At 41.8% G+C, this 49506-nt stretch carries 41 protein-coding genes, 1 tRNA gene and 1 pseudogene; 11 read left to right on the forward strand and 32 right to left on the reverse strand.

Features of this window, described 5'->3' with window-relative positions; genetic code table 11:
• Window positions 1-123: 123 nt before the first annotated feature.
• Window positions 124-450, reverse strand: coding sequence for a pyrimidine/purine nucleoside phosphorylase (locus EC846_RS15395; RefSeq protein WP_004774082.1), 327 nt, complete (start codon window positions 448-450; stop codon window positions 124-126).
• A gap of 580 nt (window positions 451-1030) precedes the next feature.
• Here EC846_RS15395 and recN point away from each other — a divergent pair.
• The 3 genes from recN to ruvX all read left to right on the forward strand — a co-directional run bounded on the left by recN (window position 1031) and on the right by ruvX (window position 3797).
• Window positions 1031-2692, forward strand: coding sequence for a DNA repair protein RecN (gene recN, locus EC846_RS15400; protein WP_123775686.1), 1662 nt, complete (start codon window positions 1031-1033; stop codon window positions 2690-2692).
• Between the two features lie 114 nt (window positions 2693-2806).
• Entirely contained in the window at window positions 2807-3361 is a 555-nt protein-coding gene (locus tag EC846_RS15405; protein WP_004774079.1) for a YqgE/AlgH family protein, read from the forward strand.
• On the forward strand, window positions 3354-3797 hold the full coding sequence (gene ruvX, locus EC846_RS15410) for a Holliday junction resolvase RuvX (RefSeq protein WP_123775687.1): 444 nt from the start codon (window positions 3354-3356) through the stop codon (window positions 3795-3797). The genes EC846_RS15405 and ruvX overlap by 8 nt, the downstream gene beginning before the upstream one ends.
• Before the next feature lie 94 nt (window positions 3798-3891).
• On the opposite strand, the gene EC846_RS15415 is transcribed toward ruvX, so the two are convergent.
• The 3 genes from EC846_RS15415 to EC846_RS15425 form a co-directional block, all read right to left on the reverse strand.
• Complete coding sequence (locus EC846_RS15415; RefSeq protein WP_123775688.1) at window positions 3892-4893, reverse strand: HlyD family secretion protein; 1002 nt, start codon at window positions 4891-4893, stop codon at window positions 3892-3894.
• Between the two features lie 63 nt (window positions 4894-4956).
• Window positions 4957-5163, reverse strand: a complete 207-nt coding sequence (locus EC846_RS15420) for a DUF1656 domain-containing protein (protein ID WP_004774072.1) — start codon at window positions 5161-5163, stop codon at window positions 4957-4959.
• Window positions 5156-7249, reverse strand: coding sequence for an FUSC family protein (locus tag EC846_RS15425; protein ID WP_123775689.1), 2094 nt, complete (start codon window positions 7247-7249; stop codon window positions 5156-5158). The genes EC846_RS15420 and EC846_RS15425 overlap by 8 nt, the downstream gene beginning before the upstream one ends.
• 434 nt (window positions 7250-7683) lie before the next feature.
• Between EC846_RS15425 and EC846_RS15430 the strand changes: the two genes are divergently transcribed.
• Window positions 7684-8463: an IclR family transcriptional regulator gene (locus EC846_RS15430; protein ID WP_005255489.1), complete on the forward strand. Its 780-nt coding sequence runs from the start codon at window positions 7684-7686 to the stop codon at window positions 8461-8463.
• Between the two features lie 210 nt (window positions 8464-8673).
• Here EC846_RS15430 and pgsA read toward each other — a convergent pair whose 3' ends face one another.
• The 6 genes from pgsA to EC846_RS15460 form a co-directional block, all read right to left on the reverse strand.
• A complete protein-coding gene (gene pgsA / locus EC846_RS15435; RefSeq protein WP_005255491.1) occupies window positions 8674-9261 on the reverse strand; it encodes a CDP-diacylglycerol--glycerol-3-phosphate 3-phosphatidyltransferase in 588 nt (195 codons plus the stop codon).
• A 103-nt stretch (window positions 9262-9364) separates the two neighbouring features.
• Window positions 9365-10162, reverse strand: coding sequence for a thioesterase family protein (locus EC846_RS15440; protein WP_123775707.1), 798 nt, complete (start codon window positions 10160-10162; stop codon window positions 9365-9367).
• A gap of 104 nt (window positions 10163-10266) precedes the next feature.
• Complete coding sequence (gene uvrC / locus EC846_RS15445) at window positions 10267-12066, reverse strand: excinuclease ABC subunit UvrC (protein ID WP_005255496.1); 1800 nt, start codon at window positions 12064-12066, stop codon at window positions 10267-10269.
• Window positions 12067-12158: 92 nt separating this feature from the next.
• Window positions 12159-12581, reverse strand: a complete 423-nt coding sequence (locus EC846_RS15450; protein WP_123775690.1) for a PH domain-containing protein — start codon at window positions 12579-12581, stop codon at window positions 12159-12161.
• A 90-nt stretch (window positions 12582-12671) separates the two neighbouring features.
• Complete coding sequence (lpxO, locus tag EC846_RS15455; RefSeq protein ID WP_004774061.1) at window positions 12672-13586, reverse strand: lipid A hydroxylase LpxO; 915 nt, start codon at window positions 13584-13586, stop codon at window positions 12672-12674.
• A gap of 171 nt (window positions 13587-13757) precedes the next feature.
• On the reverse strand, window positions 13758-14771 hold the full coding sequence (locus EC846_RS15460) for a hypothetical protein (RefSeq protein WP_123775691.1): 1014 nt from the start codon (window positions 14769-14771) through the stop codon (window positions 13758-13760).
• A gap of 483 nt (window positions 14772-15254) precedes the next feature.
• Here EC846_RS15460 and fadB point away from each other — a divergent pair, with 483 nt between their 5' ends.
• Together fadB and fadA are read left to right on the forward strand one after the other, a co-directional pair.
• Window positions 15255-17408 (forward strand): fatty acid oxidation complex subunit alpha FadB, encoded by a 2154-nt coding sequence (gene fadB, locus EC846_RS15465; protein WP_047431485.1) that lies wholly within the window; start codon window positions 15255-15257, stop codon window positions 17406-17408.
• A 12-nt stretch (window positions 17409-17420) separates the two neighbouring features.
• Window positions 17421-18593 carry an acetyl-CoA C-acyltransferase FadA gene (gene fadA, locus EC846_RS15470; protein WP_004802276.1) on the forward strand — a complete coding sequence of 391 codons (1173 nt, stop codon included), beginning with the start codon at window positions 17421-17423 and terminating at the stop codon, window positions 18591-18593.
• 66 nt (window positions 18594-18659) lie between these two features.
• Here the strand turns inward: fadA and EC846_RS15475 are convergent, their stop codons facing one another.
• The 5 genes from EC846_RS15475 to EC846_RS15495 form a co-directional block, all read right to left on the reverse strand.
• Entirely contained in the window at window positions 18660-19178 is a 519-nt protein-coding gene (locus EC846_RS15475; RefSeq protein ID WP_123775692.1) for a hypothetical protein, read from the reverse strand.
• Window positions 19179-19376: 198 nt separating this feature from the next.
• Window positions 19377-20414, reverse strand: a complete 1038-nt coding sequence (locus tag EC846_RS15480; protein ID WP_123775693.1) for a hypothetical protein — start codon at window positions 20412-20414, stop codon at window positions 19377-19379.
• A gap of 7 nt (window positions 20415-20421) precedes the next feature.
• A complete protein-coding gene (locus tag EC846_RS15485) occupies window positions 20422-20937 on the reverse strand; it encodes a Panacea domain-containing protein (protein ID WP_123775694.1) in 516 nt (171 codons plus the stop codon).
• Window positions 20938-21247: 310 nt separating this feature from the next.
• Complete coding sequence (locus tag EC846_RS15490; protein ID WP_123775695.1) at window positions 21248-23053, reverse strand: ABC transporter ATP-binding protein; 1806 nt, start codon at window positions 23051-23053, stop codon at window positions 21248-21250.
• 54 nt (window positions 23054-23107) lie between these two features.
• Window positions 23108-23857, reverse strand: a complete 750-nt coding sequence (locus tag EC846_RS15495) for a hypothetical protein (RefSeq protein ID WP_123775696.1) — start codon at window positions 23855-23857, stop codon at window positions 23108-23110.
• Window positions 23858-24033: 176 nt separating this feature from the next.
• Here EC846_RS15495 and EC846_RS15500 point away from each other — a divergent pair, with 176 nt between their 5' ends.
• The 4 genes from EC846_RS15500 to EC846_RS15515 all read left to right on the forward strand — a co-directional run bounded on the left by EC846_RS15500 (window position 24034) and on the right by EC846_RS15515 (window position 29096).
• A complete protein-coding gene (locus EC846_RS15500) occupies window positions 24034-24729 on the forward strand; it encodes a DsbA family oxidoreductase (protein WP_005255509.1) in 696 nt (231 codons plus the stop codon).
• A gap of 584 nt (window positions 24730-25313) precedes the next feature.
• Window positions 25314-26747, forward strand: coding sequence for a hypothetical protein (locus EC846_RS15505; RefSeq protein WP_123775697.1), 1434 nt, complete (start codon window positions 25314-25316; stop codon window positions 26745-26747).
• Window positions 26748-26956: 209 nt separating this feature from the next.
• Window positions 26957-28084, forward strand: a complete 1128-nt coding sequence (locus EC846_RS15510) for a hypothetical protein (protein ID WP_004774043.1) — start codon at window positions 26957-26959, stop codon at window positions 28082-28084.
• Between the two features lie 133 nt (window positions 28085-28217).
• Entirely contained in the window at window positions 28218-29096 is an 879-nt protein-coding gene (locus tag EC846_RS15515) for a selenocysteine synthase (protein WP_123775698.1), read from the forward strand.
• Between the two features lie 91 nt (window positions 29097-29187).
• Here EC846_RS15515 and htpG read toward each other — a convergent pair whose 3' ends face one another.
• From htpG to EC846_RS15540, 5 genes are all read right to left on the reverse strand, one after another.
• Window positions 29188-31116, reverse strand: coding sequence for a molecular chaperone HtpG (gene htpG, locus EC846_RS15520; RefSeq protein ID WP_123775699.1), 1929 nt, complete (start codon window positions 31114-31116; stop codon window positions 29188-29190).
• 116 nt (window positions 31117-31232) lie between these two features.
• Window positions 31233-31583 (reverse strand): lysozyme inhibitor LprI family protein, encoded by a 351-nt coding sequence (locus EC846_RS15525; RefSeq protein ID WP_123775700.1) that lies wholly within the window; start codon window positions 31581-31583, stop codon window positions 31233-31235.
• A gap of 136 nt (window positions 31584-31719) precedes the next feature.
• Entirely contained in the window at window positions 31720-32322 is a 603-nt protein-coding gene (locus EC846_RS15530) for an OmpW/AlkL family protein (protein WP_004774031.1), read from the reverse strand.
• 405 nt (window positions 32323-32727) lie between these two features.
• Window positions 32728-34149 carry a Na+/H+ antiporter family protein gene (locus EC846_RS15535; RefSeq protein WP_004774030.1) on the reverse strand — a complete coding sequence of 474 codons (1422 nt, stop codon included), beginning with the start codon at window positions 34147-34149 and terminating at the stop codon, window positions 32728-32730.
• Between the two features lie 121 nt (window positions 34150-34270).
• Window positions 34271-35146, reverse strand: a complete 876-nt coding sequence (locus EC846_RS15540; RefSeq protein WP_123775701.1) for an alpha/beta fold hydrolase — start codon at window positions 35144-35146, stop codon at window positions 34271-34273.
• Between the two features lie 114 nt (window positions 35147-35260).
• Here EC846_RS15540 and EC846_RS15545 point away from each other — a divergent pair, with 114 nt between their 5' ends.
• Complete coding sequence (locus EC846_RS15545; RefSeq protein WP_069577569.1) at window positions 35261-35746, forward strand: DUF4442 domain-containing protein; 486 nt, start codon at window positions 35261-35263, stop codon at window positions 35744-35746.
• A gap of 61 nt (window positions 35747-35807) precedes the next feature.
• Here the strand turns inward: EC846_RS15545 and EC846_RS15550 are convergent, their stop codons facing one another.
• The 12 genes and pseudogenes from EC846_RS15550 to EC846_RS15605 all read right to left on the reverse strand — a co-directional run.
• On the reverse strand, window positions 35808-36167 hold the full coding sequence (locus EC846_RS15550) for a YMGG-like glycine zipper-containing protein (RefSeq protein ID WP_004774022.1): 360 nt from the start codon (window positions 36165-36167) through the stop codon (window positions 35808-35810).
• 384 nt (window positions 36168-36551) lie between these two features.
• Entirely contained in the window at window positions 36552-36917 is a 366-nt protein-coding gene (locus EC846_RS15555; protein ID WP_004774021.1) for a hypothetical protein, read from the reverse strand.
• A gap of 163 nt (window positions 36918-37080) precedes the next feature.
• Window positions 37081-41274, reverse strand: a complete 4194-nt coding sequence (rpoC, locus tag EC846_RS15560; RefSeq protein WP_004774020.1) for a DNA-directed RNA polymerase subunit beta' — start codon at window positions 41272-41274, stop codon at window positions 37081-37083.
• A 140-nt stretch (window positions 41275-41414) separates the two neighbouring features.
• Window positions 41415-45503 (reverse strand): DNA-directed RNA polymerase subunit beta, encoded by a 4089-nt coding sequence (gene rpoB / locus EC846_RS15565; protein ID WP_004774019.1) that lies wholly within the window; start codon window positions 45501-45503, stop codon window positions 41415-41417.
• A gap of 309 nt (window positions 45504-45812) precedes the next feature.
• Entirely contained in the window at window positions 45813-46184 is a 372-nt protein-coding gene (rplL, locus tag EC846_RS15570) for a 50S ribosomal protein L7/L12 (RefSeq protein ID WP_004774018.1), read from the reverse strand.
• A gap of 42 nt (window positions 46185-46226) precedes the next feature.
• Window positions 46227-46733: a 50S ribosomal protein L10 gene (gene rplJ / locus EC846_RS15575; protein ID WP_004774017.1), complete on the reverse strand. Its 507-nt coding sequence runs from the start codon at window positions 46731-46733 to the stop codon at window positions 46227-46229.
• A gap of 250 nt (window positions 46734-46983) precedes the next feature.
• Window positions 46984-47679 carry a 50S ribosomal protein L1 gene (rplA, locus tag EC846_RS15580; RefSeq protein ID WP_004656290.1) on the reverse strand — a complete coding sequence of 232 codons (696 nt, stop codon included), beginning with the start codon at window positions 47677-47679 and terminating at the stop codon, window positions 46984-46986.
• 3 nt (window positions 47680-47682) lie between these two features.
• The gene (rplK, locus tag EC846_RS15585; RefSeq protein WP_004637639.1) at window positions 47683-48111 is read right to left on the reverse strand and encodes a 50S ribosomal protein L11; all 429 of its coding nucleotides are present in this window, start codon (window positions 48109-48111) and stop codon (window positions 47683-47685) included.
• Window positions 48112-48223: 112 nt separating this feature from the next.
• Entirely contained in the window at window positions 48224-48757 is a 534-nt protein-coding gene (nusG, locus tag EC846_RS15590; RefSeq protein ID WP_004774016.1) for a transcription termination/antitermination protein NusG, read from the reverse strand.
• 7 nt (window positions 48758-48764) lie between these two features.
• Window positions 48765-49205, reverse strand: a complete 441-nt coding sequence (gene secE / locus EC846_RS15595; protein WP_004774015.1) for a preprotein translocase subunit SecE — start codon at window positions 49203-49205, stop codon at window positions 48765-48767.
• Between the two features lie 76 nt (window positions 49206-49281).
• A tRNA-Trp gene (locus tag EC846_RS15600) sits at window positions 49282-49357 on the reverse strand.
• Between the two features lie 54 nt (window positions 49358-49411).
• Window positions 49412-49506: pseudogene (locus tag EC846_RS15605) on the reverse strand (elongation factor Tu); the annotation flags it as partial.

The following is a 49506-nucleotide window of genomic DNA, read 5'->3' on the forward strand; positions in this document are numbered from 1 at the left end:
CAAAGTGACTTTACAGGTGAGGAGCGATTATAGCTCCGCAAGAGTACTTAATAAAAAAATCCTGCAAAATGTCTTTACAGGATTTTTATTGACTCTAGTGTACTCGATTTAGAAAGGAATAGGTTAGCCTTCTAAATGACAGACATAATCAAGTACATCGTCTGCTTCAATCAGAAAGGTACTATTGCCAGGGACATAGAATGACTGACCTGCACGGAATAATTCACTTTCTGTACTATCTGCGATTTTTACACGACATTCACCAGAAATAATTTCCATACGCTCTGGTACATGTGTTTCAAAAGTTAAAGGCTGTTCAGTGGGTAAAATTACACCTAAAGTCTTTTTTGTACCATCTTCAAATTGTACTGTATGGCTGATACATGCCCCACCAAAATACACATTCGATTTCTTGATGACCGTTACATGATCAAACTGCACTGAACTCATGCGTACTCTCCAAATAATGCCGCATTTATATTAGGTTATGCTGGACGTAGTTTAATTGTGCCGTGACAACTAATCAATCCATTTTCTGGGCTAAACATAGCAATTTTCATACCTGAGCCCAGATTAACAAAGCAAAGCTTTGTCTGGGCGCAAGACGAACAGCTATGCTGTTAGTAAAGAGGAAGCACAAAGTGAAACTTTGCCCGAGCGCAAGACGAACAGCTTTGCTGTGAGTAAAGAGGAAAAGCAAAGTGAAACTTTGCCTGAGCGCAAGACCTTGCGCCATATATGGCTCATATGCTGCGAGTGGCGAGGAAAAATAAAGCATGAGAAGCATAGCTTCGCAAGGTTCGGGTGCAAGACGATGAGTGGCAAGGGACAGCCTGCATTAAGAAAGTTTACCCAAACGCAAAACCTTAACTCCCCATATAAATGTTGAAGAAAAAGCCAAGAGGTCAAACACATAACAAAATAATCTTCTATCCATACAGTAAATAAGGAAAATCCTACATTCAACTCTTGTAGCAACTTTAAAACTTCTCTATCTTTAAGCAAAAGATTCTGTGCATTGGATGCGTTTATGCTCACCCATTTAACTTTAATTAATTTTGCACTCGCTGACCATTTGGCTTTAGATATTGAACAAGGCTTCAATGTGCTGACTGGTGAAACTGGCGCGGGCAAATCATTATTGTTAGATGCGCTCTCTGCATGTCTGGGTGAACGCACTGATACCAATTATGTCCGCTATGGCGCTGACAAAGCCGATGTCACAGCCGTATTTAGCTATCAAGCTGACAGTGCCGAAGCGCAATGGCTCGCCGAGCATGAACTAGATGATGATTCTGGTGAGATCCATTTAAGACGTGTGATTTTTGCCACAGGCCGTAGCAAGGCCTGGATCAATGGCCGTCCGAGTAGTTTAGCCGAACTCAAGGAAATCGGTCGTTTACTGGTACAACTCTATAGCCAGCACAGTCAACAACAGTTATTAGAGCCGCCTTATCCAAAACGCTGGCTAGACCGTTATCACAATTTTGCAGAGCCCTCGAATGCCGTTCGTGAAGCATATAGCACATGGCAAAAGAATATTCGTCAGCATCAAGCCGCTTTGGATGCGCAAGCAACACGCATTCAAAAAATACAAAACCTAGAATCTCAAATCGAAGAACTCGAAGACGTGGTTCAAACCGATTATCGGGAAATTGAGCAAGAATTTGATCGTCTTAGCCATCATGAACATATCATGCAGGATTGTAGCTATAGCCTGAATGTCTTAGATGAAGCTGAGCAGAATATTACGCAGGAAGTCGCATCGATCATTCGTCGTTTAGAATCTCATGCAGGTCGTAGTGAACAGCTTGCTAGTATCTACAATGCGTTGTTAAATGCGCAAAGCGAAATCGATGATGCTACGGCGAGCTTACGTCAATTTATTGACCGTCAGAGCTTTGATCCAGAGCGTATGGAACAACTGAATGCGACGTTGGAAGTATTCCATCGCTTGGCCCGCAAGCATCGCACTCAACCCGAATTACTCAAACAAGAATATGAAAGCTGGCAGCAAGAATTAGAACAGTTGCATCAACTGGAAGATCCAGAAACTTTGGCAGAGCAAGTCGAAGTTTCGTATCAGGCGTTTATGCAAAAAGCACAGCATCTAGATGAAATTCGTCGTGCAGCAGCGATTCCTCTAGCGAAGCAACTCACAGAACAGGTCAAACCATTAGCATTACCTGAAGCGCATTTTGAATTTAAGTTTGAACCCTTAGAACCTGCCAACGCAGAAGGCTTAAGCTTCATTCAGTTGCTATTTACCGCCAATAAAGGAATTCCTCCTCAACCGCTGGCACGTGTTGCATCAGGGGGTGAACTTTCACGTATTGCCCTCGTCATGCAAGTCATGAATGCGGAAAAGACAGATGCTGAAGTACTGGTATTTGATGAGATCGATGTGGGGATTAGTGGTGGTACTGCCGAAGTTGTTGGTCGCTTACTGGCTGATCTTGCACAACATGTTCAATTGTTATGTATCACCCATCAGGCACAGGTTGCTGCACAGTCTGACCAGCATCTGCTGGTGAAGAAACAACAAACAGATCCAGCAAGCAGTACCATTATCGAACTGAGTGAAGAGCAACGTATTTTAGAACTGGCACGTATGTCGGGCGGAGTCGAAATTAGCGAGACCACTTTGCAGCATGCAAGACAGTTACGTCAGCTTAAATTTCAGTCTGCCTAAGTAACGGCACAAAATATTAGAAAATAATTGGCGAAATCCGATCAACTCTTGTATGTTGATAAAAAGAACCTATATAGATAGATCAGCACAATACATTGAGGGAGAACCGCCTAGGTGACGAAACAATATCTAACTCACCGTTGTCTAATCGCCCCACCAGACATGGCCGATGACTTCTTTGCCAATACAGTCATTTATGTCGCTCGCCATGATGAAGACGGCGCTCAGGGCATTATCATCAATCGTCCTTCTGAATTACAGATCAAAGAATTACTCAATGATTTAGAAATTGATGCCGATAATGTGCATCCGCATGCGGTATTGCAAGGCGGGCCATTACGCCCAGAAGCAGGATTTGTGTTACATACAGGTCAACCAACATGGCATTCATCTATTGCTGTGGGCGAAAATGTCTGTATCACCACCAGTAAAGATATTCTGGATGCAATTGCGCATAACGAAGGTGTGGGTCGCTATCAAATCGCCTTGGGCTATGCCAGCTGGAGCAAAAACCAGCTTGAAGAGGAAATTACCCGCGGCGACTGGCTGATCTGTGAGTCGGATATGGATTTGATTTTCAATCTGCCTTATGGCGATCGTTGGGACGCAGCCTATAAGAAAATTGGTGTAGATCGCACCTGGTTTGCTTCCGAGATTGGTCATGCCTGATATGCAAACAGCTCAATCCATTATGGCTTTTGATTTTGGTACACAGAAAATGGGGATGGCAATCGGTCAATCCAGTATTGAAAGTAGCAATCCCCTGCCATTATTTGCCATGAAAGACGGTATTCCAGACTGGGATAAATTATTAAAGATCGTCAAAGAATGGCAACCGACCTTATTTTTAGTGGGTTTACCGCTGAATATGGATGATAGTGAATCTGAATTGTCAGCTCGTGCACGGAAATTTGCCCGTCGTTTACGCCATCAAACCAATATTGAAACGTGGATGGTGGATGAGCGTCTGACCACACGCGAAGCAAGAGAAGAACTTGAATCCTATCAGAGCAAAGGTCAGGCCAAGCGTTTATCGGCTGATAGTTTTGCTGCTGCATTATTAATTCAAAGTTGGTATCGCGATCCTGTCGGGATTACACCTTAAAGAAATCTATAACTTTTTATCATTTAGCGGCGTTCCATGCCGCTTTTTGTTGTCTCATTCTTGAATGAATTAGACCACTTGGAAACCGCATTGATTATTTTTCAATAATTCTGACTGTCGCAGTACGTCCAGAAACAAAGGCTAATGGATTATGCGGTTGCTCATCCAATACAATTTTTACTGGTACACGTTGTGCCAAACGCACCCAGCTAAAGGTTGGGTTCACATTCGCCAATAAGTTTGAACTGCCAGAGCGCTCACGGTCTTCAATCCCTGATGCAATCCCCTGCACATGACCACGAATCTGTTGACGATCCCCCATCAACTGTACGGTTGCAGCATCACCTACATGAATACGATTGAGTTTAGTTTCTTCAAAATAACCCACCACATAAAGCTGTTGACGGTCTAAAAGTGCAGCCACGGCTTGCCCGACTTTAACGTAGTTACCCACACGCAAATCAAAGTTCGATAATGTTCCATCCGCAGGTGCAACCACTTCTGAACGATGCAGATTTAATTGCGCCAAATGCAACGCGCTGTTTGCAACCTCAATCAAAGCCTGTTGTTGCAGAATAGCAGCATTGGCTTGTTCAATATTGGCAGTCAATTGCTCTTTCTCTGCGACAGCTTGATCACGCACAGCAAAGACCTGATCCTGCTCCTGTTTCGAAATCGCACCATCCATTAAGCTGGCATAGCGAGCCGCATTTTTATCAGCTAATTTTTTGTTTGCTTCAGTTTTTACCAAACTGGCTTTAGCACCTGCCAGCGTGGCATGCGCTTGTGCCAGACCTGCTTTGGCTTTGGCTAAATCTGATTTGGCCTGTTCCACATCCAACGCCTGACGTGCGACATCGATTTTAAACAGCACCTGCCCTTTTTTCACGGTCTGGTTGTCTTGCACCAGCACTTCAGTGACCAAGCCATTCACATCTGAAGCGACCTGAATCACATCACCACGAATACGGCCATCACGCGTCCACGGTGCAGCATTGTAGTAATTCCATAAATGCACAATCGTATACACTGCAACCAGCACAGCCAGTAGCAATACAATTGGACGTATGACTTTTCTCACATCAAATGCATTCATGTTCATTACCTTTACCATTTATCTTTAAATCATTAAATTTCATAGACACTTTATTCAAAACACTTAAGCCCATAACCACACGAACAACCAGTGCACCAGTAGCATGAGCCCCAAGTAAAAGCACAAATTAAAAATACTCGGGAGTGCAATCCAGCCTTTGCTGATCAGGCGATCCAGCAATGGGCCAGCCAGCTTAAACAAGACATAGGCAATAATGGCCTGTACCAAAAGAATGGGAATATAAATGCCATAAAGATTAAGTTCACCCATGAGATACACCTAAGCCATACATGTCTGAATAGCGCTGTTCTGTGGAAATATGACCAATGCTTTCACAAATATTATTGAGCGAAATCAAGAGTCGTTGACGTAATTGAGCATCTTCAATCTGCGGTGCAATACGCTGCAAACGCGCTATTTGCTCCACGATTCCTGCTGGGAAATGATGAATCGAGAGCTGTTTCTCTTGTGCCTGAAAATACGTTGTAAGCTGCTGTTGCAATGCATTCACTTCTTGTTGTAGCTCTACCAATTGCGGCAATTTTTGGCTAATTTCTTGCAAACGCACCAGATCAACAATCGAGCTACTTTCAACCAGCGCATTTTGAATTGCGGTTTTAATTTCTGGATTTTGTACCATCTTAGTATTCAATACGCCGACACGATCTAACATACTGCGTAAATGAATTTTGAAGTCACTGCCATAAGACAGATGTAATGCCTGTCGCATCGCTTGATAATGCAAAGCTAAAATCCGTGTCGCACTGGTATCTGGAGAAACGGCACGTACCAGATCAATCACAATCAGGGAGACCATTACACCCAACACCATTGCAAATGAACTGTCCAGATAAGACACTGCATCCATGGTGTATTGGTTATGCAGATTCAAGCCCATCATGGTGTTAATGCCCAATACCATACCAATTGGCATCAACATCTGATTCGCCATCATGGTCACTGCCACCAGAAATACAGGGAACAATACCAATGCCAATTGCCAGAAGTGTGTGACATGCGGGAAGATACCAAAGGCGTATAAAAATACCAATCCTGCCGAAACAATACTGCCCCAGATGAAAATGCGTAGCACAGGCACAGGATTATCCAGCGCTGTCAAAATACAAGCGGTGATTGCGCCCATTTGTGCCATCATGAAGCCCGCTTTCCAGCCCGACAAAATCCATGCACCTGTAACAATAAAAGTGATCAGCACAGCACTAATTCCGCCACGAATCGCAATACCATGATCTCGGTGCAAACTCGGATATTTCGTAGTAATCGACGTAATTTCAGCAGGAATGTCTTTTTTACCTTGCTGAATCTGTTGCCAGATCAGTTTTACCGCCAGAATATTGGCAATAAAATGACGAACATCCATTTTCAATGCAGCCAGCACAATTTGCTGTTCAGGAGTTGCAATCGAAATCAGCTCAGCAAAATCTTCTTCGAAACGGGCAGGCAAAGCTTGTAAATCTGCTGGACTTAAAACCCGTTCCTGTTTTAGAAAGGTCAGGGTGTCCTGACGAATCCGATCTAAATGTGGGGTCAGATTGGTCACTTGCATTTGCCCGAGCTGTTTCACCCGTTGAGACAAAGCCACCAGATTCGCCACCACCAATGAAACCTGATGCAGCATTTCCTGCAACGGTTTGGTCATGCCATTTAACTCACCTTTTTCATAAGCCAAATGCACAGCCAGCGCATGAATATCTGAAGCATCGCGGGTAATTACCGAAAGCACCTGCGTGTAATTTTCTGGCTCTTTCTGAACAGTAATCAAACGCTCAAAGGTATTTTCCAGATCATTCAGAGTCTTATTGACACGCTGCTTGATCATGGCCCCGACATGGACAGGGAAAAATGTTGCAGAAACAACTGCGGTCGCCACCACCCCAATCGAAATTTCCAGCACCCGCGCCAAAGCGATATCAAACATATTGTAAGTATCGATATAGGTAATTGCGTTATACACGATCATTGCGGTGGAATAACCCGCCAGCATGAACACATAACTACGTGGCGTACGGTCAAGTAGCGACACATACAAGGCAAAACCCACCCATAAAGACAGGATAATGGTAAAAAGCCACGGCGTATTAATAAAATGCGGTGTGAGCAGTAACGCAATAATTGCACCCGCAACAGTTCCCACTAAACGATACACACATTTGGAAGACACCATACCTGAATAAGGATTGGCAATGATCAGGACCGTACCGATTGACCACATCGGGTTAATCAGGTCCAGTTCAAACGAGATAAACAATGCCAGCATACCTGCTACAAATGTTTTGCACGCAAAGATGATGTCGAGTCGACTTGGTCTAAAAGCCAACAACTGTTTAAATAGCATGAACATGTCTCAATTTAGGGTCAGCTTGATCCTCATCACATCCATAAAAATGTGACGACTCGTCCAGACTGATCTGAAGAATTCAAATCAGGGCAATCGATAGGAATAAAACTGGATATTGGGAGTGATATACAATGCTTGTGCTTGGTATTTTTAGAGAGATTTCCCTAAAAATAATTATCCAAATAAGACATTGTGGTGTTAATTTTTTCAAAACAAAGCGAATTAGTCAACATAAATTATCGCTATTTGATAATTTTTAATTTTAATCTAAAATAATGACCTTAATATTTCATCATTTTCTCAGCATCAGACTCTATTTCCTCACAGAAGAAGAGCAAATTTAAAATCCCATACACCACTTAAGCCTTTTCTGTTATAAAGCAATAAAAGTTCGGTTTTCACGTTATTTTGTAAGGAGTAGACAACGCATCATGGCAATTTCGAGTTTTGGTAAAATTCTCACCGTGCTGGATTTATTTTCAGTTTCACGTCCGATTATCAATGTCGATAATATTTGTGATGAGCTTGGTCTCTCCAAACCAACTGCCTATCGTTATTTAAAAGAACTGGTTTCTGCCGATATCCTTAAGCGGATTAGTGGCACATCGGGTGACTACACGCTTGGTTCTAAAATTGCGGTTCTTGACTATATTTCACATAGTACTGATCCACTGATTCAGATCAGTATTCCGTTTATGCGCGATATCGTAGAACGTACCGAGTTGTGCTGTTTACTCACCTATTTAAATCATGATTACTGTATCGATCTGCATCATGAAACCTTCAAGGAAGCTGAACTGATTTCCTATGGTCGAGGCTGCCCACGCCCTGTTTATGTCGGTGCGTCCCCGAAGATTGTGATTGCGCATTTAACCAAACAACGGATTCAGGCTTACTATCAACAGTTCACGCAGGAACTGGCACAGGTGGGTTTTGCCAATAATGCAGATGAATTTATGCAGCAGATGCGGAAAATCAAGAAACAGGGCTTCTATTTATCACAAGGTGAGATTGATCCAATGGTATGCGGTCTTTCAGTGCCGATTCGCTTCTCAAACAAAGAAGCCCCTATCGCCTTGACATTGGTTGCCTCAAAGAACCGCTTTGATTTCCTGAATATTCAAAAGCTCATCGAAATTCTACAAACCAATGCATCTCAAATCGAACATAAGTTCGTTACGCTTTCTGAAAACCAGAATAGTCAAATTTGAGAATATTAAAAAACATTTACATTTTTCACTGTTGTAAATGCCAACAAATTCTCATATTATGATTATGTTCTTCAGCATACTCTCCCAAAGAGCATGACTTTCCTCAGAGAACTAAGCTCATCGTTGTTATGGGCTTTTTTCTTGCCTTAAATTTTTCATCCCATAAAAAAAAGCCCTCTCAATAGAAGGCTTTTCGTATGCAAATCATGCTTAGGGCTGTTTTAAATATGGCCAAGCTGCTTTCATATAAATAAACATGGACCATAAAGTTAAAATGACCGCAGCATAAAGTAAGGCATAGGCCCAGATTTCTAAAGGTTTCCAGTTCAGCAGGAAGACACTGATCGCGATCATTTGAAAGGCTGTTTTGTATTTTCCGACTGTTGAAACCGCAACACTGGTACGCGCACCGAGTTCCGCCATCCATTCACGCAAGGCAGAAACGGTAATCTCACGGGAAATAATCACAATCGCAGCAAACGCCATAGAAATGGTCGGTTGCCATTGCACCAGAACGATCAAAGCCGCTGCAACCATTAACTTATCTGCCACTGGATCAAGAAAGCGCCCAAAAGCAGAAGTCTGATTCAGGGTTCGTGCTAAATAACCATCAAACCAGTCGGTCACCGCTGCCAAAACAAAAATCGCAGTCAGTACCATATGGCGCATCATTCCCCCATGATGCTCAGCAATTCCAATTGCTGGTGGCCAATAGGCAATCACCAAAAACACGGGAATCAGGGCAATACGTGCCAAGGTTAAGATATTAGGAATGTTCAGGATTTGCCCTGTGCTCATAAACACCGCCATGTTGTTCGCATCAAATGCAGTTTGCACAAAGGATGTGCTGAGATTGTATTCATGTGTAGGCAACTTTATACGAAATGCATCGCAGTGTCGACTAGGCAAAAACCGCAACTGTTTGTCTAAGCACCGCAATTAAACGGTTTTCACGATTCCAAAGATATGCATATTCGGTGGAATAACCATGTTCTGCGTACTCCGTCACAACTTTATATTTAAACCAGTCTTGCATCTGCTCCGCCACAGGATGCAAATAAGTAATCTGCCAGGTCAATGAACTTGCGGGTGCAGGTGTCTTGAACATCGGTAATACACCGGGTGGCCATACATCCATTAATGCAAACAGATCAGGGAGTTGCATCGCACGGTTCTGATGCAAATCTGGTGAGAAACGACTCCATCCACCAAAATCAGGCACTTTGCTGCCTGCCATTGGATAACTGCCTTCTGCCCAGCACAATTCGAAATGCTGTAAACATTCAGGCATGAGTCCTTCAATATAAAAGGTTTTATCGAGTTGCTCAGGCGTAGGATAATCAGGTACGTGTGGCAGATTTTCGACATGAATTCGGGACTCACGTGACGAACCAAAGCTGGCAACCAAGATACTTTGCACCGCTTCGTCTTGCCACAATCTTACTTCAAGCGTAGTCACGGACTTACCTTCACGTAAGACTTCCGCGGTAATTTTTGCTTGTCCTTGCTGTACAGGCCCTACAAAAGTGATATTACAGCTGAGCAGTTGCTTTGCCGCATCTTGTACGACCGATAAAGCTTTCTGGATCAGAATGCCTGCGACCAGACCGCCAAACACCGTGCGACCTTGCAGCCAGCCTGACGGGATATCAATCCATTCTTGTTGTTCAACCTGCTGATAGAGCGGAAGCAATGACATCATTTTTCCTTCATGATCCAAACATCCTATCTTTGAATGTTTTTAGCGATTTGTGAATGATCATTGATACAACCTCATCAGGACGATTGAGTCAATTGAACCTTTTATTCATGCAGAATTTTATAAATTGTTCGCGCCATCACTTCGCCTAAACCCGGAACCAGCATTAACTCTTTTTCAGAGGCTTTTAATACCCCTTGAATACCACCAAAATGGGTGAGCAAATCACGTCTACGTTTTGGTCCTAAACCGGGAATAGCTTCCAATACTGAACTACTACGACGTTTATCTCGCTTAGCCCGATGTTTGGTGATCGCAAAACGGTGGGCTTCATCGCGAACCTGTTGAATCAGATGCAATGCTTTATGATCTTCTGGCAATTGAATTTTAGTGCCATCAGTAAAATGTAGCGTTTCCAACCCCGGCTTACGTCCTTCACCTTTAGACACACCAATCATAAAGGCGTCGAGTTGCAGTTCCTGCATCACCTCCATCGCCATATGCAACTGCCCTTTACCACCATCAATCAACAGCAGGTCTGGCAGCATATTCTTTTTATAACGACGGGTCAGAGCTTGGCGCATTGCAGCATAATCGTCCCCACCAGTAATATCCTGAATGGCAAACTGACGGTAATCGCGTTTTCTGGCGCCGCCCTGATCGAATACTACACAAGAAGCAATCGGTGCTTCACCCATGGTATGACTAATATCAAAACACTCAATACGATCGATTGGGCGTCCGACCACCTGCTCCAACTGATGAAAACGCTCATTCAGTTCCAGATGATTACTCAACTTGCCTTTAATCGCATGTTGCACATTCATTTGCGCCAGCTCAAGCCATTCCGCCCGAGTTTCACGCACTTTATGCTTGATCTGGACCTTTTTATTAAATGTTTGCTGCAAGGCCTCTTCCAGTTGTGCCTTGTCAGGAATGTCGATATTCACAATCAATTCAGACGGCACTTCATCTGCCACCTGAAAATAAAAGTTCGCCATAAAATCACTGAGCATCTGCCCCAAATCATCGCCCAGCATATCTGGAAAATAACTTTTTCCGCCCAGCATACGCCCATTACGCACATGCATGATCTGCACACAGGTCACACCAGCCTGATAAGCAATCGCCAGAATATCGGCCTCACCCTTAATTTTAAACACCGCTTGCTGAGCTTGGACTTCACGCAATAAGCCTAGACGATCACGATAGAATACGGCTTTCTCAAATTCCAGTGCCTCTGCGGCCTGCTCCATTTTTCCGATCAGCTCCTGATTCAGCTCTTTGGTATCGCCTTGCAGAAAACGAATCGAGTTATCGACATCTTCTTTATAATCTTCAGGACTAATCAAGCCCACACACGGCGCAGTACAGCGCTTAATCTGATATTGCAGACATGGGCGTTTGCGCTGTGAAAAATAGCTGTTTTCACACTGACGTACATTAAACAGTTTTTGTAAAACCAATAAGGTATCTCTGGCACTATAGGCACTGGGATAAGGCCCAAAGAACTTACCAATCTGATGCTTGCCTTTCCCCCGCCCACTGGCAATCCGTGGATAAGGTTTATCCGCAGAAACAAAGATATAGACGTAAGACTTATCATCCCGCAACATAATATTGTAGGGCGGGCGATGCAGTTTAATCAGGTTTTGTTCGAGTAATAATGCTTCCGTTTCAGAGCGAACCACCAGCGATTCAATATCATAAATACGGGCCACCAAGGCCTGCGTTTTAGGATGATCAATGGTTTTTACAAAATAGCTCGAGACACGATTTTTCAGGTTTTTGGCTTTGCCCACATACAGTAGTTCACCATCCTTACCTAGCATTTTATAAACGCCAGGTAACTGGGTCATATGCGCCAATATTTTTTCAATATGTTCTCGAGCGTTTGGGTTCACGGCATGCCTATTCTCTCTATTTACACCACATGATGTGATGCTTAGGAAGATTTTTTCAAGTTTTAAATGTGAATATCCTGTAAGCACAACGCTTATCTAGAAGTTGAACATGTTTTATTAAGTGCCTTGCAGAAAACATCTTTATCTTTAGGTGAAATCAAAATATGACTTGCCACACCATTTTTATGATAATCAATGCGCAAACGGTCTAAAGATAAAGCAGGAGATGAAATGAGGTTATGACTTTCCGAGATTTTGATAATGTCTGACTGATTGATTTGCCACTTAAATAACATTGAATGAATCATTAAGTGCTGTTCTGTCACGATATAGCGTGTATTTAGAATTGGCCACCATAACAATGCAATGGTTAAAAAATAAAGTAGCGCATGTTCAGGATATTGCTGCATCGTTCCCTTGATATACATGGTCCACAAAAATTGGAGCAATAAACCTGTGGTTGCGATGACCACACCCCAGAACCACCAGTCGATTTTGGAACGGAATACTTGCATATGGGCTTCCAAATAATGTTGATGAATTCAAATATTTTATCGCAATCCCCCATAAAAAAACGCCCTTACGGGCGTTGATTTAATTCGAACTTAAAATACATAAGGACGAATAAAAATAAGGAAGAACAAACCAAGCATAATGAACCACTTCAAGAAGTAGTACAGTGAACGATTCGACTTCTTCAAGGCTTTGGCTTTAATACGGATCTGGTAAATATAACCAAATGCCTTATTTAAACCACCTGTCTGGTCACCCGCTTCATTTGGTGAACTCGCCGCCGTCATCACTTTTTTACCAAACCAGTGATTAAACTTTTCCATAAAACGTGTTTTTAATGGACGTTCAACATCTGCAAAGAAAATGATACGGTTTTGATCCGTAGTGTTTTCAGCATAGTGAATATAAGTTTCATCGAAGACAACACTTTCACCATCACGCCAAGAATAACGCTCACCATCCACATCAATAAAGCAGCGGTCATCATTCGGTGTGATTAAGCCCAAATGGTAACGCAATGAACCTGCATAAGGGTCACGATGGCGAACCAAACGGCTGTCCGGCGCAAGTTCAGTAAACATTGCAGCTTTAATGGTTGGTAATGTTTTTAATAAGGCTGTGGTTTTTGGACAAAGCTCAGCTGCTGATGGATGTGCAGAGTCATACCATTTCAAGTAGAAACGTTTCCAGCCTGTTTTAAAGAATGAGTTAAACCCCAAGTCATCATAAGTACTTGATGCTTTAATCCCACCTTTGTCATACAAGGCTCTTGCTTCATCACGAATCATTTCCCAGTTTTCATCAAGGATTTTTAAGTCCTTAAAATGCTGTGTGTCGATATACGGCTGATTCGGCACTTTGGAAAACATGTACATTAAAAAGTTAATCGGCGCGAGAATCGTCGAATGGTCAAAAAATTGACGATAAAACGAATGCTTCACTTTCCCACGACGCTGAATATACAATGCAGAAATGATAAAAATCGCTAATATGATCCACTTAATCATATAGTTACTCACTCTTGAGTATCATCTAGGATACTTCGACGGAATTTGAAATGGAGAAATAATAACAAACTCGCGAAGAAAATTCAGACCTAGATCAATAAGTATCATTTTTTAGTAAATAAAAATCTCAGAAATATTCATTTCTGAGATTTAGTCAAGATGAGTCTGATATTAGTCTTGATATGGTTTCCAGTTTAATGAAGTCAAAGAAACAAGTGCATCTGCAGCAGTTTCATTAAAGACATAACAACCTGATTTCAACTGTGCCATTCTTAATTTGGCAACACGAATCGCTTCCGGGTCAGTCTGTTTTTTGAGGAAAGTATTCCAGTGCAGGCTTTCTTGATCAGCAGTCCAAGCGATATTGCTGGTATATTCTGCCGCATAGGTCTTGCCGCCATATTGTACTGCAACAGCATTACCTACCTGTAAACCTAGAGTGGTATCGTAAATTGTTGTCCAAGGAACATTAAGCCATGATCCTTTAACAGCTCTATAGCTTAAGCCAAATTGATTGGTTTGATTCAAATACTCGAGATATGGACCATTTTCAGCGTCAAACTCTTCAAAGCTTTGATTAATTTCATAGTCCTGATCTGTATTAAATGCAAAGGTCGGCTGATTGGATTTTTTTGAGATTAAACGATAACAACTACTTCCTTGAGGAAATTTATTTTGACCATAAGTATTAAGAAAGATGCGTCCATTTGCAGTACTATTGTCCGTCACAGTAAAGCCGATTTCACGGTAACCTGGTAAAACTGTATCAAACATATTTTTCCCAGATAGATCAACTTTTTGTAATTTCCAGTCTTCTTTAACATCTCCAATGATATCGAGTCGCCAATCAGTCATGGCATTAATATTCATCGTATTCACCGCTTTATCTGTTGGGAAATAAAGCTTTTTCTCTGTTAGTAAATATTCATCTAAAGTCTGATTTGAAGAAGCAATGGTAGACTTTTTATTAAAGATTTGAAAATAAGCAGTATTCAGCTCATCTTCGGCATCTACGTTATAATCCATAAAATAATAACGAGTACCGTCTGCAGTAGAGTCTTTAGTTTCAGTACTTTCATTGGTATTTGTGGATTTATCATCATTAGATCCACCACTGCCACCACCTCCACATGCGCTCAACATCAATGGAAGCATGGCCAAAACAACAAATTTATTTTTTAACATAATATTACTTTCTTAAACATTTTTATAACATAAAGTTTATCTAAAGATAAAAAAATAGACAAGTCTTTCTGTCCAGTGTTTATAAATTGACCTAATTTATTTAATAAAGAACTTTTCTTTGTTATTTCCTACTCATAAATAAGTCGAAATTTATATAAATAACGCTCGATTTAGTGCGCTTATCTACATCGTTAAAAACGACATATTATCAAAATATCGCAGCGGTTTTTTAAGAGATAAATAAAGCTTCATAGAAGCCTAAAAAATGAATAAAAAAAGATAAACTCAATAATTTTCAAAAACATAAAACCAAAAACTGAATAACAAAAACAAATGATGACCCTAGCGTCACGGCTTGATACAACTTGTTATGTCCTTTTTGGATATAGTTATCGTAAGATTAGCGAAGCTTTTTTGTGTGCCGAACTGCACATACGCTTTATGACATCCACTTAGAATCCTCCACAACAAGGGAGATCAGGCATGATCCACGCTGGCAATGCCATTACCGTCCAAATGCTTGCGGACGGAATTGCAGAATTCCGCTTTGACTTACAAGGTGAGTCGGTTAATAAATTTAACCGTGCAACCATCGAAGACTTCCAAGCAGCAATTGCTGCAGTGAAAGCCAATAACGATATTAAAGGCTTAGTCGTAACTTCTGGCAAATCAACATTCATCGTTGGTGCTGATATCACTGAATTTGGCGACAACTTCGCTGCTGGTGAGCAAGCGATCGTTGATTGGCTTATGCCTGTACATGAAATCTTCAATAGCTTTGAAGATTTAGATCTACCTAAAGTTGCTGCAATCAATGGTACAGCGCTAGGTGGCGGTTTTGAAATGTGCTTGGTGTGTGACTATCGTGTGATGTCAGAACAAGCGCAAGTTGGTTTACCAGAAATCAAACTCGGTATCTATCCTGGTTTTGGTGGTAGCGTACGTTTAAGCCGTTTAATCGGTATCGACAATGCCGTTGAATGGATGGCAATGGCGAATCCGAAAAAACCAGCTGCAGCATTGAAAGACGGTGCTGTAGATGCGGTTGTTGCTGCTGACAAATTACAAGAAGCTGCGGTTGATTTAGTTAAACAAGCTATTGCTGGCCGTTTAAACTGGAAAGCAAAGCGTCAAGAAAAATTAGATGCAATCAAATTGAACCCACTTGAACAAATGATGGCGTTCAATACGGCGAAAGGTGCGGTCCTTGCGAAAGCAAACCCTGCTCAATACCCTGCTCCAAAATTATTGCTTGATTCTTTACAAGCAGGTGCAAGCTCAACCCGTGATGACGCGTTAAAAGCAGAAGCACAAGGTTTTGCAAAAGCTGCGATTACTCCACAAGCAGGTGCATTGATTGGTTTATTCATCAATGACCAAGTGGTGAAGAAAACTGCGAAAAAATATGAGAAAGGTGCTCATCCAGTCAACCAAGCTGCTGTTCTAGGCGCTGGTATCATGGGTGGTGGTATTGCTTACCAAGCGGCAAGCAAAGGCACACCAATCATCATGAAAGACATTGGTAACCCACAGCTTGCATTGGGTATGAAAGAAGCGAATGGCTTGCTCACCAAGCAAGTTGAACGCAAGAAAATGAAACCTGCGCAAATGGGTGAAACACTTGCTCGCATCCGTCCAACTTTAAGCTATGACGAGTTTAAAGAAGTGGATATCGTGATCGAAGCGGTGACTGAAAATCCAAAAGTAAAAGAAATCGTACTTGCTGATACTGAAAAGCATGTTCGTGAAAACACGATTATTGCGTCTAACACCTCTACGATTTCAATCACTCGTTTGGCGAAAGCATTACAACGTCCTGAAAACTTTGTAGGTATGCACTTCTTCAACCCAGTACACATGATGCCATTGGTAGAAGTGATTCGTGGTGAAAAGACTTCTGAAGAAGCAATCGCAACAACTGTGGTACTTGCTCAAAAAATGGGTAAAACACCAATCGTTGTTAACGACTGCCCAGGTTTCTTGGTTAACCGTGTATTGTTCCCTTACTTCGGTGCATTCGACCTTCTTGTAAAAGACGGTGCGGATTTCCAGCAAGTGGATAATGTAATGGCGAAATTCGGCTGGCCAATGGGCCCTGCATACTTGATCGACGTTGTTGGTATCGATACAGGTGTTCACGGCGCAGAAGTGATGGCAGAAGGTTTCCCTGACCGTATGAAGCCAGACTACAAAGGTTCAATCGAAGCAATGTACGAAGCAAAACGTCTTGGTCAAAAGAACGACGTTGGTTTCTACAAATACGTGTTAGATAAGAAAGGCAAGAAAGCGAAAACTGTTGACCCAACAGCATACGAAATCATTGCACCATTCGTGACTGGTGAAAAACGCGAGTTTGATAATCAGGAAATCATTGACCGTATGATGCTTGCTTTCTGTAACGAAACTGTTCGTTGCCTAGAAGACAAGATCGTTGCAACTGCTTCTGAAGCAGACATGGCAATGATTATGGGTGTTGGTTTCCCTCCATTCCGCGGTGGTCCATGCCGTTACATCGACCAAACAGGTGTTGCTGAATACGTTGCGCTTTGCGACAAATATGCACACTTAGGTAAGGCTTATGAAGCGCCACAAATGTTGCGTGACATGGCTGCTAACAACACAAAATTCTACGGTTAAGGAGCGACGTGAATGGCTACTTTAAATCCACGTGACGTTGTGATTGTTGATGGCGTTCGTTCTGCCATGGGCAAATCACGTAACGGTATGTTCCGCAATGTACGTGCCGACAGTTTATCTGCTGAATTAGTACGTGCACTTGTTGCTCGTAACCAGTTTGATACTAATGAAGTTGAAGATGTAATCTGGGGCTGTGTAAACCAAACTTTAGAGCAAGGTATGAATATTGCTCGTAACATTGGTTTATTGGCTGATATTCCAAAAACTGCTGGCGGTCAAACAGTAAACCGTCTTTGTGGTTCTTCTATGCAAGCAATCCACACTGCGGCAGCTCAGATTGCAACCAACCAAGGTGATGTGTTCATCATCGGTGGTGTAGAGCACATGGGCCACGTCGGTATGATGCACGGCATTGACCTCAACCCAGAAGCGTCTAAACACTATGCAAAAGCATCTAACATGATGGGCTTAACAGCTGAAATGTTAGGTCGTATGAATGGTATCTCTCGTGAAGAGCAGGATGCATTCGGTGTTGAATCTCACCGTCGTGCGTGGGCTGCAACTCAAGAAGGTCGCTTCAAAAACGAAATCGTTGGTGTTGAAGGTCATGATGCAAACGGCTTCAAAATCCTTTGCGACATCGACGAAGTAATTCGTGCTGATGCCAACCTTGAAGCATTCAAAGCATTGAAACCAGTTTTCGATCCTAAAGGTGGTTCAGTAACAGCAGCAACTTCATCTGCTCTTTCTGACGGCGCATCTGCAATGTTATTGATGTCTGCTGAACGTGCTCAAGCATTGGGTTTAAAACCACGTGCCGTGATTCGTTCAATGGCCATTGCGGGTTGTGATGCTGCAATCATGGGTTATGGTCCAGTACCAGCAACTCAAAAAGCGCTTAAGCGTGCTGGTTTAACCATGGCGGATATCCAGACTATCGAATTAAACGAAGCATTTGCTGCTCAAGGCTTATCAGTAATGAAAGGCTTAGGCGTTTATGACAAGCAAGACATCATCAACTTGAATGGTGGTGCGATTGCATTGGGTCACCCATTGGGCTGTTCTGGTGCGCGTATCACTACAACCTTGTTGAACGTGATGGAACAACAAGATACACAAATCGGTCTTGCGACCATGTGTATCGGTCTTGGTCAAGGTATCGCGACCATTATTGAACGTGTTTAATCGACACTAAGATAAAAAGAAAATCCCCGCACTTTGCGGGGATTTTTTATTGCTAGGATCAAATTTTTAACGCGGAAACAAAGGATTCTGTGGTGGATTCAATCCATCTCTAATCTGTTGCTGCAATTTCAAAATATCGCCTAAATCGATTTTAATTGTGCCATTGCGAATGCCGTCAATATTACCGCGGTTAATATTCAAAGGCTCCAGCATTTTAAAAAGACCATTGGTTGGGTCTGAGGACTGAAAACCAGAAGCAACAGCCAATATGTATTGTTGCAAAATCGGAGAATATTGAGACAGATCTGGCTGTGCCGCCATAGGCTGATAATTCACGCTGGTCGGACTTTCAGTCACACCTGCATTCTGCATATCATTGTGAATTTTATAGACACGATGTTGCAGCGCTTGACGGGTTTGCTTATCTTCTTGATAAGGCACAAATCCAACTTCTTCCCGCAGCTCAGATTCAGCCATGACCCGAATTGTCGGTAATGACGTGACCTTCCCCTCTTGCGCGTGAACCATGGGTACACCCAAAGGAATCAACAGGGAGAACAAAGCTGCTCGTTTAAAAAAATTCATCGTTCGCTCCAAATATCCCTCATCCATAAGAAAATAATGAGTTAAATAAAAGCATATATAAATAGGCTACAGCAAAGTCAGATTTGATTCAGTAAGGGTCAGATAAACGGTAAAACTAATATCTGATAAATTAGCACCCATTCTATTTAATTAGAGATACCAAACTCATACTCACTAAAATAAAAGTATTAAAATCATTTATTGTATTGTAATCATTAAGGATATAATACTAATCACACTAACTAAACTTACAATCAACCCCACCTTAAACAAATTATAACTTCTGTAATTTTTCGTATTTAAAGCTAATATCCAACTTGTTAAAAGCATTATAAGTAATAGAAAACTCAATAATAAAATAGAAATGACAAATACAAAAAGCGATATGTTTTTCTCATCTGAAAGTAATTCAGTCGCGGCCTTAACAAGGCTTATCCCACCAAACAAGGCAACAATAATTGAAGCAAAAATTCCAAGAATCGTTACAAATTGGGTTTTTGAGTCTTCCGCATCCTTCTGAGCTTTTTGAGCTGCTTCTAATGCCCTACGTGTTTCATCTTGAACATTTACCAATCTCCCCTCTATCTCTTCAACAGTAATTTTTGCAGAGCTTGCTTCTAAATTTGCAGCTTTTGCTTCAGTTACTGAATTAACAATAATATCCCTTGAATCATTAAGCAATTCTTTTGCATGATCCAAATCACTTGTTAACATTCTTATTTGTGTATCTAGTGTAGATATTGTTCTTAATGATTCCGATACTTGTTTAGTAAGCTTCTTATTATCATGTTTTAACTCATTTAACTGCAAAATAACATCAACAGTTTGTTTTGCAATAAAATTTCTTTGACAGACTGCTAATTGGATATGAGATACAAATCTTTTATAAGCATTTAACTGATGTATAGCTTTTTTATTCTCGTCTAATTTTATTTGTTCTAGTGATAATCCATCAATTTTTAAGAGCTTTTTTAAGGGCTCAATTAAGCCTTCTATAACGCTGTTTAATTCATTACTAAATTCAAAATCTAATGCATAAATACATTCTGTAATTTCTTGATAAGGTATAGGATAAAATGTTTCTCCTGCACTATTATCTACTAAATTTTTTTCTTGGCAAATAAGTAAAAATGACTGCAAGATTTGTTGATGTAAATCTGCAGTCATTTTAAGTGGATCTAAGTGCGCTTCAATTAACTCATTGAGATTAAGAAACTTTTCAGGATTACTATTCACAAATAACCTAATTAATTAAATCTTCAATATCAAAGCTTTCATTAGATAACTCATCTACTGAATACTGAATATTTTTTTCACCATTCTTTATAGCTCGTTCTGCTCTAATCCAAGAGCTTTCTTGATGGGTCAGCTCAACTAATTCAAAAGCTTCTTTTTCTACTAAATTAGAAATAATAAAATCTAATCGCTCTCTTTGATCTATTTTCAATTTTAGAGTATTAGGATCGAAAAACTCTCTTTCAAAACGAATACCATCCTCATCATTAATAAAACGTACAGCGGTCTCAGGTGTAGTAATACGACTAAATCCATAAGAACAAAAGTTATTATAGACATTGGGTACTACTGGCCCATATTGCCATTTTTCAATTCTATCATCGAAAAGATTTGTTCCCCGCTTTAAAAAATCACAGTAAACATAGTAAAGAATTTTTTGTAATTTTACATGTGTAAAGCTAGTATCGGGAAAATTTCGATTCACAAACCAAATTATATAGTTAGCAAAATCTAGAGCTTTCATATCACACCTCCATTTTCACAATACCAAATTTAAAAATTAAATTGACCCTTATAAAATAAGTGCCAATATATGTGTATTATCCATAGTTTAATATTTTTATAAAGACTAAATAGCCTAGATTTTAGTATTATTTTTAACATGTACGACATTAGTTGTCACTCTAACTCAGATGAGTACAAATAAAGATTCATTGTCTGATCAAATTTCTTTTACAGTCGCAATTGACGTGGTGGGTCTGCCTTTCCAAGCTGCCGAAAAAATTTTCAATTCATACAAAATCTCAGGGTCTTTTGAATAGGATGAAACTCCACTAACTATGGGTTTCCTCTTCATCATCATCCTCAAAAGTCTTGGAAATCTTTTCGATATTTAGGCTCTTGGCCATCGCATCAAAGATGTTTTTATACACGCCTTGTTGCTGGTAAAGTTGATGGTGTTCACCATGTTCTACAATCATGCCATCCTGCATAACATAGGTATAATCCGCATCAATAATCTGTGACAGACTATGGGAAATAATAATAACCGTCCGCCCCTGCTTAATCTCATCCAGACTGTGTTTGATCTGTTCAGTTGCGATTGCATCCAGACTTGCGGTCGGCTCATCCAGAAAAATAATCGGGGGATTTTTCAGGAACATGCGGGCAATCGCAATCCGTTGTTGTTGCCCACCTGAGAGTAATAAGGCATCCGACTGGTAGGCCTGCGGTAATTTCAAAATCTGCTCATGGATCGAAGCTTTCTTCGCAGCAGCAATAATTTCATCCTGTGTCGCATTCATCTTGCCATAACGAATATTTTCCTCAATCGTCCCCTGAAAAATATGATTTTTTTGCAATACCAGACCAATATGATCTCGCAAATATTGGGTATCGATGTCATTTAACGGAGTGCCATTCAGCAGAATCTCACCCGACTGGGGCACATAAAATTTATCCAGCAGACTGATTAAGGTTGATTTTCCCGCCCCCGATAAGCCAACCAAAGCGGTAATCTTATTGGGCTGGATGGTCAGGTTAATCTCTTTCAAGGCATGAAACCCATTTGGATAGGAAAAATTTACCTGTTTCAGCTCAAATTTTCCTGTTAGTGGGGACGGTTTTAATTGTCCCGATGTCTCCACCTCATTATCCGCTTCCAGTATCTTGAAAAAACTTTCTGCATAGATCATCGCGTCATTCACTTCGTCATAGATCCGATGCAAGGACCGAATCGGTGCTGAGACATTATTGAACAGCAGGATATGAAACATGATCATCCCAATACTCATATCACCGACTAACACAAAATAGGCCGTGAGGATGATAATAAAGACCACACCAATCTGTTCAATAAAGGTTTTCAGCCCTTCAAACAAAAAACTGAGTTGCCGTGTACGCATCTGGTGATCGGTTAATTGCTTTTGTAGCGTCAGCTGTTTTTCTGCTTCGATCTGTTCACGGTTAAAGGATTTGATGACGGTGATCGAGTTAATGATACTCAAAATGCCCTGACTTTTACGCTCGCGCCCATCACGTAAATTACGTCGTGTGCCACTTAGTTTCTGTGCCTGTTTAAAGGTGACCCAGAAATAGATCGGGACAATACACAACGCCACCAGACCAATCCAAACATTGGCATAAAACATTAAGCACAAGGCAATCAAGGCACTACTAAACAGCGGGAAAATCTCGATAAAGAAAATCTGTACCAGTCGTGTGATCGAGCCAATACCCCGATCAATACGAGTCTGTAATTTTCCAGCCTGATTATCATCCTGCGTAAAGAAAGCCAGCCGATACTGTAAAAATTTCACGATAATCGACTGCGCCACATCTTGTGAGATCAGAATGCGGAGTCTCTCACCAAAGAACTTCTGTCCAAACTGAATAAAGATATTGATGACTTCTTTACTCAACAGAATCACACTGATCGTGACCAGAATATGCCAGCCTGCACTCAAGCCCTGTCCTGATTCAACCACCGCATTGATCTGGTCGACCGCATATTGCAAGGTCAACGCATTGACCTGTGCAGTTAAAGCACCAATCAGCGTCAGCAGCAAGGTCACGGCAACCAGCCACTTATAAGGAAGGACAAAAGGTTTTACTTTATGAAATAGCTGCCATAAATTCATATATTCGACGTCTGCCTTTTATGCGTGCAATGTGTATTAAGTCAGCGATATTGATTACAGTTCTTCTTCCAGTACCTCTGCATTATTTTTCTTGATTTTCTCCATTTTGCTATTTAACTTCAGCACATCCTGATACAGCGTATTAAACTTTTTCACCTGCGTTGTTTCACGGAAAAGAATCATTTTGTCTTTTCTTTGCCATTGGTACTTTTTCAGCATGTCAAACATGGCTTGTGCTTTTTCAATAATCTGCTGTTCGATCGGAAAAATATCATGCGCTTTATCAGCTTTCAGGTTACTTTCCAGTTTTGCCTGTAAGGACTGTCGCATTTCATTCTGAATGGTCAGACTTTTTGCCTGTTCCATAGAACTGGACTGAATCTGTTGTCGTGCTTGTTCATATTCAGTGGATGCTTTACGCACATCCGCCAGCATCTGTTCAGTTTCTTTATAATCCTGTTTTCGATCCTGATCTAGTCGCTCTACATCTAGAAAAGTATCCCAGCTCGCAGCTTTAAGTTCACGTAAATAACGATTACGCGCTTCAACATTCTGCATCCAGTAGTTGAGCAGGAATTCTGACATCAACTTATAATCGCCAGATAAGCGATCATCATGAATATCCAGTTGTACCGGTGTAGTCCAGTCTTGTGCCTGATCGTAAAGTGTACGCATTTTCTCAGCCATCACCACTTCAAACATTTGTTTATTGTTGGCAGCACGTTGCTGTAATTGATGTTGATAGAGAAAAAAAGAACCGATGCCAAGGACCACCATAAGGAAAAATAATAAAAAACGGCGCATATTGCCTCCAAATTCATTATATTTTTTTATGTTCTGAATCTTAGTTTAATCGATAAAAGACAAACCGTTATATGATTTTTATTTCACTTCTCGTAACGCAGCATTACATATTCATCGCTTTAAATTCATCGGTTCCGCCCCTATTATCTGTTTAACGAGAATTGAAGAGATACGCCATGCGTGTAGATATTTGGTCAGATGTGGTCTGCCCTTTTTGTTATATCGGTAAAAAACGTCTTGAACATGTCGCAGAAGAAGCAGGCATTGAGCTTGAAATTCACTGGCATAGCTTCGAGCTGGATCCAGATGCGCCAGCCAAGCATGACACGTCGAATACCGAACGCTTAGCCAAAAAATATGGCCGTAGTTATGCAGAAATGGAAGACATGGAGCGCAATGTTGCAGCGATGGCAGCAGCTGAAGGCATCGACTTCCAATGGCAAAAAGCCAACTCGGGCAACAGCTTCAACGCACATCGAATTATTCATCTTGCCCAAAGTAAAGGCTTGGGTAATGAAGCAGAAGAGGCATTCTTCCATGCCTATATGACCGAAGGTTTGGCAATTGGCGAACGTGAAGTGGTGGAAGAAATTGCATCACGTATCGGTCTGGATAATGCCGAAGTCGAATATGTACTTGATTCCGATGAGCTGGCAGATTTCGTTCGCCACGATGAGAAAATTGCGCGTGAACAGTTGAATGTTACTGGCGTACCATTCTTTGTGTTTGATCAAAAACTGGCGCTGTCTGGCGCACAGCCACGTGAGATTTTCTTGCAAGCCTTGCAACAGGCGCAATCTACATCCTCTGAACAGATTGAGCAGGACGATGCAGCTCAATGTAATGATGAGCAATGTGAAATCAAGCCTTAATCATAAGCCTCAGCTGCTTTAATCAAGAGATTAAGGCAGCTTTTTGATAACTCAAATAACAAAAATCAGTATTTATATCTCCCTCTTTCATTATTTATAACCGACTTCATTCGTCCCATTCATGTGGATGACTTTCCTACGTTTTATTTGATGTGCTTTTCACCACTGCTTCTGTGAGGCTGGTCACAACTCGTCCATAAATTTATAGATGTCTTTTTACTTTATGATCTAGATATCCGATTCATTGTTTTAAAATGTTTTTATTTTCAAAGACAAACCATGATCCATATCTCGATTTAAAATCTCTGAATGTGATTTTCTACTCATTTTTAAGCTATAGATTTTGTCTGGTTTTCTTCTATAATCGTCATAAAGTGACAATCTTTTGTTATGAAAATTCGAGAGTTACACGCTCAGATTGAGGGGCCTATTCAGCCACAATTGATCGATACATCACAGTTTGTCGCAGGGGAAAACATACTTTACCAACAATAATTGATACAAAACGATTTAAAGCAGCGGTTAAATTTGCACTGATTCATTATTTAAAAACAGGCTCAAGCCTATCTCTAAGGAAACAATAGATGGACGTATTAGAGAAAGCACTTTTGGTGGATGAGCTCAAACATCTCATCGATGGGCTCAAAAATGAGAAAACATCACTTTTTGAAATAGCAAAATCAAAACAACGGATTAAAGATATTTGCGCATCTTGCGACGATCCTGCCTTTCAGGATCAATTGACGCCATTCAAGGCATTTATTCTCAACGAAGAATTTTCGGCTGAAGATTTAGCCAGTTACGGTTATAGCATGACCTATCGGGGTACTTATAACTTTATGGGACGGGTTGAAAATGCCTTATTCGCTTCGGCTGATATGGGCTGGGCGGCTTTACGTCAGGCACAACTCTGGCAAATCTGGGTGATTCGTCCTGCTTTATCTTTTCTAAAGAGTCCATGGCTAAACTCATCGACCGATGCCCTGCAATGGCTACAAAATCATGCCAGCGAATATGTCAAAACCGATTATGAACTCCAGCATTTAATTCCAGTTCTGGAACCTCTGAATGAGCATCCATCTGAGCAGGATAAGAAAACATCTACCGATGCGCTTGCCCGACTTAAAAAAGAAACCGCCAACTTTCAAACCCAGCTTGACGCAATCATTCAAGATAAAATCCGAACTGTTCCAGAAAGCATTGCGCCGCCAGTACCTACAGAGAACCGAATCAAACCTGGTTTTAGACAAAGTGCCAAGCCTTCGCCAAATCTAAATAAAGCACAGCCATTGGCACTCAATGATTTTAATCTAGACGGTCTGATCTGCCGACTGGAACGTATTGATGCACGTACCTTCCCCTCTTTATATCGGGTCGACCTGCATAATGATATTGACCAGAACATCAAAATTGACTGGCTCTATTTAAAAGCTGAAAATGAAGCACAACCGATCTGGGAGTCTGCACAGATTTTTGTTGCGGAACAGCTCTATGCGCAAGGGCAATTTTCCCATTATGTGGTACTGGTCGGAACACATAGCGTGGAATACGCCATCACCATTCTGCAATCCTATACCGATCAGCGTCATACCCGTACCAGCTCGATTCATCAAACCAGTTGGGCCAATTTCAAACAGCATTATCACCAGCACGAAAGCCTGTTTAATGAATGCATTATGAATGGAACCTTGGTGTGGCAACGTGATCAACGCGTTTATCCGTATATCCCAGCGTCATTTATCAATACGCAAAAATTTATTCCATTTGAAGAAACCTCTGCGACCTTTTTTACACCTGTCATTTTATTGCGGGAACGTCAGAAAATCCGTGTGATTCATGGTTTGGAACGAGTGAATCTTTCCAGTGGAGATCAGGCCTATCCATACCTCTTATTAGACCGCAGCGATGGTTATACTTGGCAACTGATTCGTCAGGTCATCAGCCGATTGCCACAACCGATCTCGGTGCACGATTTATATCAGGCACTAGAAAACAGCATGTCGGTAGAATCGTCTTAAACCCATTTAAAAGTCTAATCAATTTTAGCCCCCTCATTTTTCAACGTATACAATGAACGTGACGTTGCAATGGGGGCTTTTTATTGCGCTAAATCCTTATGATCTTTAGCATTTTTGTACTGTTAAATTGCTGCTTTTTGTGACTGCCGCTTGATTTTAAGCATTAAATCATCAAAAGTTAAACCAAGAACAATATATAAGTCTTTATTATGAATAATTTACAGCAAATGGTGCCATCGCGTATCGTTTTTGTTTTGCTTGCCTTGACGATGGGTACGTTAAGTGCAGCCCAAGCAGAAACTACGCCGCAACAGCAAGATCAACAGCCAAATCCGTCGTCACAAAATACGTCGGAAAATGCGTTGGACTATATTCCACGTTTGGTCGATGCCACGCCCTCTATTTTTCCAGAGCAGTCAGATAAAGTTACCGTCCCACCAACGGCGGAGACAGAGGATAAAACCTGGTTTGACAAAAAACAGCGAAGAATTCGAGAGTGGGCAGATAATACGTCAGTCAAAATTGATGACTGGTTTGGAGAAGTCGATCCTGACGACCCTGCTTCAGCAACGATCCGTGTCATGCTGGATAATTACTGGAACGAATATGATAATTATGAGGTCAAGCCTCGTATTCGCGGTAAGATTAAATTACCGACTTTAGAGAAAAAAGTCAGCGTGGTTTTTGGTGATGATACCTTGGACGATGAATTCAAGAATAATGTCGGCAACACCAATAACCAGCCGAATCAGGATCCTGATAAAAAGTTTGATTCTAAACAGACCCGTGATAGTAATGGCTCTCTTGCCTTACGTTGGTCAAACTTCTCCAAGAAACTACCTTTTGAGACAGATGCCGATCTTGGTGTGCGCTCAGGCACAGATATCTATGCGCGCTTAAGAGCTGAAAAACATTGGGATTTACGCAATGATTTCCGCTTTAATGCCGAACAGATCTATCGCTATGGCAGTAAAAGTGAAAACTATCTAAGAACCAACCTAGAACTGATTCACGCGCGCCCAAACCAGCCTTTCTTATCTAATCAGTTCAGCTTAACTTATGCAGATAAGCAGGATGATGATCTATGGTGGGATAACCGTATTTTCCGTCAACACCAGTTCTTTGCGCATAACACCTTTAATTATGGCATCTACACAGGCGGTTACTACAATAACAGTGACCTACGTTTAAATAACTGGGGCCCATTCGTATCATGGCGCCAACCGCTTTGGCGTGAATGGTTCTATGTGCAAGGTGATCTCAACTATTTCAATGATCATCGTGAAGACCGAAGTCATTACGTGAGCACCTTTGTCCGTCTGGAAACTTTATTCTAATCTGCACTCCAGTCTTAACCTGCCCAAATGATTCATTGTTTGGGCATTTTTATTTTAAAAATAATATTTCTTTCAATAAATCCTTAAGCTTTGCTTGTTACCGTCAGCTTCTTTTATTGTTCTTGTTTGTGGCATGCGTCATCAATACGCTCTGGTTGTGTATTTTTTGATTATAGGTAACCTGTGCCTAGGTAATCTGCTGATGCCTTTATTTCCAATGCTTTTTGCTGTCAGCAGATCGTTTAACCACCCACCCATCACGCTGCATAAAGCCTTTATTCGAGCCCAATATTCACCGAGGGCCAATTTTAGTTGCGCTGAAGAAAATAAGATTACTCTCAATGACCAACAACTTGCACAAGATTTAATGGCGGTTTTTGGCAACGATACCCTATGGCAACGTGCTCAACAGCCTCAGCCAGTCAAGAAATTAGGTAAGAACAACAAACATCACGGCCAGCAAAAGATTGTTACACCAAATCCGCTCAGTGCAAGCTGGTCAACCATTTCAAGCCTATTACCTTTTAGTAATGATCTTGATCTGGGTGCAAATTCAGATACCGATATCTATATCCAGTTTCTCGCCAAAAAGAATTGGGCTTTACCCTTAGGTTTACAGCTCAATACGGCGCAAATTTTCCGTTATGGTTCAAGCAGTAAGAACTATGCCGAAACCAATCTTGATCTAACACAAAAACTGCAGCATCAAAAGCAGCTTTCAACCCAGTTCAATGTCTCTAAAACACAAGATGAAGACTATAGCTGGAGCAATCGTACTTTCCAGCAACTGCACTTCTTATCCAAAGATAATTTGAGTTATGGCATTTTGACTACAGGGGAATATGAAAATAGAGAACTGCGAGTCAATGAATGGGGGCCCTACTTTTCCTGGCGTCGCCCCATCTGGCGCAACTGGATTTTTATGCAGAATGATCTGAATTATTTAAATGTCCCTGCCACCAGACAAGAGGATCATTTTAGTTATCAAATGAGCTTTGAAGCACAGTTCTGATGAAAAGATCACCACAGTTGTGGATAACTTTAAAGTTATCCATACCAATAAAAAAACCTCTGCCGAAGCAGAGGTTTCTTGATCAAATTGCTTATTTCAATAATAAACTATTGATGCGTTTGACATAGGCTGCCGGATCTTCTGGTAAACCACCTTCTGCAATCACCGCCTGATCAAAAATCACATTGGCGAGATCATCAAATTGCGCCGAGCTTTCCAATTTTTTAACCAATGGATGCTCAGGGTTAATCTCCAATGTTGGTTTAATCTCTGGAACTGCTTGCCCTGCCTGTTTCAACATACGAATCAATTGTGGAGATAACTCACCTTCACTGGTAACCAGACATGCAGGTGAATCAACCAGACGTGTTGTGACACGAACTTCTTTGGTCTTGTCTTTTAATGACGTACTTAAACGGTCTACCACAGGTTTGAACTGCTCTGCTGCTTGCTCTAACGCTTTTTTCTCTTCAGCATCTTGCAGGTCGCCCAAATCAACAGCACCTTTCGATACGTTTTGAAGCGGCGTACCATCGAATTCAAATACGAAGTTCATCGCCCACTCATCGACACGGTCTGCCATAAGCAGGACTTCGATGCCTTTCTTCTTGAACACTTCAAGCTGTGGCGAGTTCTTAGCAGCAGTCAGGTTTTCTGCTGTGACGTAGTAAATCGCCTTCTGGCCTTCTTTCATACGTGCTTTATAGTCAGCAAAAGACGTTGAAATTTCATCATTGTTTGAAGTCGCATAACGTAATAGCTTTAAGATACGTTCGCGGTTACCAGTATCCTCACCCAAACCTTCTTTCAGCACTGAACCGAACTCAGTATAGAAAGTCTTGAATTTCTCTTGGTCTTTTTCATCTTCCGATTTTGCCAAACCGTCCAGTAAAGTCAGCACACGACGCGCATTACCTTCACGAATAGTTTTTACATCACGGCTTTCTTGTAGCAGTTCACGGCTGACATTAAGCGGTAAATCAGCACTGTCAACCACACCTTGTACGAAACGTAAGTAGTTCGGAATCAGGTTATCCGCTTCATCTAGAATAAATACACGTTTTACATATAGCTTGATGCCCGCCTTCGCTTCACGGGTAAACAAATCCTGTTTGGCCTGACTTGGAATATACAATAATTGCGTATATTCAGTGCTACCCTCAACACGGTTATGGGCCCATGCCAACGGTTCTGCAAAATCATGGCTCAGGTTTTTATAAAACTCGATGTATTGTTCATCTGTGATTTCGCTCTTGTTACGCGTCCACAGCGCGCTTGCCGAGTTAATCGCTTCCCATTCATCGGTCTTCACCATCTGGCCACCGCTTGTAGTGTTGGCCTCTTCACCTTCAGCGACTTCGTCCTCTTGCCAAACTTCTTTTTGCATTTCGATTGGCAAGCTGATGTGGTCAGAATATTTATTGATGATTTGTTTAACTTTCCACGACTCTAGATACTCAAGCGCATCATCACGTAAGTGCAAGATAATGTCCGTACCACGTGTGGTTTTATCAATGGTCTGAACTTCAAACTCACCTGTGCCGCCACTAATCCAGCGTACACCCTCTGCTGCATCTAAACCTGCACGGCGTGATTCCACCGTAATCTTGTCCGCAACAATAAAGCCTGAATAGAAACCAACACCAAACTGACCAATTAACTGCGCATCGGCTTTTTGATCACCGGTCAGTTTAGACATAAAGTCTTTGGTGCCCGACTTGGCAATGGTTCCCAGATTATCAATTGCTTCTTGCTGGCTTAAGCCAATCCCGTTATCCGAAATGGTGAGCGTTTTATTGTCTTTATCTAAAGTCACACGAACATGTAGGTCTGGATCATTTTCATAATATTCAGGATGATTAATGCCTTCGAAACGTAACTTATCGCACGCATCAGACGCATTTGAAATCAATTCACGTAAGAAAATTTCAGGGTTGGAATACAGAGAATGCGTCACTAAATGCAATAACTGAGCAACTTCAGCTTGGAAACTATAATTTTGTGCGACTTGTTCACTCATAAATCACTCCTTATCTGTGAGGCTTATCTATTTGGAATGATTTATGAATGGTGTATATCTTAAATTTTTCAATCCTTGATCTGCATTTTTCAGGCAAAAATTGCACAAAATGGCAATTAGAATGGGCCTCGGCTCAATACTCGCTCCTGTAATAGCTGATCAAGCTGCTGTTGACGTTGTGCATAAGCACGTTTGATACACGGTGTATTTGCGCCACATGAGTTACGTTGTTTTAACCACTGAAATTGTCTGTCTTTTTCAGCATCACGTCCGCCCATTGGCAAGGCATGTAAAATAATCTGATAGGTGGTAGCCATTCTCACATCCGCATCATTGAGGCTGCGCTCATTACAGATCTGCTGTTCGACTTTCAACTTTGCTGCCTTACACGAATAACTGGCCGCATACGCCTGAGATAAAAATAACAAGGGGATGAACAATAAGATCGAAGTCATTACTTTTTTCATGATGAAGGTCTCACTTTTATTAAGATTATTTTTTCAGCATACAAAACTCTCTGTGTAAGGCCTGTATTTGTTTTATATGGGAATTGCAAAAATAAAAAAGCCTCACAAAGTGAGGCTTTTCAGGCGCAAGTTCAGCTTAGAACTTGTAGCTATAACCCAATGTATATACCATCGGATTGATGTCTAGATCAGTCAACTTCTGACCATTTAATTTTACTTCAGGACTGATTTGTGCATAACGCGCATCAAAGAATACACCCCAGTTTTTTGCATCAGCAGGCTGGAAATTGAAACCTAACTGACCCGCGAAACCAAAGTCTTCTTTCACTTTTAATTTTGCGCCCTCTAAAGCACCTGTTGTTTCTTCATCCCAAGTGACAAAAGCTGTGCCACCTACACCAATATAAGGTGTGAAACGGGTTGAGTTTTTAAAGTTATATTTAAAGGTGACAGTAGGTGGCAATTGTTTAAGCTTCGCTACTTTTTCACCATTTAATGACACATCATGTGAAATTGGTGTCGCCAGTAATAATTCAGCAGAAAAAGGCGTATCACCGAAGAAATATTCAACCGATGGTGTAAATGCAAATTCATGATCTGCCTTTAATGTGCCAACACCCGCAACCACGGTATCGTCTGTTGGTGAAATTACACTTCCACCAAATTTAACCTGAAAGCCCCCTGCAAATGCAGTTGAAGATAACCCCAATAAAGCAACAACTAAAACTTTCTTTAACATTTAAACAACCTCTTTAACAATTTATGTTCTTGTTCAACATAATAAACACGCATATTTACATTATGCAATAGAGATTAATTCCAACTATTTTAATTCACTTTATAATGCATTGAATATTAATAAAATATAATTGTTAAAATATGTAATAATTATTAATTCAGACTATTTTAATCAACTTAAAACCCTATAAAACCTAGTATTTTAATCAGATTAAGATAAAGCAAGAAAATATATTAAAAATAAATTAAGCCAGATTTAAAAATATAATCACGTATAACTTAATATTAAAACTACATTATAAAATTAGATTTAAAAAGAGACAAAAAATGTCATTTAATGATTATTTTTATATTTAAGCCACACTTTATAAAGCAAAAAAATGGCTCATAAATGAGCCATTTCTGATTATAAAACCATTGCTGCAATCCAGCCAAAAATGAGCAACGGGATATTAAAATGTATAAATGTAGGCACAACTGTATCCCAAATGTGATCATGTTGACCATCAACACCTAGACCTGCTGTTGGCCCTAATGTTGAATCGGAAGCTGGTGAACCTGCATCGCCTAAAGCAGCAGCTGTTCCAATCAAGGCGATGGTTGCCAAAGGAGAAAAACCAAACTGTACGCACAATGGCACGTAGATCACCGCCAGCACAGGTACACTTGAGAACGAAGAACCGATCCCGATCGTCACGAACAAGCCGATAAAGAGCATCAGGAATGCAGCAAGTGCATGGTTATCACCAATGATATGGACCACGCCATTGACCAGATGAGTAATATCACCAGTGTGCGTCATCACTGAAGCAAAACCTGCCGCAGAGATCATGATAAAGCCCACCAGCGCCATCATGCGCATACCCTGCACAAACACATCATCCGCATCTTGCCATTTAAAAATGCCCGAAGCAGACAGCACTGCAAAACCGACCAGACCACCCAGAATCATCGAACCTGAATAGAGCTGTGCAACCAACGTCAAGCCGATCGCAAGCACCGCCATAAACATGGTTTTCTTGGAAATATAAGGCACATTCTCTGCTTCATGTTTCAGCTCTTCAGCATCAGCCTTGAGATCATATTCTGCTTGCGTGGTGACTTTCAGTGGCTTATCCAGATCAATCGTTTTAACTGGAGTAATTGAACGGTCAACATAGATACGTGGCTTACGATAGCTAATAAATACCGCAACCAGTGTACCAATCACCATGCCTAATACTGGAATCGCCATACCGATTGGCATCATGCCTCGCTCGACATGCAGGCCATAAGCAGCACCAATCTTGTTGATATTGCCCATTAGAATCTGTTCAAGGAAGATTGCACCAAAGCCCACAGGCAGGAAAATATAGGTGCCGACCAGACCTAGCGTCATGACACATGCTGCCGCACGACGATCCAGCTTCAAGTGATTCATCACTTTTAACAAAGGTGGAACCAGTACGGGGATAAAGGCAATATGGACAGGAATCAGGTTTTGAGAAAAAATTGCAGCAATCAGTAAAATCGTAAGCAAAAGATATTTCACTTTAGTCTGCTGATTTTTACCTGCTTCCATACCCAATAAACCAATCAGTTTATGAGCCAGCAAATCGGGCAATCCTGACTTGGAAAGTGCCAATGCAAACGCACCCAACACCGCATAAGCCAATGCAACTTCAGCCCCATCGCCTAAGCCTGCATTAAATGCTTCTACTGTTTGAGAAAGGCTTAGACCAGCGACCAAGCCACCAATAATGGCTGAAATCACTAATGTGAGAACAACAGAAACTCGTGCCAGTGACAGGATAAACATCACGGCAATCGCAATTACGACAGCATTCATGAACAAATTTAGGAGCAAAGAAAAGGCGACATTCTAGCAGATTCATGAAAACCTAGCTGAAAATATCGCCGAATTATCGCTAATCTTAAGTGATTTTTAGCTTAATAATTCCACTAAAGCCTTAAGCTGCCTGACGTTGGACAAACTGACGGATCAGTTCAGCAATTTTTTCTGGCTGACTCAACACTGCCCAATGGTTAGCATCCAGCTCAACATATTCAAATTTTTCTACCCATTTTGGCATCGATTCAGTGATGTACTCTGGGCTAACGAAAGCATCGCGCTTTAACACGATGGCCTGAACTGGACATTGTGCGTAACGTTGGCGTGGCTGAGTTAAAGAAGGAATAAAGTTGGCACGATACAAATTAATGCCATATTTGCCATCGGAGACAATATTGGCATTTAATGGCAAACCTTGCTTTTTCTCTAAACCACTTAAAATCTTGCCCCATTTTTCAGGACTAAAGAACGTCCATACCGTCGGTGCAATCAGAGGTAAATGGAAAGCTCCGATATACCATGATTTTGTGAGCATTTTTAATACATTGCTTGGTGCAGCTTTAAATTTTTCACGTAAATAAAACGAAGCGTGATCCAGACAAGGGCCTGAAATTGTTGTATAGGACAACAGGCGGCCTTTGAGTTTTGGTTCAGTTGCAGATTCCCAAGACTGCAAAGATCCCCAATCGTGCGCTGCCATATGAAAATTACGATTTGGTAAAACCTGATCAACAACTTCCTGTAAATCCAGTGACAAACGTGGCAAACGATAATCTTTAATGCGTTTAGGAATTGATGATAGGCCCGCACCACGCACGTCATAGGTCACAACATAATATTCATCGATCAACTTTTCAATGATCGGTTCCCAAACTTCCTGATTATCTGGATAACCATGCACGAGCACCAAAGGTATTTTTTTCTCATCGCCCCATGTTTTGACACAAAGCGTTTGCTGGTCTGATGTCGTTACTGTTTTTACTTGTGTTTGCATAATTCTTTCCCATTTTGTTTTCTATCGGCTTGGTGATAAAACAGCCATTGCCAGCGATACACTAAAAATGATACTTATGGAGTATGAATAGAGTTGCAAGAAAAAAAATTGACCATGAAAGACTTTTTCAGAAAAATTCGAACCATTCCTGCGATTTCCAGATTTCTGCTCAATCACTACTCCCCTTATCGTGGCGCGGGAATCGAGATTGAAACCATTGATCTAGATGATTACTACATTCGAGTCAAAATGCCGCTGACAAGACGTAATCGCAATCTTGTCGGAACGCATTTTGGCGGTAGTTTATATTCGATGGTCGATCCTTTTTATATGTTGATTCTGATTCACCATCTGGGAAATAAATATATTGTCTGGGATAAAAGTGCCACGATTAATTTCATTGCTCCAGGACGGAATACCGTTTATGCAGAAATCCAACTCAATGCAAATGAAATAAACGAAATTAAACGTCTGGCAGAAAATCATGAACCCGTTTTGCGTCATTACACCTTAAATATTGTAGATGATGCAGGTACACGTATTGCCGAAGTCGAAAAGGTACTTTATATCCGACGAAAAAAACCTAAGGCCTCAATTTAAAGTCATAAAAATAAAAATGCCTACAATAAATGCAGGCATTTTTGAATCTGGTCAGCAGAAATTATCTTTTCTTCTCTTGAATGGCTGCACCTGCACCACCACCGATTGCACCACCAATCGCAGCGCCTGAGTCGCCACCAAAGATTGCTTTACCAACGACTGAACCAATACCAGCACCAATCGCGCTACTGGTTGTAGAGCTGCTATTCGCGCCCTTCGCATTGGCACCGACACCTGCACCCGCAGCTGCACCAACGCCAGCACCAAGACCACCGCCAACATGGTTACCTAAACCACCACCGACAGCACCACCAAGCGCTGCTGTACCAATACGCTGATCAGAGGCACTCATATTTTGACAGCCCGTAAACATTACCGCCGATAACACCAAAGTCGAAACTAAACCGATTGTTTTTTTCATGCCTATACTCACTTCTCTTATGCTCTAGTCAAAGCATAGTCCTCTTTTATGGGGAATTTGATCACATTGTGTTATCACTATGTCCTATTCGATTGATATTTTGTAAAGGCAAATTTTGATTAGAACAAACTAGCTGGTATGGCTTAAGAATAGGAAATAAATACGAACAGAAATGATCGGGATACACCGAATCAAAAATTTAGTGTTTTCAAGAGAATTAAATAAATATAAAAATAGTAGAGATAAATTATAATTTTTATTGGAGCTTTCTCAGCCATCTTATCTTCATCGCTGAGGCGATTGTTTATAAGATGACGGTCATCGTGATGAGCTGATTTAAATCGTCAGCTCGTCACGATGTCATCTGTCAGGTTAAGCGCGGGCTTAGTACTTACCTTTTTTCTCACCGTAAGCAGAACCAGCACTACCACCGAGCGCACCGCCAACCGCAGCGCCAGAATCACCACCTAATACAGCACCACCAATTACTGCACCTAAGCCAGCACCGATTGCGCTATTACGTGTATTTTTACTATTTGAACCTTTAGCATTTGCGGCAACGCCTGCACCAATTGCAGCACCAAGACCGGCACCTAGATTACCACCAACGTGCTTACCTACAGCACCACCTGCACCACCGCCAATCGCAGCAGAACCAATACGTTTACTTTCTGGACTCGCGTTCTGGCAACCTACAAATAGAGTTGTTGACATTAAACCGACGCCAGCAATCATCATCATTTTTTTCATTAGAACTACTCCTCTCTCAGATGTGAGTAGCATAGTATGCTTTGATGAAGTGTTTACCCTCATTCAGTAATAAAATACTCATGCTGTAATGCGTTTTTGTAACAACAGCTTCATTTTTCCACAAAAAAAGGCACCCGAAGGTGCCTTTTTAATTCGTTAAGACTTAGAACTGGTCTGAGTTCAACGCTTGACTAAATGCTTGGTCAACTTCACTGAAATCATTGTGAAGTTCAAATTCAGCAGCTTCTGCTTCTTGACGACGACGCTCTAAGTGATACGCAAGACCTGTACCCGCTGGGATCAAGCGACCCACAACAACGTTTTCTTTCAAGCCACGTAAATCATCTTCTTTACCTGTTACAGCCGCTTCAGTTAACACACGAGTTGTTTCCTGGAACGATGCAGCAGAAATGAACGAGTCAGTAGAAAGCGATGCTTTCGTGATACCCATCAATTGACGTTCAAACTTCGCAGGGAACTTGTTCTGAGCCAAGACAGCTTGGTTCTCTTGAACAACGCGGATGTAATCCACTTGTTCGCCTTTGATGAAGCTTGTATCACCGCCATCAGTGATATCAACTTTACGCAACATTTGACGTACGACAACTTCAATGTGCTTATCGTTGATTTTTACACCTTGGAGACGGTAAACGTCTTGCACTTCGTTCACGATGTAGTTGGTTAATGCAACTTCACCTTTCAAGCGTAAGATGTCATGTGGGTTTTGTGGACCATCAGAAATGGTTTCACCACGGTTCACATGCTCACCTTCGAACACGTTAATGGTACGCCATTTTGGAATCAATTCTTCGTAGATCTCAGAACCATCATCCGGAGTAATCACTAAACGGTTCTTACCTTTGGTCTCTTTACCGAAGCTTACAACACCTGATACTTCTGCAAGGATCGCATGTTCTTTCGGCTTACGTGCTTCGAACAAGTCAGCTACACGTGGAAGACCACCGGTAATATCACGAGTACGTGAAGTTTCTTGTGGTACACGACCAATAACGTCACCCACACCAATCGTTTCGCCATCACGGACAGTCACAATTGTGTTTTGTGGCAAGAAGTAGAACTGTTCGCCGCCATCAGTTGTATCCAACACGATTGCAGGACGTAAATCTTTACCAGAAGCAGGACGAGCTGTTACAGGCAAGATTTCAACAGTGGTCATACCCGTTGCATCATCAGTTTTCGATGTTGCAGTTACGCCATCAGCAATCTGGCTGAAACGCGCTTTACCAGCAACTTCTGTTACCAATGGATGTGTATGTGGATCCCAAGTCGCTACGATACCGCCAGCTTCTACAGCTTCACCATCTTTCAACAAGATGCTTGCACCGTAAGGAAGCTTATAACGTTCGCGCTCACGACCTAAATCATCCGCAATACCAATTTCACCTGAACGTGAAACAGATACTTGGTGACCTTTGGCATGTTGTACAGTTTTCACGTTGTGGAAACGTACAGTACCTTTGTTACGTACTTGAACACTGTTTGCAGCAGAAGTTCGGCTCGCAGCACCACCAACGTGGAACGTACGCATCGTTAACTGTGTACCTGGCTCACCAATTGATTGTGCAGCCATTACACCCACTGATTCACCTGGGTTCACCAAGTGACCGCGTGCAAGGTCACGACCATAACAACGAGCACATACACCGAAGGTAGATTCACAAGCGATAACTGAACGTACTTTAACTTCATCGACACCCGCTTCTTCAAGCTGAGCAGCAATTTTCTCGTCAATTAACGTACCACGTGGAAGTACAACTTCATCATCAGATGCACGACGTACATCTTCAGCAGTTACACGACCTAATACGCGGTCGCGTAATGGTTCAATAACGTCACCACCTTGAATGAATGGAGTCATTACCAAGCCGCCAGCTGTACCACAGTCAGATTCAGTAATAACTAAATCTTGTGCTACGTCTACCAGACGACGTGTCAAGTAACCAGAGTTCGCAGTTTTCAATGCTGTATCGGCCAAACCTTTACGCGCACCGTGTGTCGAGATGAAGTACTGAAGTACCGTCAAACCTTCACGGAAGTTTGCTTTAATTGGGGTCTCAATGATCGAGCCATCTGGCTTCGCCATCAAACCACGCATACCAGCAAGCTGACGGATCTGCGCCGCACTACCACGGGCACCCGAGTCAGACATCATATAAATCGAGTTGAATGATTTCTGCTTCTCGTCTTCACCTTGTTTGTTTTTCACAAGGGTATAAGACAAGTTATCCATCATCGCTTTCGCAACTTGGTCGTTTGTACGCGCCCAAATATCGACAACTTTGTTATAACGCTCACCCGCAGTTACGAAACCTTGCTCAAACTGTTGTTCGATTTCACGAACTTCTGTTTCAGCTTTATCGATAATCGTATGCTTGGTTGGTGGAATCAACATGTCTTCCATACCAACAGATACACCTGAACGCGTCGCTTGACGGAAGCCCAAATACATCAATTGGTCAGCGAAGATAACAGTATCTTTCAAACCAAGTTTACGGTAGCAAGAGTTGATTAACTTAGAGATGTTTTTCTTGGTCATCTCAAGGTTGATCGATTCGAAGCTTAAACCTTGTGGAACAACTTCCCATAACAAGCAACGACCAGGTGTTGTATCAACAATGATAGTTTGCTTTTCACGGTTACCGTTTTCATCAATCACAGTTTGGTGTACACGTACTTTTACACGCGCATGGATCGCAACTTTACCCGTTGCTAACGCACGGTTAACTTCGTGAGTATCCGCAAACACCATGCCTTCACCTTTGGCATTTACTGCATCACGTGTGATGTAGTAAAGACCCAAGACAACGTCCTGAGAAGGAACGATGATCGGCTCACCATTTGCAGGTGACAAGATGTTGTTTGTAGACATCATCAACGCACGTGCTTCTAACTGTGCTTCCAATGTCAATGGAACGTGTACCGCCATTTGGTCACCATCGAAGTCGGCGTTAAACGCAGCACATACGAGTGGGTGAAGACGGATTGCCTTACCTTCGATCAGAATAGGTTCAAATGCTTGAAGACCTAGACGGTGAAGTGTTGGCGCACGGTTCAACATGACTGGATGTTGACGAATTACAGAAGCTAGAACGTCCCAAACTTCCGGCGTCTCGCGCTCAACCATTTTCTTCGCAGCTTTAATGGTTGTTGCTTGGCCAGATGCTTGTAGTTTCGCGAAAATAAATGGCTTGAATAATTCAAGTGCCATCTTCTTCGGAAGACCACATTGGTGAAGACGTAAAGTAGGACCAACGGTAATCACCGAACGACCTGAATAGTCAACACGCTTACCAAGTAAGTTTTGACGGAAACGACCTTGTTTACCTTTGATCATGTCTGCCAAAGATTTCAATGGACGTTTGTTCGAACCTGTAATTGCACGACCACGACGACCGTTATCAAGCAACGCATCAACAGACTCTTGTAACATACGTTTTTCGTTACGTACGATGATGTCTGGCGCAGCAAGGTCAAGAAGACGCTTCAAACGGTTGTTACGGTTGATCACACGACGATATAAATCGTTCAAGTCTGAAGTCGCGAAACGACCACCTTCAAGTGGTACAAGCGGACGTAAGTCTGGTGGAAGTACTGGAAGTACGTTCATCACCATCCATTCAGGCTTGTTGTTCGAATCTTTGAATGCTTCCATCAATTTCAAACGTTTAGACGCTTTTTTAAGTTTCGTCTCTGACGTTGTTTGTGGAATTTCTTCACGTAAACGCGCAATCTCAGCTTCAAGATCGATATCTTTTAATAAATCCTGAACTGCTTCTGCACCCATTTTCGCAGTGAATTCATCACCGTGTTCTTCAAGTGCATTGTAGTATTCTTCGTCTGTTAAAAGTTGATACTTTTCAAACGGAGTCATACCAGGATCAGTGACAACATAAGATTCGAAATACAATACGCGCTCGATATCACGTAATGTCATATCAAGAAGTAAACCGATACGGCTCGGTAATGATTTCAAGAACCAGATGTGTGCAACTGGAGAAGCAAGCTCGATGTGACCCATACGTTCACGACGAACTTTAGCAGTTGTTACTTCAACGCCACATTTTTCACAAATGACGCCTTTGTATTTCATACGCTTGTATTTACCACACAAGCATTCGTAATCTTTTACTGGACCAAAGATTTTGGCACAGAACAAACCGTCACGTTCAGGTTTAAAAGTACGGTAGTTAATGGTTTCAGGCTTTTTAACTTCACCGTGAGACCATGACTTAATCATCTCTGGTGACGCAAGACCAATACGGATACGGTCAAATTCAATAGGTGCATGACCTTCTGAATCCGTTTTCTTACGCATGATATCGAGCAAGTCTTTCAATTTTTTTCTCCGTGTGTCAAGAAGCTACGCTCTCCTGACTGGGTCACAAATATTGTTTTTACTGAAATTTGGAATCTCCCATAGCCCCTCTTTAAGAAAGAGGGGAACTTCCCCCTTAACAAAGGGGGATCGAGGGGGATTTAGTCACCATTTTTCAGTTCAATGTTGATACCTAAAGAACGGATCTCTTTGGTCAATACGTTGAACGATTCAGGCATACCCGGATCCATATAATGGTTACCATCTACAATATTCTTATAGATACGTGTACGGCCTTCGACGTCATCCGACTTCACAGTAAGCATTTCTTGGAGCGTATATGCTGCACCGTATGCTTCAAGTGCCCATACTTCCATCTCACCGAAACGCTGACCACCGAATTGTGCTTTACCACCAAGCGGCTGTTGGGTAACAAGTGAGTAAGAACCTGTTGAACGCGCATGCATCTTGTCATCAACCAAGTGGTTCAATTTGAGCATGTACATGTAACCTACAGTTACAGGACGGTCAAACTGTTCACCTGTACGACCATCAAACAATACTGTTTGACCTGTACGAGAAATGTCTGCCAATTCAAGTAAGTCTTTGATCTGGCTTTCTTCAGCACCATCAAATACAGGAGTCGCTAATGGAACACCAGCACGTAAGTTGCCTGAAAGCGCCAAGATTTCTGCGTCAGTCAAGCTATCAAGCTCTTCCTGCTCACCACCAACCTTGTTATAAATCTTGTCTAAGAATTCACGCAGTTCAATCACTGTACGTTGTTCTTTCAACATTTTTTCGATCTTATCGCCAAGACCTTTCGCCGCCATACCCAAGTGAGTCTCAAGAATCTGACCCACGTTCATACGTGACGGTACACCCAGTGGGTTCAATACGATGTCGACTGGTACACCATTCGCATCATGTGGCATATCTTCAACTGGTAAGATGTTAGAGACAACACCCTTGTTACCGTGACGACCCGCCATCTTATCACCAGGCTGGATACGACGTTTAACTGCAAGGTAAACCTTAACAACTTTCAATACGCCCGTTGTTAATTCATCACCTGTAGAAAGTTTACGCTTCTTCTCAGCAAACTTCTCGTCAATCTCGTAACTCTTCTCTTTCAAGAACACTTGAATCTGAGTTAGACGTTCAGCAATTGCTTCATCATTTGGCTGGATTTCAAGTAAATCAACAAGCTCTAAACCAGACAATACGTCTTCAGAAAGTTTATCGCCGCGTTTAGTTGAGCCACCACCGTTAGATTCTTGACCTTTCAACAAACGAACAATACGTTCGCGTGCTGCTTCTTCGAAGATTTTGTATTCTTCTTTCAAGTCTTTACGGTATGCATCAAGCTGAGCTTTTTCAATTGCTTGTGCACGTTCATCTTTTTCCAAACCATCACGTGTGAAGACTTGAACGTCGATAACCGTACCTTTAGTGCCAGACGGAACACGTAAAGATGAATCTTTTACGTCAGCCGCTTTTTCACCAAAGATCGCGCGAAGTAATTTTTCTTCAGGTGTTAACTGAGTTTCACCTTTAGGCGTTACCTTACCAACAAGGATATCACCCGCAGTCACTTCAGCACCGATATAAACAATACCTGACTCATCCAGTTTAGACAGTGCAGCTTCACCTACGTTAGGAATATCGGCAGTAATTTCTTCTGCGCCTAACTTGGTATCACGTGCTACACATGACAATTCCTGAATGTGAATCGACGTTAAACGGTCTTCTTGAAGTACACGTTCAGAAAGTAAGATCGAGTCTTCATAGTTATAACCGTTCCATGTCATGAACGCGACGCGCATGTTTTGACCAAGCGCAAGTTCACCCATGTCAGTCGATGGACCGTCAGCCAAGATATCACCACGAGCAACTTTGTCGCCCAAGTTCACGATGACATTTTGGTTAATACATGTATTCTGGTTTGAACGTGTATATTTGATCAGGTTGTAGATATCTACACCTGCTTCACCCGCGATCATTTCATCTTCGTTTACACGAATAACGATACGAGATGCATCAACATATTCAATCGCACCACCACGGTTTGCGATCACACACACACCTGAGTCACGTGCTACGTTTGCTTCCATACCTGTACCAACAAGCGGCTTGTCAGCACGCAATGTAGGAACAGCCTGACGTTGCATGTTCGAACCCATTAATGCACGGTTCGCATCATCGTGTTCAAGGAATGGAATCAATGATGCTGCAACAGAAACAACCTGCTGTGCAGAAACGTCCATATGCGTTACGCGCTCAGGCGACATACGTACGAATTCACCTTGATGACGTACAGAAACCATTTCTTCAGTCAAGTTGCCATCTTTATCTACTGCAGAATCGGCCTGTGCAATGACAGTACCCACTTCTTCAATTGCAGATAAATATTCAACATCATCGGTTACACGACCATCTACAACTTTACGGTATGGTGTTTCCAAGAAACCGAAGTCATTCGCTTTTGCATAAACAGAAAGCGAGTTGATCAAACCAATGTTTGGACCTTCAGGCGTTTCAATAGGACAAACACGACCATAGTGAGTTTGATGTACGTCACGTACTTCGAAGCCCGCGCGTTCACGTGTCAAACCACCAGGACCAAGCGCAGATACACGACGTTTGTGTGTAATCTCAGACAATGGGTTGTTTTGGTCCATAAACTGAGATAACTGGCTTGAACCAAAGAATTCTTTGATTGCAGCAGCAACTGGTTTGGCGTTGATTAAATCTTGTGGAGACAAGTTATCAGTTTCTGCTTGGCTTAAACGCTCTTTAACCGCACGTTCAACACGAACTAGACCAACACGGAATTGGTTTTCAGTCATTTCACCAACAGAACGTACACGACGGTTACCCAAGTGGTCGATATCGTCGACTTCACCTTTACCGTTACGGATTTCAACCAATGTACGTAGTACATCAATGATATCTTCGTGCGATAAAATACCTTCAACTTCACGTGACTTCTGATCAGTACCCACTTCGTAAGGACGACCCAAACGACGGTTGAACTTCATACGACCCACTGGAGAAAGGTCATAACGCTCAGAAGAGAAGAACAAGTTATTGAATAAGTTTTCAGCAGCTTCTTTCGTTGGCGGCTCGCCTGGACGCATTACTTTATAGATTTCAACAAGCGCTTCTTCACGGCCAGTTGTGGTATCTGCACGTAATGTATCTGCAACGAAAGGACCACGATCGATGTCGTTCGTGAACAGGATGTTAAATTGTTTAACACCACCTTCAGCCAACTTCACCATCACTTCATGGCTAAGAACGGTATTCGCAGGAATCACATCACCACTTTTCAGTGTGATATCTTCAGCAGTAATACGCTCATATAAATATTCATCAGGTACAGAAAGCTTCGCTAAGTTAGCAGCTTCCATTTGACGTACGTGACGTGCATTAATACGTTTGCCCTGTTCAACGATTGTTTTACCATCATTGTCCAGGATATCAAATTGCGCCATTTCACCACGTAAGCGATCTGGAACGAGGTCAATTTGATAGCTACCCATATCAAGATATACAGGTACTTTTTCGTAGAACAAATTCAGGATTTGTTCATTGGTATAATTCAAGGCACGTAAGATCACCGTCGCCAATAATTTACGACGACGGTCAATACGTACGAATACTAAATCTTTTGCATCAAATTCAAAGTCTAACCATGAACCACGGTAAGGGATAATACGTGCTGAATACAACACTTTACCGCTTGAGTGGGTTTTACCCTTGTCATGGTCAAAGAATACGCCTGGTGAACGGTGTAATTGAGATACGATTACACGCTCAGTACCGTTAATAACGAATGTACCGTTATCGGTCATGAGTGGCATTTCACCCATGTAAACTTCTTGTTCACGAACGTCTTTAATTGATTTCGTTTCGCGATCTTTAATGATCAAACGAATTTTTACGCGCATTGGTGCTGCATAAGTTGAACCACGTAAAATACATTCACGTACGTCAAACTCAGGCTTACCAAGGCTATACTCAACAAATTCTAAAGCAGCATTGCCAGAATAACTTTCAATAGGAAAAACTGAACGAAATGCGGCTTGGAGACCGATATCTTCGCGATTTTTTGGTGTTTTACCGCCTTGTAAGAATGTACGGTACGAATCGACCTGAATCGAAAGTAAGTACGGTGCTTCCATTACGTGGGGCAATTTACCAAAATTCTTACGGATCCGTTTCTTTTCGGTATATGAGTATGCCATCTGGAGTCCTCGGAAAGTAAACTAAACCCGCCTGCAGAACGGGCTTAGAAGGAATTACGCAGGCCGATATGGCCACCACTGTTTACAAATGCTGCAATTTTTAGTGGTATTAAAACGCTTAACAATATTTTTATAAGCAAAAAAATATTGGTAAGCGTTTGATTTCATTGGTTTTGCTTAAATAATACGCGGATTATACGCAAAACTAACAAAAAACGAGCCGATTATTGTAACGCAAAAAGGCTGATGACCCAAGAGCCATCAGCCATTTTTTGGAGCCGATTATCAAAAAACCGACTCCCTACAGAATTACTTAAGTGTAACTGTAGCACCAGCTTCTTCAAGCTTCTTCTTAAGTTCTTCGCCTTCTTCTTTAGAAACGCCTTCCTTAAGAACAGCTGGAGCGCCTTCAACCATATCTTTAGCTTCTTTAAGGCCAAGACCAGTAGCTTCACGTACTGCTTTAATTACAGCAACTTTGTTAGCACCGAAAGAAGTCAACTCAACGTTGAATTCAGTTTGTTCTTCAGCAGCAGCAGCGCCAGCACCTGGAGCAGCAGCAACAGCTACAGCAGCAGCAGATACGTTAAATTTCTCTTCGAAAGCAGAGATTAATTCAACAAGTTCAAGAACTGTTTTTTCAGCAACTGCGTTTAAGATTTCTTCGTTAGTTAAAGCCATGAGAATAACTCCAAATGGATATTGAATGGTGTGAAAATAGGATTAAGCCGCTTCTGACTCGTTTTTCTCTTTGAGCGCTGTAATAAGGCGACCCAATTTCGAAATAGGAGCTTGAAGAACAGAGGCAAGCATAGTAAGCGCTTTCTCTTGGTTCGGAAGGTTCGCAATAACGCTAACGTCAGCACCTTTATAAACTTTGCCATCAAATGCAGCAGCTTTAAGTTCAAATGCTTTGTTAGTTTTCGCAAATTCTTCGAACAAGCGTGCAGCTGCACCCATGTCGTCTTCAGAAGTAGAGAAACCGAGAATTGTTGGACCAACAAGGTCGTCATTCAAGATATCGAATTGAGTACCTTCGAATGAACGCTTAGCCAAAGTGTTACGCACGATACGTGTAGTAACACCTAACTTACGAGCTTCAACACGAAGTGTTGTTAATTGCTCTACAGTTAAGCCTTGGTAGTCAGCAACAACGGCAGAGAACGCTTTAGAAGCAACTTCGTTTACTTCTGCAACGATCTGTTTTTTGTCTTCGATAAGAAGAGCCATCGTAAAACCTCCTAACGGTGATTTATGCACCTTTAACAGATGCACTCCCAATTCGTAAGCCCTATTCAGACTTACACGCGGAGGAGGAATAAATCACACCACCGCGTCTACTCAGACTGGATGATTAAGAAAAACATTCGAAAATGTTTCTCGCCTGAGGTCTTTGACGCTGATAAATATTCATTTATCAATTCAAAGTTTGCTTAGATTTCCTCAAAGAGCAAATCTAAGGCTTTAAAATTCTTTCTAATTACTTAGATACGTTGCTTACGTCAACGATCAAACCAGGACCCATAGTTGAGCTCAAAGTGATCTTTTTAACGTATACACCTTTAGAAGTTGCAGGTTTCAACTTTTTCAAGTCTGCAATTAAAGTTTCAACGTTTTGACGTACAGCTTCTTCGCTAAAGCCAAGTTGGCCGATCGCAGCGTGGATGATACCCGCTTTGTCTACACGGTAACGTGCTTGACCAGATTTAGCATTCTTAACCGCGTTAGCAACATCAGGAGTTACTGTACCCACTTTTGGGTTTGGCATTAAGCCACGTGGACCAAGAATTGTACCAAGCTTACCAACAACGCGCATTGCATCAGGAGCAGCAATAACAACGTCGAAATCAAGGTTTCCACCTTGAATGCTTTCAGCAAGGTCATCAAAACCAACGATATCAGCACCAGCAGCTTTCGCAGCTTCTGCAGCAGCACCTTGAGCAAATACAGCTACACGTACAGTTTTACCAGTACCTGCAGGTAAAGTAGTTGCGCCACGAACAACCTGATCAGATTTACGTGGATCTACGCCAAGGTTTACAGCGATATCTAAAGATTCTTTGAACTTCGCAGCTGGAAGGCTGTTAAGAACTTGTACTGCTTCTTCCAAAGTGTAAACTTTGTTTGCTTCTACAGCAGCAGCGATGGCTTTTTGACGTTTAGTTAACTTTGCCATGTCTTATAGCTCCACTTCCAAGCCCATAGAACGTGCAGAACCAGCGATGGTACGAACACGAGCGTCTAAATCAGCACCAGTTAAGTCTGGTTCTTTAGTAGTCGCGATTTCTTCTAATTGAGCACGAGTCAACTTACCAACTTTAGTTTTGTTAGGTACAGAAGAACCCTTTTGAATACCAGCAGCTTTCTTAAGAAGAATAGATGCAGGTGGAGTTTTCATGATGAAAGTGAACGACTTATCGTTGTACACAGTGATCACGACAGGAATTGGCAAACCAACTTCAAGTTTTTGTGTAGCAGCATTGAATTCTTTACAGAATGCCATGATGTTTACACCACGTTGACCTAAAGCAGGACCAATTGGTGGAGATGGATTCGCTTTACCAGCTGGAACTTGCAGCTTGATATAGCCGTCAATCTTCTTAGCCATTGAAAATTACCTCTGGGTACAGACGCCGTTAGGCTCCCCAAAAAATTAAACAACACCGAAGTGTTTGAACAACAATGCCCGATCAGATCGGGCGCTTATCAACCTAGGCAGATTAAATCGTTTTTTCGACTTGGCGAAACTCGAGTTCAACCTGAGTTGGTCGATTAAATACATTAATCGTCAACGTTAAACGTGACTTATCGTATTGAACTTCCTCCACGACTCCTTTAAAGTCAGTGAACGGACCGTCAACAACGAGCAATTCTTCACCTGGTTCAAACATCGTCTTAGGACGTGGTGCTTCACCAGTATTACGTACACGCGCAAGAATCGCATCAGCTTCACGTTGTGAAATCGGTGCTGGTTTTTCTGGTGTACCACCGATAAAACCAAGAACCTTTGGACATTCTTTTACAATGTGCCAAGTATCATCATTCATTTCCATTTCGACTAACACATAGCCAGGAAAGAATTTACGTTCAGACTTACGCTTCTTACCATCCTTCATTTCCACTACTTCTTCAGTAGGGACAAGGACTTCACCAAAGCTATCAGCAACAGTGCTGCGCTGGATTCGGTCATTAAGTGAACGCATCACTTGTTTTTCAAAACCTGAATAGGCATGAATAATATACCAACGTTTCATCGCACTCTTACCCGATAATTAACTTAATAAACCAACCTAACCCGTAATCGAAACACCATAAAACCAATGATGCAACAAGTACAACCAAAAGAACCTGCCACGAAGTCGTGATCGTCTCTTGTTTTGTTGGCCAGGTCACTCGACGCAGTTCAATTCGCGCATCTTGCAACAAACGCACAAAGCCTTTGCCTTGATGGGTGGCGTATAATAAACCTAAAGCGACGACGATACAAGCCAAAATTACCCCAACGCGCACCCAAATATCATTTGCTGGTGCCCAATAGGCAGGTAAATGTTGATTTACCAATGCTGAACCGATCAATAAAGCGATAGCAATCAGCCACAAGACAGCATCAAGTGGAGTACCAGAGCTTACAACTTCTGCAGCATTATTTCTTTGAGGGATTGGCGCGTCGCTTAATGCGTCACGCGATTTATCATTCGACATTTTTTTACTCGTCGTAGAATTCGCGACTTATTATATGACAACTCAGCCAGAATTAAGCTTTTTTATAAAAAAAAAGTGGCAGGCCAGGAGGGACTCGAACCCCCAACATTCGGTTTTGGAGACCGACGCTCTACCAATTGAACTACTAGCCTATTATGCAAATCGAAAGCCGAAGCTTCCGATTTGAGTGTAACACAGTATTGGGCTTATGCAGTTACTTTAGCAACAACACCAGCACCTACAGTACGACCACCTTCACGGATCGCAAAACGTAGACCTGGGTCCATTGCGATCGGGTGGA

The organism is Acinetobacter sp. BIGb0102 (assembly GCF_003815055.1).
Taxonomy (GTDB): domain Bacteria; phylum Pseudomonadota; class Gammaproteobacteria; order Pseudomonadales; family Moraxellaceae; genus Acinetobacter; species Acinetobacter vivianii.

What these genes read in the sequence shown, in the direction of transcription:
- EC846_RS15545 (WP_069577569.1), top strand. Translation starts at nt 35,261, where the DNA reads ATGAAAGACTTTTTCAGAAAAATTCGAACCATTCCTGCGATTTCCAGA.
- EC846_RS15550 (WP_004774022.1), bottom strand. Translation starts at nt 36,167, where the DNA reads ATGAAAAAAACAATCGGTTTAGTTTCGACTTTGGTGTTATCGGCGGTA.
- rplJ (WP_004774017.1), bottom strand. Translation starts at nt 46,733, where the DNA reads ATGGCTCTTCTTATCGAAGACAAAAAACAGATCGTTGCAGAAGTAAAC.
- ruvX (WP_123775687.1), top strand. Translation starts at nt 3,354, where the DNA reads ATGCCTGATATGCAAACAGCTCAATCCATTATGGCTTTTGATTTTGGT.
- EC846_RS15525 (WP_123775700.1), bottom strand. Translation starts at nt 31,583, where the DNA reads ATGAAAAAAGTAATGACTTCGATCTTATTGTTCATCCCCTTGTTATTT.
- EC846_RS15505 (WP_123775697.1), top strand. Translation starts at nt 25,314, where the DNA reads ATGGACGTATTAGAGAAAGCACTTTTGGTGGATGAGCTCAAACATCTC.
- EC846_RS15510 (WP_004774043.1), top strand. Translation starts at nt 26,957, where the DNA reads ATGAATAATTTACAGCAAATGGTGCCATCGCGTATCGTTTTTGTTTTG.
- EC846_RS15460 (WP_123775691.1), bottom strand. Translation starts at nt 14,771, where the DNA reads ATGTTAAAAAATAAATTTGTTGTTTTGGCCATGCTTCCATTGATGTTG.
- secE (WP_004774015.1), bottom strand. Translation starts at nt 49,205, where the DNA reads ATGTCGAATGATAAATCGCGTGACGCATTAAGCGACGCGCCAATCCCT.
- EC846_RS15420 (WP_004774072.1), bottom strand. Translation starts at nt 5,163, where the DNA reads ATGGGTGAACTTAATCTTTATGGCATTTATATTCCCATTCTTTTGGTA.
- EC846_RS15475 (WP_123775692.1), bottom strand. Translation starts at nt 19,178, where the DNA reads ATGAATTTTTTTAAACGAGCAGCTTTGTTCTCCCTGTTGATTCCTTTG.
- EC846_RS15415 (WP_123775688.1), bottom strand. Translation starts at nt 4,893, where the DNA reads ATGAATGCATTTGATGTGAGAAAAGTCATACGTCCAATTGTATTGCTA.
- EC846_RS15395 (WP_004774082.1), bottom strand. Translation starts at nt 450, where the DNA reads ATGAGTTCAGTGCAGTTTGATCATGTAACGGTCATCAAGAAATCGAAT.
- rplL (WP_004774018.1), bottom strand. Translation starts at nt 46,184, where the DNA reads ATGGCTTTAACTAACGAAGAAATCTTAAACGCAGTTGCTGAAAAAACA.
- EC846_RS15495 (WP_123775696.1), bottom strand. Translation starts at nt 23,857, where the DNA reads ATGCGCCGTTTTTTATTATTTTTCCTTATGGTGGTCCTTGGCATCGGT.
- EC846_RS15430 (WP_005255489.1), top strand. Translation starts at nt 7,684, where the DNA reads ATGGCAATTTCGAGTTTTGGTAAAATTCTCACCGTGCTGGATTTATTT.
- EC846_RS15535 (WP_004774030.1), bottom strand. Translation starts at nt 34,149, where the DNA reads ATGAATGCTGTCGTAATTGCGATTGCCGTGATGTTTATCCTGTCACTG.
- EC846_RS15440 (WP_123775707.1), bottom strand. Translation starts at nt 10,162, where the DNA reads ATGTCATTGCTTCCGCTCTATCAGCAGGTTGAACAACAAGAATGGATT.
- EC846_RS15450 (WP_123775690.1), bottom strand. Translation starts at nt 12,581, where the DNA reads ATGCAAGTATTCCGTTCCAAAATCGACTGGTGGTTCTGGGGTGTGGTC.
- EC846_RS15500 (WP_005255509.1), top strand. Translation starts at nt 24,034, where the DNA reads ATGCGTGTAGATATTTGGTCAGATGTGGTCTGCCCTTTTTGTTATATC.
- EC846_RS15490 (WP_123775695.1), bottom strand. Translation starts at nt 23,053, where the DNA reads ATGAATTTATGGCAGCTATTTCATAAAGTAAAACCTTTTGTCCTTCCT.
- EC846_RS15425 (WP_123775689.1), bottom strand. Translation starts at nt 7,249, where the DNA reads ATGCTATTTAAACAGTTGTTGGCTTTTAGACCAAGTCGACTCGACATC.
- recN (WP_123775686.1), top strand. Translation starts at nt 1,031, where the DNA reads ATGCTCACCCATTTAACTTTAATTAATTTTGCACTCGCTGACCATTTG.
- rpoB (WP_004774019.1), bottom strand. Translation starts at nt 45,503, where the DNA reads ATGGCATACTCATATACCGAAAAGAAACGGATCCGTAAGAATTTTGGT.
- EC846_RS15540 (WP_123775701.1), bottom strand. Translation starts at nt 35,146, where the DNA reads ATGCAAACACAAGTAAAAACAGTAACGACATCAGACCAGCAAACGCTT.
- pgsA (WP_005255491.1), bottom strand. Translation starts at nt 9,261, where the DNA reads ATGAGCACAGGGCAAATCCTGAACATTCCTAATATCTTAACCTTGGCA.
- rplK (WP_004637639.1), bottom strand. Translation starts at nt 48,111, where the DNA reads ATGGCTAAGAAGATTGACGGCTATATCAAGCTGCAAGTTCCAGCTGGT.
- fadA (WP_004802276.1), top strand. Translation starts at nt 17,421, where the DNA reads ATGGCTACTTTAAATCCACGTGACGTTGTGATTGTTGATGGCGTTCGT.
- htpG (WP_123775699.1), bottom strand. Translation starts at nt 31,116, where the DNA reads ATGAGTGAACAAGTCGCACAAAATTATAGTTTCCAAGCTGAAGTTGCT.
- fadB (WP_047431485.1), top strand. Translation starts at nt 15,255, where the DNA reads ATGATCCACGCTGGCAATGCCATTACCGTCCAAATGCTTGCGGACGGA.
- EC846_RS15555 (WP_004774021.1), bottom strand. Translation starts at nt 36,917, where the DNA reads ATGAAAAAAATGATGATGATTGCTGGCGTCGGTTTAATGTCAACAACT.
- EC846_RS15515 (WP_123775698.1), top strand. Translation starts at nt 28,218, where the DNA reads ATGCGTCATCAATACGCTCTGGTTGTGTATTTTTTGATTATAGGTAAC.
- EC846_RS15485 (WP_123775694.1), bottom strand. Translation starts at nt 20,937, where the DNA reads ATGAAAGCTCTAGATTTTGCTAACTATATAATTTGGTTTGTGAATCGA.
- nusG (WP_004774016.1), bottom strand. Translation starts at nt 48,757, where the DNA reads ATGAAACGTTGGTATATTATTCATGCCTATTCAGGTTTTGAAAAACAA.
- lpxO (WP_004774061.1), bottom strand. Translation starts at nt 13,586, where the DNA reads ATGATTAAGTGGATCATATTAGCGATTTTTATCATTTCTGCATTGTAT.
- EC846_RS15530 (WP_004774031.1), bottom strand. Translation starts at nt 32,322, where the DNA reads ATGTTAAAGAAAGTTTTAGTTGTTGCTTTATTGGGGTTATCTTCAACT.
- rplA (WP_004656290.1), bottom strand. Translation starts at nt 47,679, where the DNA reads ATGGCAAAGTTAACTAAACGTCAAAAAGCCATCGCTGCTGCTGTAGAA.